Consider the following 57,671-nt stretch of genomic DNA (forward strand, 5'->3'; position numbering starts at 1 on the left):
ATGACGTCAAGTACTCCTCCCTTCCATATATGCAAAGCCAATTATCATACAAGTACCTCAAATCCCCACGGTTCATCACACATTCACTTACTAATTGTAGGGTATCTTGTGATTCACAATCCGGCCTTCTGAGTCATTGGATTATTTGCACCAGTCAATCTTAGTGTTCGACTACATTCATCTCGGTGCATGTTTGCTTAAATAAAGGATCACGTTATGACGAAAACAACGTCTACGATTTGCCCATACTGCGGTACGGGTTGCGGTATTGGTTTGAGAAGCCAAGGCGATAAAGTTATCGGGGTTGAACCTCTCGTTGGTCATCCCATTAGTAAAGGTCGACTTTGCTCTAAAGGGTGGAGCTCCGCTTTCGCAACAGGTCATGAAAACCGCATCACAAGCCCAATGATTCGCGAAGGCGATGGCTTTCGCGAAGCCAGCTGGGAAGAAGCATTATCGCTTATTCATGAACAATTTAGCTACTATCGCGACCATCATGGCCCACAGTCCGTTGGAATGATCAGTTGTGCTCGTGCAACCAATGAAGATAACTACGCGATTCAGAAATTTGGTCGTGCAGTATTGAAAACCAACAATATTGATCACTGTGCTCGAATTTGTCACAGCCCCTCTGTTGCGGGATTACGCCAGACGGTAGGTTCAGGAGCAATGACCAACAGCATTGCAGATGTAACCAAGGCTGATGTAATTGTCGTGTTTGGTTGTGACCCAACTGAGAGTCACTCGATTATTGGCAGTGACATTATTAAAGCAAAAGAAGCCGGCGCGTTGTTGATGGTGGTTGACCCTCGTCGTACTCGTCTTGCTGAAATGGCCGATGTGCATTTACAACTTCGATTAGGCACCAACGTTGCGTTGTTAAATGGTCTGGTTAATATCATTCTCGACAAAGGCTGGGAAGATGAAGCTTTCTTAAGTGAGCGTTGTGAGAACCTAAACTTACTGCGCAAATCCGTGGCGGAATACACGCCAGAGAAAGTGTTTGAAATAACTGGTGTGCCGGTCGATCAGCAAATTCAATTTGCGCGTTTATACAGTCATGCAAGAGCCGCATTCCTCGCCTACGGTATGGGAGTGACACAATATGTCAGTGGCACAAATAACGTGATTGCAATTTCAAACCTTGCCCTGGTATGTGGTCAGGTTGGAAAACCGGGAGCAGGGATTAATCCTCTTCGCGGTCAAAATAATGTGCAGGGCGCATGTGATATGGGCTGTTTACCTGGTGTTTTCCCCGGCTATCAATCGACCGATGATGAAGCAGCTCGAGATAAATTTAGCCGAGCTTGGGGAACGACTGTCGCCGAGAAGCCGGGCATGACGTCTTTAGGTATGAATGAGGCAGCGTTACAGGACCAATTTCATGCAATGATGATTTTTGGTGAAGATCCCGTTGTTACCGACCCAGACCAAAACCAAGTCACTAAGTCATTGAAGAAAATTGATTGCTTGGTTGTGGTAGAACTGATGATGACCGAGACGGCTCAGCTTGCTGATGTTGTTCTTCCTGCTGCGAGCTTTGCCGAGAAAGATGGTACCTTCGCCAACTGTGAACGTCGTGTACAACGGGTTCGTAAAGCCGTTAATCCGCCAGGCGAGTGCATGAGTGACTGGCAAATGATGAGCAAGCTTGCCAAGTTGTTTGGCGCAGAAGGGTTTGACTGGAATAGCTCAGAAGAAGTGTTTGATGAAATCGTATCGTTAACATCGATCTATTCGCAAATGAGTTACCCACGCCTGGAAGATGCTCAAGGGTTACAATGGCCTTGTGATATTCAACATCCTGATGGTTCCGCGGTACTCCATGAACGTGGTTTTCCGATTGGCAAAGCTCGGCTATTGCCAGTCCACCACATGCCAACGGCGGAACAGCCAGACAAAGACTACCCATACTATCTCACTACGATTCGTTTCCACTTCCATTATGGCTGTGGTTCGATGACACGAAAATCGCCTCTATTGGAACGTGAGTCTCCTAAGGGGTTGTTGTATATGAATCCAAGAGATGCGACCAACCAAGGGTTATTTAACTATGCTCCAGTTGGTGTTCGTTCTCGTCGTGGATACCTTGAAACTCGGATTATTGTGACCGATCAAGTTCCCCCTGGTTTGATCAGCATTCCTTATCACTTTTTTGATATTCCATCGAATCAGTTAACCAATGATGCGCAAGACCCTGTCACGCGTATGCCGGAACTTAAGGCTTGCGCAGTGCGTGTTGAACCATTGGCTAGAGATGCTGAGCCAAGACCGATTAATGTGCTAAAAGCCGCCGGTGAAGCAGTTGCAACTGCCGAATGATTGGGAATAAAGGAACCGAATAATTATGTATGCATACGAACTGGATCGAATTGAACATTTACGAGATTGGTTAGCCCTGAGAAATACCGTATATCAACCGGTGGATAATGGGACAGGCAACAGTGTTTGGGAAGCAATTGCCCATGGCGAAGTTGCTCATTTTCACCCTGAATTACGACCGCTAATGTCACCCAAAAGCATGTTTTTCTCTGAGTTGGAGTCTCTGTTTGTTTTTGATAGCAACACATTTGAGGAAATGAAACCGCAGCACGGCCCTCAAGTGCTTTTTGGGGTTAAAGCCTGTGACTTGACCGCGATTGCTTATCAAGACAAGCACTTTGAACATGACCCATATTACCAAGCCCGTCGTCAAAAGACGTTATTGGTAGGGCTTGACTGTTCAAGTCCGTGTGAAAATGGGTTTTGTCGAAGTGTTGATGCTGGCCCTCAAGTTAAAAATGAGATAGCGGATCTGATTTTAACGCCAATGCCAACCATTGGCGGTGATATGCAAGGTTGGTGGTTGATTTGTAGCAGTGATAATGGCCAAGCAGCGGTAAGTGGAATGAATCTGCGCCCGGCTGATAACAGTTGGCATTCGTGGCGAGAAATGAATCTTCGTCATACCGAAGCCGAATTCAAAAGTGATACCCATATTATAAACGGGATACAACGGATTAATGCTCGAGCAGTACCAGATGAACACTGGGATCGTTTTGCTCATCAATGTATTAGCTGCTCGGGTTGTAGCCAGATCTGTCCGACTTGCAGTTGTTATACCACCAGAGATAACAAGCAAGGTGATACCTACGTTCGCCAGCGAGTTTGGGACTCATGCTTGATGGTGGGCTTCCAAAAAGAAGCCAGTGGAGCGAACCCTGCTGCTGAAGCAGGGCGCAGGATGTATCGTTTTTGGTATCACAAATTCTCAGAAGATATTGTTAAGAGAATGGGACGGTACGGTTGTGTAGGTTGTGGTCGTTGTGAAACGATTTGCCCAGGCTCAGTTGGTGTTCATTCCATAATGGAGAAAATTTCAAATGCTTAATTTAACCCCGGAATCGATCCGTTTAGTGGAACGTTATGAAGATGGCACTGATATTGTCCATTTTACCTTTGAACCAACAGATGTGAGCAAGGGGTTACCCGACTTTGCGCATCCTTGTAAGGTTCAGCCTGGTCAGTTTTTTATGTTATCCATTCCAGGATATGGAGAAGCGGCGTTTACTTATGCGGGAATGCCGGATAAAGCGGGGCGTTTTGTTGCCTTAATTCGTCGTATTGGTTCTCTAACAGAAGCGCTGTTTAATCATAAAGACGGTGATCTATTGGGAGCTCGAGGCCCATTTGGGAAAGGATGGCCCGATCTGTCTGGTACCAAAGTGTTAGTGATCGCCGGTGGTGTTGGTTTAGCGCCGGTTGCGGCCCAAATCGATGCATTAATCGGGGCAGGCTCACCTCCTGTTGTCTACTTTAGTGCGCGAAATGAAGAAATGTTGGTAATGAAAGAAGAGCGCGAACGTTGGTTAAAGCAATGTACGCTTTGCCAAGCGGTTGATGACATCGACAATGCGAAAGGTGAGTATATGCATGGTCGCAAACTTGTCGACAACCTCAACCAGATCGAGTCCGAACATGGTCCATTCGATCACGTCATTACTTGTGGTCCAGAAGGCATGATGGAAGCGGTATGTCGGATTATGACTGAACATGGTCACCCAGCGGATCACCTTTGGTTATCTCTTGAACGGCGGATGCATTGTGGTGTTGGGCTTTGCGGCCACTGTTATGTTGCTGATGACTTAGTATGCATGGATGGCCCGACTTACCGATGGGATCAGCTAGGCGAATTGGTGGTGAAGGAACGTGCGATTAAAGCACCATCTGAACCCGTTGATATGGCTGCAAGTACGTCGAGTTGTTGTCGAAGTTAATCATATAGCGTGAGCGGTTTTTGTAACGATCAAAACAGAGCTGCGATCAATGCTTAACCGCATAAATGAATAGGAAGCTGCTTAAATTAGATTTGAGCAGCTTTTTTTGGTTTGCGAGTTAGATTTGATCATCCTGCCTAGAACTAGACGTGGAACTTTGGTTTAAATTTCCTATCATAGGATTACGTTATATATTTATAGGCTCGTTTTTATTTTGAATCACTACGCTTCACGTTTAGGTCTAGTAACTTGGTTGTTTGTAACGCAAGTGAACGCGAATAACTTAACCCATTTTGGTGATACCAAAGTTGATGAATGGCAGACTAAATCATTTGTGAGTGAAACTCAGTATAGCCTCGTTGAAAAAGACCACGAGACAGTGTTAAAGGCCCAAAGCAAAGCGAGTGCATCAGGAATTATTTTCGAAGAAAAGATCGATTTACTGGAAACACCATATATTAATTGGCGTTGGCTCGTTGAAAAGAAACTTGGTCAAATTAATGAAACAAGTAAAGAAGGCGATGATTTTGCTGCGCGGGTCTATGTGGTGATCGATGGTGGTGTCTTTTTCTGGAATACGATTGCCCTTTCTTATGTATGGTCGAGTAACCAACGTCAGGGAACTGCGTGGGATAACCCCTTTGCGGGTAAAGCGGTCAAAATGATGGCAACACAAGGGAAGCAAGCGCAACAAAACAAGTGGATCTCTGAAAAACATAACGTTTATGAAGATTTAATTAGTCAGTTTGGCGACTTGGGTAGTGAACCTGCTAATTTAAAAAAATATCGCTATATCGACGCCACGGTTATTATGACTGATACCGATAACAGTGGAGGAGAGGCGATAGCCTATTATGGCGATATTGAGTTTACGGCTGATTGATCCACGAAATATTGACAACAGATGGTGAAGGAATGAAAACAATAGGCATGCTCGGAGGAATGAGTTGGGAATCGACACTCAGCTATTACAAAGCCATTAATGAGGGTGTACGTGAACAGCGTGGTGGACTGTATTCGGCAAAAATATGCTTATATAGCGTCAATTTTTCTGACATCGAGATTCTACAGCACCAAGGGAAATGGCAAGAAACTGCCGATATTTTGACCAGCGCAGGCAAGTCAGTTGAAGCTGGTGGCGCTGATTTCTTAATGATATGTACAAATACAATGCATAAAGTGGCCGACCAAATCGAATCTGAATTGTCGATTCCTATTCTTCATATTGCGGACGCAACGGCGGAAAAATTAAAAGCCGATGGCATATCTAAGGTCGGTTTACTTGGCACTCGTTTTACCATGGAGCAAGACTTTTATAAGTCTAGACTTACGGATAAATACGGAATTGAAGTGATAGTTCCTTCTCTTCCAAATAGAGAGAAAGTCCATCAAGTTATCTATGACGAGCTGTGTCTGGGCGTGATTGATCAAGTATCGAAAAACTCGTATTTAGATATTGTCGATCTGTTAAAACACGATGGTGCCGAAGCGGTCATTTTAGGTTGTACTGAGATTGCGTTGTTGATTCAACAAGGCGACACACCAGTTAAGCTCTACGATACAACGGAAATTCATGCGATGAAAGCAGTTGAGTGGGCATTAGAAAGTTAATCAGATGATTGTAATTTGAAGGGGTGTGAGAGGTCATTTTAAGCTGGCAATAGTATGAATATTGTAACAATTGCCAGCCAATTAAAATAACGAGTTTATTTACTCGCGTTTTCTGCGTTTTTCGTTTCTTTCCAGTATTGAATACGGATTCGATGGAGCTGTGCTCTTCTCATCTTTTTCATCGTATTCTCCTTCTATAAAATTGCTCTTCATGAGCGTGTTGTTCAAAATGTGCTAGCTTTCTAACTCTTTCATACTGAATAGAAAGCTCTATCGATTACCGATAGGCACCTACCTAAATAACGACATTTCGCCGAAATTTGCAACCTTTTATTTTTTAATTCTCTAAAAAAGTTGCCCGCCACATTAAAGTAATCAATGAATATGACAGAGTTATGACTAACAAGTTCCATGCCAAATTGTCATATATGTTTAATATGCAAATCTCGCGTCTTTTTGTCTTGATACTCGATCGACACTGCCGCGAACATAGGATATCCAAATCAAACATGCTATAAAGCGGTGTCTTTTGTCTCTGCCTTGAAAGAGACCAGTATCCTAATTGTTAAAAATCACGGCGGCATAGTATGAATCGTAAAAAGAAAATTAATGAAACGTTGAAAAAACGCTTAAAGAAACAAAATGCTAAATTACACAAAAGTAATAAGCCGAAGTACATTTCGAAAGCTGAGCGTGAAAAAATGGCGCAGCAAGAAAGTGAATCGATTGAGTCTCTTGAATCTGACGCTTCTCAAAGTGAGTAATTTTGTGATAAATGGTGTGAGTAGCGGAGACGTGAAAGCGCTCTAGTGGTATTCATATACTTAAAAATGCTAGGGTAAAGTATCTGTTAGTTTATTGAGAGCGATAACCCCAGTATGGCGCAATGCTTAATTATCGATAAGGTTGTAGAAGAAAAATCCTATGACAATTATCCCATCTCAGACCAAGACATCTATACATTAGTTCATTGGCCACAGGAAGCGAGTAAAGCGGGCGAATTTGAACAATGGTGGGTGATGGTTGATGATGCTTATATGCCTGATGTGTTGAACCAAGCACAAATTCAGCGAGCCACACTGAATATACTTCCTCATTCTAACAATCCACATACTCAACGCGGTTTCGGTTTACCTTCATCATTGGCGGATGTGGTTTGGGATAGTTCTCAACGTTCGATGTTAGAATGGGATCTTGTCCGATGTAACGATAACGTTGTGCTGAATAAAGTCGTTATTGGTCAGGTGTTTAGTTTTCAACCTGGTGGCCATAAAAATCAAATTTGGTTAAGAGCTAAACTCGCTTGGCGTCGCTTTCGTCAATTGAATCACCCAAAAAACCAGCCTCAGTTATTTACGATCAACTGTGATTGTGAGAATCCAATCGTCACAGCTGCGATTGGGGTTACTTGTACGCCGCACGTATTAGGATCGAATTTATCGCGCAAGTTACTGCCCGATCTTTACGCTAACGACGGTCAACTTTACGCTCTTGTCGTTTCTCCGAAAAGCGTCCAGCAGTTGATACTGTACCTGCTCGCATTACCGCTTCGTTCCAGTGTGTCTCAACCTGGATTTTTGGGTGTTTTGCGTTCTAATGAATTCGAAGTCAGCTCGTCCCAGCCGATGGCATATCAAATCGATGAGCGTCCACTTGAAGCTGATTCGATAAAATTGGAGATTGACGAAGTTAAGCTGAACATCGCTGTCGATAGCGATTCATTATTGTTGGAGAGCGTCAAAATCGACAAAGATGTTCGTCGAATTCATGATATTCCCCAGTCAAAACAGGCGATCCAAGCATTAGTGGGTAAGCCTCTCCCATGGATCTCTCACGCCGCTGACGACGATTTTAAAGAATTGTATTTACAGATTCGCGAAAATGCCAAAGTGAGCGCCAGTTTTTTGGTGATGATGGTGCTTTCAACGTTACTCGCAAGTTTTGGGCTGTACGCTGATTCGGCACCAGTGATTATAGGGGCAATGATACTCGCACCACTGATGGCACCGATTATTTCTCTTGCGATGGCGTTTGTCCGGCAAGATCAAAAATTGCTGGCAACCAGTGCTAAAACTCTAACGATAGGGTGGGCGGTTGCCATTGGTTTCGCTATGATCTTGTCGTGGATATTACCGATGAGGATTGAGACTCACGAAATTTCAGTTCGGCTAAGTCCTACCTTGCTCGATCTTGGCGTCGCGATCATTTCAGGTATTGCGGGCGCTTATGCCCACGCGAAATCAGAAGCGGCGAAAAGTCTGGCAGGTGTCGCCATTGCGGTTGCGTTGGTGCCTCCATTGGCGGTGACTGGTATTGGTCTAGGTTGGGCTTCTTGGCATGTGGCAACAGGCGGTTTGTTGCTGTTTATCGCGAACCTGACTGGAATTGTTTTTTCGGCAGCATTGACGTTTCTCATTCTTGGATTTGCACCATTTGAGCGTGCACGAAAGGGATTGATCCTTGCGTTATTTTCCGTTGCTATTGTTAGTATTCCTCTTGGTTTTAGTTTTGTGCATCTGGCACAAGAGGCGAAAGTCATCCGTATTGTCGAAACTATGTCGCTCTCGCAAATGAGTATCCGTCAAGTAGATGTAAGCTCATTGGATAACCCGATGAAACTGAGTTTCGAACTGGTGTCACAACGGCCGCTAGATCAAGTCGATATCCGCGGGTTAAAAGATAAAATTGAGAAACGATTAGATAAAGAAGTGACGCTCGAAATTAAATCGGTGCTGCAGTATTAACTGAACAATGTGCGAGCTAAATTAGAGAGAATCATTGCGTAAAGCCACTTCGATACCGAAATCGGAGTGGCTTTAATTTATTATGAGGCCCTAGATTAGTTTATTGAATCTTAGCCACTTCATCTAAATACTCATAATAAGCGGGAAGACCGAACAGAAACGTAATTGAAAATAATACGATGAAAAAAGCCAGCATAATGACAATGAATTTTTTGGAAGGTCCGGGTTTGTTACCATATTTGGCATTCCATTTCTCTTTCGAGGTAAATAAGAACACGATAGATTCAAAGAACGCAATAATACCTGGAATACATGTCCAGAAGAATACTAAGTAAATTAAGCTTCTTTTCTGGCCGAGGTAAAATCGATGTGCACCAATTCCTCCGAAGAAAAACGCAATAACAGCGGCGATAATTTTATTTCGACCTTTAACAAGCTTGTCAGAAGAGCTTTGAGGTTCAGCAGTTTCCACAGATGACATGATGGCAGTTTTCCTATGTTACATGACTTAAATCTAACTTTTTCAAACGCTGAATATAAGAGATAAGCCATTGTAATAATGAGATAATTAATATGAAACTATATTGATTTATATTCTCTGGAATATAAATCAATTTCATATAAATGTAACGAAATTTAGTTAGAGAGCGCAGATCAAACATGCATGAGTTTGATTCGTAACAATGTTAGGTACCTATTTTTCACTGCTGCACATTTTGACTGTGTTCTATTTCTTCTACCAGATTAAGAAATAATCTTATTTGTGTTACATGATTAGCAGTAATGATGGTCCGTGAGATGTGAGTTATACGGTACACTTTACCTTTCTTCATCGCTTGCCTTTCAACTTCGTATTATGGATAGATCGTTTATGAACATGAGGATTCCTTTCGTCTTTGCTATTGCACTATTTTCGGTTCCAAACCTTGCTTTTACTGTCGATAAATCATTTATCGATACGACAAGCGTGTTAGGTATTCCAACGGTTAGTTCGATGACGGTTGGGCAAAAGGCGTGGATTGAGCAATCTAAGGTATCGCTATGTGTGAACTCAGAGCGACAGTTGCAAATTGAAAATGCTCAGCAGATCGAACTAACCGAAAATTTGAGACAACTGAATATTGAACTGTCTCGAGTTGATGCCGGTGTCGATATTCAAGTGAATTCGAATGATTTAACAAGCCAAAACGAAAAGTTACAGGTTATTGCTTATAAGATTGCGAATGCTAAAGCCTGTACTGAGCGCATCGACCACTATCTGCCTATTGATAGTGTACTCGGAGTCAAATCCCAGTCTGATTTATTGGCGCTATCCCAAATCACCAAAGAAGAGAAGGCAGACACACCAAAGCGACTCGATTTGGACAAAAATAGTGATACCTTATCAACTTGGCGCATTACGATTGAACGTGATGAACTTGAACAAGCTGTATCGGTAACATTCAGCCAGTCGGATAATGATCAACATGCACTGTTTGAAGCTAAATGTGAGGCGTCAACGACATCTTACACGGCAGTAGTAAACGACTTTCTGGGAGATAAAAGTCAAGACGCACTTTTGCGTTTCGGCAAGGAACAATATATCCCTGTTCACGTCAACTTAACGGATAACAGCCGTGGTTTTGTTTTAACCGAGGTGCCAGACATAAAGGAAAAAATTCTTAATTCACCCACCATGAGTTTACGTTACATAAACTTTAATCAGGAAACGAAGACGTTAATCTATTCGATTGAAGGTTTGTTGGACAAACTGAATACTCATTCTGAATTATGTGGCTCGAATTAGTTTGCTAGATAAATCACTTCAAGTTGAGAGTGCCAAATACCCTAGTAAATAACTAGGGTATTTGTTATTTTATAACCTCATTTATGATGCAGTATCAGGTTAACCTAGGGTTACTGGATATGCGTTAACTAGAGAGTGTGGTTATGAGTTCTTGGTCTTCATTAGAAATACATCAACGTTATCTTTCTCTGCCTAATTGCTTTTACTCTCCAGTGAATCCAATGGCTTTAGAGAATCCGAATTGGGTGGCTTGGAATGAGCCTCATGCCCACGAATTAGGGTTTCCAGCCATTCCAAACGAAGAATTACTCGCGATTTTTTCAGGCCAGCGAGTTCCCGATTCGGTAACGCCGATCGCGATGAAATACACAGGTCATCAATTTGGTGTCTACAATCCACAGCTCGGTGATGGACGGGGTTTGTTACTTGGTGAAGTTGAAGATAACACGGGGAAGTTGCATGATATTCACCTAAAAGGCGCGGGCTTAACGCCTTATTCTCGCTCTGGTGATGGCCGCGCAGTCTTGCGTTCAACCTTAAGAGAATATTTGGCCAGTGAAGCGATGCATGGACTAGGTATTCCTACTACGCGCGCGTTAGGAATGATTGGCAGTGATACTGTGGTATTTAGAGAACAGCCGGAACAAGGTGCGATGTTAATTCGCACCTCGGAGTCACATATACGTTTTGGTCATTTTGAATATTTCTATCGCAGTAATCAGCATGAAGAACTCAAACTGTTGGCAGATAATGTGATCGATTGGCATTTTCCTGAACTAGAACAACATGAGAATCCATACCAAGCGTTGTTCGCTGAGGTTGTTAGGTCAACAGCAACGCTTATTGCTCACTGGCAATCAGTGGGTTTTGCACATGGCGTAATGAATACCGACAATATGTCGATTCTTGGGTTAACCTTTGATTATGGGCCATTTGCCTTCCTTGACGATTATGATCCAACGTTTATTTGCAATCATTCTGATCATCAAGGGCGATACTCGTTTGATATGCAGCCAAGAATTGGACTTTGGAATCTCACAGTATTAGCTCAGAGCTTTTCTCCATTAGTCGATAATGAAGAACTTCAGCAAGGGTTGGATAGCTATGAACCTATTTTGAATCAAGAGTTTAGTCGTCAGATGAGAGCAAAAATAGGGCTAAATAGTACCGTTGAAAAAGATGCCGAGCTATTTCAGGAAATGTTTGCGCTAATGAACGATTCTAAAGTCGATTACACACGCTTCTTTCGTCAACTTTCTTATCTCGATTCACAACCTGAATCTGAAGTGACCAATCTGTTTGTTGATCGTGAACGTGCGAAATCCTGGGTCACCAAATATCTAAAACGTTGTGAACAAGAAACATCATCGAAAGGAGAGGTAGTCACTGCAGAGCAGCGTTGTACGCAGATGCGTAAAGTGAACCCTAAATATATTTTGCGAAATTATTTAGCTCAACAAGCGATAGTTGCGGCTGAGCAAGGGGAGTATGGCGAACTCAATACCTTGATGATACTTTTACGCGATCCTTTTGCTGAACATCCTGATTTTGAAGACTATTCTAAGTTGCCTCCACAATGGGGAAAGGAGCTAGAGATTAGCTGCTCTTCATAATTTCTCCGTGTTATTTTGTTATGGCGAAATATGACACATAGTTGAACTTTTTATGGGTGGATTTCCACCCATTTTTTATTCAGGCTGTTTAAGTGATATTGCTATTTCTTGCTTTTGTAGTCGGTAAGTTGTTGTTGTAATTGAATTGTTAAAAAATTGTACTAAGTTGGCAAGCTCCTTGCTCTATAGGAAATAAGAACACTCATTTGAAGGTGTTCAAATCCGAAATCAAGGAGAACAATAATGATAAAGCCTCTAACTCTACTCGCTACCTCTATTATCGCTGTTACTAGTTTCAACGCTGCTGCGAATTGTGACCCAGGTGAAATGGTGATCAAGTTCAGTCATGTAACCAATGCCGATAAGCACCCAAAAGGAATTGCAGCTTCTCTGCTCGAATCTCGTGTTAATGAAGAAATGAATGGCAAAGTGTGCATGCAAGTCTTCCCTAACTCCACTCTATATGATGATGATAAGGTTCTTGAGGCGTTATTGAACGGTGATGCTCAACTTGCTGCTCCTTCGCTTTCTAAGTTCGAGAAATTCACTAAAAAATACCGTATTTTTGACCTTCCATTCTTATTCGAAGATGTCGAAGCCGTCGATCGTTTCCAAAACTCCGAAGCAGGTGATGCACTGAAAAACTCGATGCGTCGTCGTGGATTGCAAGGTCTGGCATTTTGGCACAATGGGATGAAGCAACTTTCTGCGAACAAACCTCTCGTTCATCCTGAAGATGCAAAAGGTCTGAAATTCCGTGTTCAAGCATCCGATGTGTTAGTTGCCCAGTTTGAACAACTTGGCGCAAATCCACAAAAAATGGCGTTTAAAGAAGTATACGGTGGCTTACAAACCAAAGTAATCGATGGTCAGGAAAATACATGGTCGAATATTTACGGCAAGAAATTCTTTGAAGTTCAAGATGGTACGACCGAAAGTAATCACGGAATCTTGGATTACATGGTCGTAACGTCAAATGATTTCTGGAAGGGGTTACCAGACGATATTAGAACACAACTTGGAACGATTATTCAGGAAGTGACAGAAGTTCGAAATGCTGAATCTGCAAGAGTCAACATGGAAAACCGTCAGAACATTATCGACGCTGGTGGCGTGATTCGTCAGCTGAGTTCAGAACAACGTCAAGAGTGGGTAGCGGCGATGAAGCCAATGTGGGCTAAGTTTGAAAAAGATATTGGTGCAGACTTAATTGAAGCCGCATTAAATTCAAATAAATAGAACTTAGAACATTATTTCCCCTACCGCTGAGGTAGGGGAGTTTCCTGAACTGATTAGAGTGGTAACTTTTATGGATAACTCTTTTTTCGCGAAGATCGGTCGGCTTACGGATTCTTTTGAAGAGTTCTTGATCGCTTTTTTCTTAGGTGCAATGACGCTCCTTACTTTCTCGAATGTCATTTTACGCTATGTATTTAACGACAATATTCTTTGGGCGCTAGAGCTAACAGTATTCATGTTTGCGTGGATGATACTCGTGGGTGCATCGTATGGAGTTAAAAAGAATTTCCATATTGGAGTCGATGTGGTGATAAATGCTGCACCCGAGAGTTTGCGTAAGATCTATGCGATGATCGCAGTAATTTGTTGTTTAACATTTTCAATTTTATTACTTATTGGTTCATGGAACTATTGGTATCCCTTCATTTCCGAACGTGCTTGGTATGAGACCGACGATATTCCAATGCCGGAAATGTTTCAATTTCTCGCTGATTGGCTAAATGAAGGCGAGCGCTATGAAAAACTTCCACGTTTTATTCCTTATATGGCACTTCCTATTGGGATGGCGATGCTGACATTCCGTTTTCTTCAAATTGCGTATCAAATTTTCACTGGAAAGCTTGACCGAATGATAGCGGGTCACGAAGCGGAAGAAGCGTTAGAAGAGCTAAAAAATGACGTGTTAAATTCAGATGAAAGTAAGGAGCGCTAGGTTATGAGCATTATTATTATCTTCTTAATGGTCATCTGCTTTATGTTAGTTGGTGTCCCTATCGCGGTTTCATTGGGTTTATCGAGTGTATTATTTTTAATGGTTCACTCAGATGCGTCGCTCGCATCCGTTGCTCAAACATTGTTTAACGCCTTTGCTGGTCATTATACGTTACTTGCGATCCCATTCTTTATTTTAGCCTCCAGTTTTATGTCGACCGGAGGTGTGGCGAAACGGATTATACGTTTTGCGATAGCAATGGTGGGTTGGTTCCGTGGTGGTTTGGCTATTGCGTCTGTAGTGGCGTGTATGATGTTCGCTGCGCTATCAGGTTCATCTCCAGCAACGGTTGTGGCGATTGGTAGTATTGTTATCGCTGGGATGGTGAAGAACGGCTATACCAAAGAGTTTGCAGCAGGGGTTATTTGTAATGCTGGTACCTTAGGCATCTTAATTCCACCTTCAATTGTAATGGTTGTATACGCTGCGGCGACAGATGTTTCAGTGGGGCGTATGTTCTTAGCGGGCGTCATTCCTGGGTTACTTGCTGGACTTATGTTGATTATTGCAATCTATATCTTTGCTCGCGTTAAGAATTTGCCAAAACAACCGTTCGTGGGCTGGGGTGAAGCAACTAAAGCGGCGAAAGATGCAAGCTGGGGATTGCTATTAGTCGTGATCATATTGGGTGGTATTTACGGCGGAATCTTTACTCCAACGGAAGCGGCTGCTGTGGCGGCGATGTACGCATTTTTTATTGCGAACTTTGTTTACAAAGACATGGGACCATTCGCGGATAAAGATAATAAATTGCCTATTGCGTTAAAAGCGTTACAAACCTTTGTTCATAAAGACACTAAGGCAACGTTATTTGAAGCTGGTAAGCTAACAATCATGCTGTTGTTTATTATTGCTAATGCTCTGATTCTAAAGCACGTATTAACTGAAGAACGTATTCCTCAGATGATTACGGAAGCGATGTTATCAATGGGGCTAGGTCCGATAGCATTCTTGATCGTCGTTAACATCTTATTGTTAATCGGTGGCCAATTCATGGAGCCATCAGGTTTGTTGATTATTGTCGCACCATTAGTGTTCCCAATTGCAATTGAGTTAGGTATTGACCCGATTCACCTCGGTATCATTATGGTGGTGAACATGGAAATAGGGATGATAACCCCTCCGGTAGGGTTGAACTTATTTGTCACAGCCGGTGTTGCGAGAATGTCGATGTTAGGGGTGGTGAAAGCCGCACTCCCTTGGGTTGCCATTATGTTCTTGTTCTTAATCATTGTGACTTATGTTCCTTGGGTATCGACATGGTTACCAACGTCTTTGATGGGACCAGAAATAATAACCAAGTAGATATGACATCTTTCTAAATGGTAATGAATAAGCAGAAATAGAAAAGGGAAGCCAAAGTGGCTTCCCTTTCGTTTTTATAGTGATAACGAAAATTATCGGTCGAACGTAAATTGCCCAACTTTCTTCTCTAGGTCTTGAACGATAGATACTTGAGATAACGCTTCTGTTTCAGATTGCTCAGCTTGGTTGTTTGTTTGGTCAGCTAACTCTGTAACTTGGTTGATGTTTCTATCGAGCTCTTTTAGTGTTACAGCTTGTTCTTCTGCGGCAGTTGAAATTAGATGTGACAAGTCTTGAATCTCAGCCATGGTGTTTTCGACTTCTGTGATTGTCTCGTCCGCTAAGGTTGTTTGTTTGAGACTGTCACTCACCAATACTTCACTTTGTTTGATTGCGTTCACAGCGACTTTAGAGTCATCAATCATAGAATTGATTTTGTTCTGTATCTCTAATGTCGATTGTTGAGTTCGAGTCGCTAGAGAACGAACTTCGTCTGCAACAACCGCAAACCCTCTGCCTTGGTCGCCTGCACGTGCGGCTTCAATAGCGGCGTTTAGTGCCAGTAAGTTAGTTTGTTCCGCAATGGCTGTGATTGTGTCTATGATACCTTCGATACTTTTAACACCTTCATCAAGTTTGTCGATGGCGCTAATTGTCTGTTCAGTTTGGGCAACCATCTGTTCGACGCTATCTCGACTTGAACCGACTTGTTTTCTACCTTCTCTCGATAGGTTGCCAGCGGTCATGATTTTATCGTGCGTCGCTTCAGTATGACTTGCCACTTCACCCGCTGTAGAACTCATTTCGACAAGTGCTGCCGCAATAGCTTCTAGCTCAGCTTTTTGGCGCTGGACAATTTCACGTGTCATTGTTGAAGAATCAGTGACTCGTTTTACGGAGGTATCGACTTGATGGGCAGAGCTTTCTATATCAACGACAATACCTTTAAGATTGGTTGCTACGGTATCCACATAGTGACTCAAACGTCCGAATTCATCATCAGATTTGCTCGATGAGCGAAGACTTAAGTTACCTTCAGAAAGCGCGTTTAGCCCTTCCATTAATTGATTAATTGCATTTCGAATATAACGAGTTAACCAAAATGAAACGACCGCAATACCTATCATAATCGAGATACCAACAATCATGATGGTTTGGCTTTGTGTGTCGACAGCATCATTAATGTCACTTGATAAACGATTATTTTCCTCAAATGCACTAGAGAGCAGTATGTTTGTATTGGTGCCCGCCTCTTCAAGCAGAACTTTGAATTGTTCGAATGACTGGGTTTGTTGCCCTACAATTTCAAGTTTTTTCTGTTGGATATTGAGAAGACCATTCTCGCCTTCGATTGCATCCATTAATGATAATGTAAGCGCAGATAACTCACGAACAAAGTTCTGAAATCCAGACTCTTGCGTGGCGAAAATCAGCGATGGAAGAAGGTTTGAGTGGCGATTTTGCCAAGATACAAAAAGATTTTTTTGTTCGTTCAGCTCTTCGAGAGTAGCGGCATGCCCCAATCGTTCGATAACCCACATGCCATTGGTAATTGATGCGTCAACGGCATTGATAGTGGAGATGACCATCTCATCTTCTTGCTCAAGCAATGTATTTTGTGCCAGTGGGACAATTTCACTTTGCAATTTTTTCAATTGGTTGATAACTGACGCACCCATCTCTTCATAGCTAACGATCAAATTCTGACCGTTGGTTATCTCAGTGCCGAGCGTATTAAGTGATTCAATATTTCTTGATAGCTCTTCAACTGTACTTCTAAATGGGCCGTTCACTCCTTCTTGGAGAGGAAAACGACTTACTGAGGCGTTCAATTGATTTGAAATGAAAGTGATGTTTTCAACTTGTTGTTTGAGTTGTTCAGTTGTTTTTGAAGACATTAACTCGATATAAGCGGGCTCATAACTATGAACCAGTTGGTTTATTTGAGAAGAGAACATAACTACAGGAGTCGATTGTGTGTTGATAACGTCTAGCCCTTCAGAAACACGAGTTCCATTGTTATAACTCATCACAATCGTACCAATGAACATAACACCTATGACTAAAAAACATAGGATGATCTTAGTCGTTAAATTCACGCTAAATTTAAGACTGGATGCAGCACCCAAGGATATTGTGTTGGTCATCATCTACTTCCCATATTGACTATTGATAGATTGGTTACTGGTGAAAAATTTACTTGGAAATTTAAATTAGATTCTGTGTAAATGTAGTCTATATTTTTATTAATAGTAAAAATTGAGAGAAATATTTATGTGTTTAACGAAGGCAGCAACATTGAATCACTGGTTTGGATCAAAAACGTGGAGAAAGGGCTTGTTGCCTCTTTTCTCGAGTTCGATACTTTTTACTCCTTTTGCAAATGCTATAACTGAATTGAATATTGCCACTATTGATAGTGGGCATATTTCTGTAATGAAAAAATTGACCAGTGAGTTTGAAGCAGATTATCCAGATATTGCGCTCAATTGGCATGTTTATAACGAAGGTAGCCTAAGAATGCGGGTTATCGCGGATATCGCATCGCAAGCGGGTAATTATGACGTGATGACGATTGGTATGTATGAAACGCCGATTTGGGCAGAACGAGGGTGGTTAAAAACGCTAACGCCATCTAAAGCCTATCAGCTCGATGACATGCTGCCTGCAATTCGAGATGGCCTCTCATATCAAGATAAGCTTTACGCTGCTCCGTTTTATGGTGAGAGCTCAATGATCATGTATCGCAAAGACTTGGTCGAAAAAGCAGGTATGAGCATAAATGATCGTCCAACTTGGGATCATATTCGCGATGTTGCAAAAGCGATTCATGATCCGAGTAATGAAATATACGGTATTTGCTTACGAGGCAAGTCCGGTTGGGGTGATAACGGGGCGATTATTTCTACCATCTTAAATAGTTTCGGTGGTCGATGGTTTGATATGGATTGGCAGCCCCAAATTACGTCGCGAGCATGGAAACAAGCGATTAACTTTTATATTGATTTATTGAACGACTATGGTCCACCGAATTCACAAAATAACAGTTTCCCGGAAATCCTGTCCTTGATGCAAGAAGGGAAATGCGGAATGTGGATTGATGCATCGGTCGCGGGTTCATTCGTAACCGATAAAAAGAAAGCTAAATTCGCAGATCAAATGGCATTTGCCCAATCTCCGGTGAAAGCAACTTCTAAAGGAGCAAACTGGTTATGGGCTTGGGCATTTGCGATTCCAGAAGGGACGAAAAAAGCGGATGCAGCACAGAAATTTATTAATTGGGCAACATCGAAGCAGTACATTGAGCTGGTAGCATCTCGTGAAGGGTGGGGAAGTATTCCGACAGGTACTCGTACTTCGACCTATGAAAATCCCGAGTTTTTAAAGGTGGCTGGGCAATTTGCGGAAGCAGAGCTTAAAGCCATCAAGTCCGCTAACCCGCTTGATAGTACAATGCTACCATCACCGTACACCGGCGTTCAGTTTGTTGCGATTCCTGAGTTTGTATCAATCGGTGGAGTAACGATGCAGAAAATATCGGAAGCTTTAGCGGGTGACACATCGGTAGAACAGGCTTTATATAGCTCACAAAAATACGCTGAGCGAGAAGTGAGAAGAGCCGGCTATACTCAATCCCCTCAATATCCTCAACCAACGAGTGATGATTGATTGGCGAAGTAACATAAAATATTAATAGAATATAAACGGGAAGCCTACAGATTTGGTAAAGTAGACTTCCCGTTTTTTGTTAGGTTAATGCACAATTACGCTTTGTAGCTGTCTTTATCTAGTTGGTACTTTTGCATTTTATCGTATAACGTTTTACGTGGTAGATTTAGTTTTTCCATTGTCTCTTTAATTCCTCCATTGCACTCAATCAATGCTTGTTCTATTGCTGCTTTTTCAAACTCAGCAACTTGATCAGCAAGGCTTGTTATATTTGAAGGTTGAGATTCAGTATTGCTATCGGCGATTTGCATCAACTTTCCTAATAATACATATCGTTCAGCCGCATTGCGTAACTCTCGTACGTTCCCTGGCCAATCGTTAGAAATCAAGCGTTGAAGATCTTGATTCGAAATAGCGTTCGCCGCTTTGCCATAACGTGCAGCAGCGACCAGTAAAAAGTGGTGAAATAGCCCTGGTATATCTTCTTTACGTTCTCGTAGGGGCGGCAAGTTCAGCGTGACTATATTAAGTCGATAATAGAGGTCTTGTCGAAAAGACCCTTCCAAGGCAGCTTGAGTAAGGTCGACTTTGGTTGCGGCAATAACACGGATGTTCAATGGTATAAGTTCATTAGAGCCAATAGGTTCGATTACACGCTCTTGCAATACGCGAAGTAATTTGATCTGAGCTTGCATCGGCATCGATTCGATTTCATCCAAAAATAGTGTACCGCCTTGAGCATGTTCTACTTTACCAATACGCTTTGTTTCCGCTCCAGTAAATGCGCCTTTGATATGACCGTAAAGTTCACTTTCAATTAGATTTTCTGGCACTGCGCCACAGTTAACCGCAACGAAATTATTTTCGCGGCGAGAACTTTGTTCATGTAGCGAACGAGCTACCAGTTCTTTCCCAGTGCCTGTTTCGCCAAATAGCAGGATATCGGCTGCCGTATCTGCAATGTGCGTAATGGTCTCTTTTAGCTCTTGCATACAGGGCGTTTCACCAATAATTCTAGGGCCAAGAGTTTGGCTAGCTTTGAGTGAACGTTTCAATTTTTCGTTTTCTAATGTTAACTGACGACGCTCTTTTGCTCGGTTAACCGTTTCGATGAGCCTTTCAGGGGCAAATGGTTTTTCAATGAAATCATAGGCACCATCGTGCATCGCTTGAACGGCCATCGAGATATCGCCATGGCCTGTGATTAAGATAACCGGGATATCTTTATCCTGAAGATGGATAGAGTCGAGTAAGTTCTTTCCACTTATGCCGGGTAGACAAATGTCGGTAACGACAACCAAAGGAGGCTGATCGCTTTTCATGGCTACCAGTGCATCTTCGGCGTTTTCAAAAATTCTAGCGCTGATATCAGCTAATTCAAAACTTTGTTCTATTGCGATGCGAATATCGGTTTCGTCATCGATGAAATATACGTCACTCATAGCACGTCCTTCGAATTAGCTTTGTGTAGGTTTTTCTGAATTGGGTTCTGGAATGATTGGCAATATTAGGCTAAATCTAGCCCCTCCAAGTTCAGAGTTGGAGGCGGTAATTTTTCCATTCATACTCTGGGCTATTTGCTGTGAAATAGATAGCCCGAGTCCCAAGCCATTTTTTTTCGTGGTGAAAAAGGGCGCAAATATCTGTCCGACGATAGTCTCGTCAATGCCTTCACCATTATCGTCGATATGAATTGATATCCAATTGTTATCATATTCGATTGAGAGTTGAACGTCCTTTTCCTCGGTTTGAGAACAGGCTTGGATTGCATTGGCAAACAAATTAATTAGAACTTGCTCTAACTGGATGGGATTCACGGTTATCCACAGAGGTTGCTCTGGAAGTTGAACACTAAACTCAACGAAGCTTGACTTAAACTGTCCCTGCATCAACTCTTTAGCGGAAAGGATGATTGGTTTTAGTTGTACATTCACTTTTTCATCGCCATCAGATTTTCGCGCAAATGATTTCAATTGCATACTGATTTTAGCAATGCGTTCGGTGAGTGCTGAAATGCGCTGCAAGTTATCGTCTACTCGCTCGTACTTTTCGGAATTGAGAAAACGGCGTGCGTTATCGGCAAAGCTGCGTATCGCGGCGAGTGGGTTATTGAGTTCATGGCTGATACTGGCAGACATTTGGCCAAGCACCGCCAATTTAGCGGCTTGAATTAATTCATCTTGGGTCTGACGCAATTGTTCTTCTGTTTTACTTCTTTCTCTAATTTCTTCATGAAGCTCTGAGGTCCGTTCTAAAACGAGATATTCGAGTTTTTGCTTAGCTTCGGATTGTAATTGATCAAATTGACGTTGTTTGAGGCGACGATGGTAGCTAAGTAATAGGATTAGGTAGGCAATTGCAAACGCCATACTGCACCAGATGACATAAGCAAAGCTGTCCCAGAATATTTCAGTTTTTGGTGTCAACACTCGGATGGTTAATGGAAGATCACTCAACGTGCGACTCGTCACTACAAAATCGCCTTCTATCCATCCCTTATTTGGGTTGACCCATTCACTGTGAGAACTATCGAGATCGCCCTTTAGGTTGAGAGAGGTAATGGTTTGGCCGATATAGCGTTGAGATTGATTGATGTTTTCCAATGCTTTTGAAGACAGCGGTGCGATACTTTTAAACAACCATTCTGAGCGGCTGGACATGAAAATAATGTTATCGTTATCCGTGGCGACAAAATAGCTAGTGTCACTTTGCCAATTTTCTTCAATCGAAGATATGTCCATTTTCACAACGACAACTCCGAGGGTTTCTGCTGCAAAAATTATGGGCGACGAATAGTAGTATCCACGTAGAGCGGACGTTGATCCGAGAGCAAAATATTGACTATTTTTACCTGATATTGCTTCTTTAAAGTAGGGGCGCCAACTAAAGTTTCGTCCTACGAATGATCGCTCTAAGTTCCAGTTACTTGAAGCTATCGTGGCAGCCTCGGTGTTGAGTAGATAAGTGTCTGAAGCTTGAATGGTATTATTGATCTGTTCTAGATAGCGATTGGTAATATCGACTTGAGCGGAGTTTGATGGATTTGATAAAGCTTCAATCAACTTACGGTCGCGAGCGATGAGCTGGGGAATATGTGCATATTTTTCAAGACGAGCTTCGATGTGACTTGAAAAGCGGTCGAGCTGAGAGTGGTGATCTTGAATTAACGCATTATAACTGTATTTCCATACTGCATTCGCTCCCAAAGATGCAAATAGAAAATAGGCCAAAAATAAAGCGATACTTTCTCGACGAATAGATAATTTCAAGGCAGATTCCAGAAAACGTTTTTAATAGTAGATACTACGACTTTCATCGCCAAGCTTCACTTTCCATAGATATGGAACTGCAAAAATAGGAGCCAGATCTCTTTTTATCTATTTGTTCAAAAAAAAAGAGAAATAGCATTGAAAATGGCCGTACCGCCCCAATCTGAGAGCAGTATGGATTGATATTATTGAGATTCACTTCTCTTTAATGATGTATTTGGAATAGAGATTTGCCACGATAGGGTGTTTAGCTCGACAGTTGTAAATATGGTCGTTAGAATATCGCGTCTATGAAATTGTCATCGTTCTGTCTTGTAACTTATTCATTGCAGATCGACAGTTTGGCAACCGTCGGACAACAAATTTCTATTTTAAAATTTAGGTACCGATTAAGGTGCGATATACGGATTTGAGTCTTGATTATATCGACAATCGGGATTCACGATACTCAGATTACCTGAGCCAGTTTTGAGGTTTATATACAATGCAAGTTACTGTTGAAACACTAGAAGGCCTAGAGCGCGGTCTTACTATTACCGTTCCTGCTAAAAGCATCGATGATGCGGTTAATGCAGAGTTACGCAACATCGCCAAGAATCGTCGTTTCGACGGCTTCCGTAAAGGCAAAGTGCCAATGAAAATGGTTGCTCAAATGTATGGTTCAGCAGTGCGTCAAGATGCTCTTGGTGAAGTGATGCAACGCCACTTTATTGAAGCAATTGTAAAAGAGAAAATTAACCCAGCTGGCGGTCCTACTTTTACACCTGTTGAAAACGAAGCAGGCAAAGACCTTGTTTTCAAAGCAACATTTGAAGTTTACCCAGAAGTTGAGCTTAAAGGTTTAGAAAACATCGAAGTTGAAAAACCAGCTGTTTCTGTAAAAGACGAAGATGTTGCTGAAATGATTGAAACTCTACGTAAGCAACAGTCTGAGTGGATTGAAGTAGACGCAGCTGCTGAAGAAGGCAACCAAGTTACTATCGATTTCGTTGGTTCTATCGATGGTGAAGAATTTGAAGGTGGTAAAGCAGAAGCGTTCCCACTAGAAATGGGTCAAGGTCGTATGATCCCAGGTTTTGAAGACGGTATCCAAGGTAAAACTAAGGGTATGGAATTTGAAATCGATGTGGACTTCCCTGAAGATTACCATGCTGAAAACCTTAAAGGTAAAGCAGCTAAGTTCTCTATCAAAATCCTTAAAGTTGAAACTCGTGAACTTCCAGAAGTTAACGATGAATTCGTTGCTAAGTTCGGTGTAACTGAAGGCGGCATCGATGCACTTAAAGCTGAAGTTCAGAAAAATATGGAACGTGAGCTTAAGCAAGCAATTAAACAGCGTATCAAGCAACAAGCTATCGATGGCTTAGTTAAAGAGAATGATATCGACGTACCAAGCTCTTTGATTGATCAAGAAATTGATGTTGTTCGTAAGCAAGCAGCTCAGCGCTTTGGCGGAAATCCTGAGGTTGCTGATCAGCTTCCACGTGATCTTTTTGTCGATCAAGCTAAGCAACGTGTCGTAGTTGGTCTATTATTAGGTGAAGTCATCAAAGCTGGTGAAATTAAAGCGGATGACGAAAAAGTGAAATCACTGATCGAAGAGTTAGCATCAGCCTATGAAGATCCATCTGAAGTTATCGCTCATTATGAGCAGAACGAACAGATGATGGACAATATGCGCAATGTTGCACTTGAAGAGCAAGCGATTGATGCTATTTTAGATAAAGCTAAAGTGACAGAAAAAGAGATGCCTTTCAACGAGCTAATGAACTCTGAAGCTGCAGCTTAATAGGCAAATTGTAGCGTAAATAGTTGACTTATAGGCAACTATTCTGTTAACAATGGTCCGTATGATCCCCATCATCCGGGCCATTTATTTTAGGGATAAAGATTATGAGTTACCAAGAAAGAAACGCAATGTCTCCAATTGTTGATGCACTAGTACCAATGGTCGTAGAACAAACCTCTCGTGGTGAACGTTCTTATGATATCTATTCTCGTCTTTTAAAAGAGCGTATTATTTTCTTGACTGGTCAAGTCGAAGACCACATGGCAAATTTGGTTTGTGCACAGCTTCTATTTTTAGAATCTGAAAATCCTGATAAAGATATCTATCTCTACATTAATTCTCCTGGTGGAAGTGTGACGGCTGGTATGTCTATCTACGACACTATGCAGTTTATCAAGCCAAATGTTAGTACAGTATGTATGGGGCAGGCATGTTCTATGGGGGCATTCTTACTCGCTGGTGGAGCACCAGGTATGCGTTTTGTACAGCCTAATTCTCGCGTAATGATTCACCAACCGCTAGGCGGCTTCCAAGGTCAAGCATCTGATATTCAAATTCATGCCCAAGAGATATTAACCATTAAAAACCGATTGAATTCTCTATTAGCTGAGCACACTGGTCAGCCGCTAGAGGTTATTGAGCGTGATACAGATCGTGATAACTTTATGTCTGCGCAAGACTCAGTTGACTATGGTTTGGTTGATGGCATTCTGACTCACCGTGGCGCACAGTCTTGAGTTAATCCAACGAATTGAATAACGCAATTTTAAGAAAATTGTTATACACTCAAATTATTAAATAATAGCTAAGAGGCTAGCGAATGACAGATAAAAGCAAAGAGGGCGGGAGTAATAAATTACTGTACTGTTCTTTCTGTGGCAAAAGCCAGCACGAAGTTCGTAAACTCATTGCAGGTCCTTCTGTATACGTGTGTGATGAATGTGTCGATTTATGTAATGACATCATTCGAGAAGAAGTCAAAGATGTTGCACCACAGAGTAGTACAGAGGCATTACCAACGCCACGCGAACTTAGTGAGCATCTCGATGATTATGTGATTGGGCAAGAACACGCCAAAAAGGTATTAGCTGTTGCAGTATACAATCACTATAAACGGTTACGTAATGGTGATAAAACGGAAGATGGCGTTGAACTCGGAAAGAGTAATATCCTCTTAATTGGCCCTACCGGTAGTGGTAAAACGTTATTAGCAGAAACCTTAGCTCGTTTTCTTGATGTACCATTCACTATGGCTGATGCAACGACATTAACCGAAGCAGGGTATGTTGGTGAAGATGTTGAAAACATCATTCAGAAACTACTTCAGAAATGTGATTACGATGTATCGAAGGCTGAACGTGGCATTGTTTACATCGATGAGATCGACAAGATTTCTCGTAAGTCAGAGAACCCATCGATTACTCGTGATGTTTCGGGCGAAGGTGTTCAGCAAGCACTATTGAAACTTATCGAGGGCACTGTTGCTTCTGTTCCTCCTCAAGGTGGTCGCAAACACCCACAGCAAGAGTTTTTGCAGGTTGATACCTCTAAGATTCTCTTCATCTGTGGCGGCGCATTTGCGGGCTTAGACAAAGTCATTGAGCAGCGTGTAGAAACAGGTACTGGAATTGGTTTTGGTGCAGAAGTGCGTTCTAAGAGTGACGAGAAAACCGTTGGTGAACTCTTTACACAAGTAGAACCACAAGATTTGGTTAAGTTTGGATTGATTCCTGAGTTTATTGGACGTTTACCGGTAACGGCGACGTTAACTGAGTTGGATGAGTCTGCATTGGTTCAAATCTTATGTGAGCCGAAAAATGCATTAACTAAACAGTACGCAGCATTGTTTTCGCTTGAAGATGCTGAGCTTGAATTCCGTGAAGATGCTCTGCAGGCGATTGCTAAGAAAGCAATGGAACGTAAAGCTGGAGCCCGTGGACTTCGTTCGATTTTAGAAAGTGTATTATTGGAAATAATGTACGAATTGCCTTCTAAAACAGACGTAAGCAAAGTTGTTATTGATGAATCGGTAATTAATGGGGAATCTGAGCCATTACTTATTTATTCTGGTTCAGAAAATCAAATTGCAAGCGGCGAGTAATCGTTGCAAATAAAAAAAGGAGGCAAATATGCCTCCTTTTTTAATTCTTTCATTGAATCCAGTCTGTTAGCCCCCATATACAATTTTATATCATAAAGCGGAAGAGAGAATAATATGAACTTGGAACGTTCTGAGCGTATCGAGATCCCTGTATTACCACTACGTGATGTTGTGGTTTATCCTCACATGGTCATTCCGTTGTTTGTTGGCCGCGAGAAATCTATCCAGTGCCTTGATGCGGCAATGGATAACAATAAACAAGTATTACTTGTTGCTCAAAAGCACGCAGATACAGAAGAGCCTTCAGTCGACGACCTCTATGAAGTAGGTACCGTTGCGACAATTCTTCAATTACTGAAATTACCTGATGGTACAGTGAAAGTATTAGTGGAAGGCCAGCAACGCGCAAAAATTCATTCCTTTGTCGAAGAAGATTACTTCTTTGCTCAAGCAGAATATCTGGTTACGCCAGAGCTTGATGATAAAGAACAAGAAGTCATCGTTCGTAGTGCAATCAACCAATTTGATGGCTTTATTAAGCTAAATAAAAAGATTCCACCTGAAGTGCTTACTTCATTGAATGGGATTGATGAAGCGGCACGTCTAGCCGATACGATTGCAGCACACATGCCACTAAAGTTGGACGATAAGCAATCTGTATTAGAAATTATCGACGTGACCGAACGTTTAGAATTTTTAATGGGACAAATGGAATCAGAAATCGATCTGTTACAGGTTGAAAAGCGTATTCGTAATCGCGTTAAAAAACAGATGGAAAAGTCTCAGCGCGAGTATTACCTCAATGAGCAAATGAAGGCGATTCAGAAAGAATTAGGTGACATGGATGATGTTCCTGATGAATTTGAAGCACTTCAAGCAAAAATAGATGCAGCGAAAATGCCAAAAGAGGCCAAAGAGAAGACTGAGCAAGAGCTACAGAAGTTGAAGATGATGTCTCCAATGTCAGCTGAAGCAACTGTGGTTCGTAGCTATATTGATTGGATGGTGAGTGTTCCTTGGACTAAACGATCAAAAGTGAAGAAGGACCTTTCTAAGGCTGAGGAAATACTAAATTCAGATCATTACGGCCTAGAGCGAGTAAAAGAACGAATTCTTGAATATTTAGCGGTTCAGAGCCGAGTGAATAAGCTAAAAGGCCCGATTCTTTGTTTAGTCGGTCCTCCTGGTGTTGGTAAAACCTCTTTAGGGCGTTCAATAGCAGCGGCTACCGGGCGTAAGTACACTCGTATGGCTCTTGGTGGCGTTCGAGATGAAGCCGAAATACGTGGTCACAGACGTACCTATATTGGTTCATTGCCAGGAAAACTGATTCAAAAAATGGCAAAAGTTGAGGTTAAAAACCCGCTTTTCTTGCTTGATGAAATCGATAAGATGTCTTCCGATATGAGAGGAGACCCATCTTCTGCATTGCTAGAAGTTCTCGATCCTGAGCAAAATAATTCGTTCAATGATCACTACCTAGAAGTCGATTATGACCTTTCGGATGTGATGTTTGTTGCGACGTCAAACTCTATGAACATTCCAGGGCCTTTATTGGACCGTATGGAAGTGATTCGTTTATCGGGTTACACCGAAGACGAAAAACTGAATATTGCTAAAGACCATTTGGTGGCGAAACAGATAGAGCGAAACGGCTTGAAAGCTGCTGAAATTAATATTGAAGATTCAGCAATTATGGGTGTGATTCGTTATTATACTCGTGAAGCGGGTGTACGTAGCTTAGAGCGTGAAATATCCAAAATCTGCCGTAAAGCCGTGAAGAAAATTCTGCTAGATAAGAAACTAAAATCTGTGACGGTTAATCAAGATAATCTAAAAGAGTTCCTTGGCGTCCAGAGATTCGATTACGGAAAAGCTGAAAACAATAATCGTATCGGCCAGGTGACAGGCTTAGCGTGGACAGAAGTTGGTGGAGAACTCCTTACTATCGAAACTCAAGCGATGGTAGGTAAAGGTAAGCTAACTCAAACAGGCTCTCTGGGCGATGTTATGCAAGAATCTATTCAAGCGGCGATGACTGTAGTTCGCTCCCGATGTGAAAAATTGGGAATCAATCCTGATTTTTATGAAAAGCGTGATTTGCATGTCCATGTTCCTGAAGGCGCGACGCCAAAAGATGGCCCAAGTGCTGGTATCGGCATGTGTACAGCATTGGTGTCTAGTTTGACGGGTAACCCTGTTAAGGCAGAAGTCGCGATGACGGGCGAAATTACTCTTCGTGGTGAAGTACTACCAATTGGTGGCTTGAAAGAAAAACTGCTCGCTGCACACCGTGGTGGAATTAAAACAGTCGTCATTCCAAAGGATAACGAACGTGACTTGGAAGAGATTCCAGACAATGTTATAAGCGACTTGAAAGTGATTCCTGTTCAGTGGATTGATGATGTGCTTAAAATAGCGCTAGAGCAAGACCCATCAGGGCTCGAACTTACTTCTTAAAGAGTGATATACAGCAAAAATACTTAAACTCTATGCTGATAAGTCAAAAAAAGACTTGTCAGCATTTTTGTTGGGAGCTAACGTTAGCGATTGTTGCCGAACTCCAAGAACTTCAAAGTGTTAAGCAACTTTAAATCAATGGAACGAAAAGCCAAAAATATAATTATCAAAATTGGCATAGAGGGGAATTAAAAAGTGAATAAAACACAATTAGTAGAACAAATAGCAGAAAATGCAGATCTATCTAAAGCTTCAGCGGGTCGTGCACTTGATGCATTGATTGACGCAGTTGGCGGCGCTCTAGAATCAGGGGATCAAGTTGCGTTGGTTGGATTTGGTACATTTAGTGTACGTACTCGTGCAGCTCGCACTGGCCGTAACCCTAAAACAGGTGATGAAATTCAGATTGCTGAAGCAAAAGTTCCAGCATTCAAAGCAGGTAAAGCACTTAAGGAAGCCTGTAATTAATCAATAATTGATTAATTATTCAGCAACAAGACGAAATTAAGTCGAACCTTTTGAAAATATGCGCATCATAGTGATGCGCATTTATTTTTTCTGATATTATCGTCAGACTTATTTAAGCCAATAGACGTTTTTGGCTTCGTATTCGGAGAACAAACTAATTATGATGGATCGATTGCGTGAAGGTGCTAACAGCATAGCCATAAAGGTTATTTTAGGCCTAATTATGGTTTCCTTTGTCTTTGCTGGTGTTGGTAACTACTTAGTCGGTGGCGGCAATAACTCGGCTGCGGAAGTTGCAGGCGTTAAAATATCACTTAACGAATTCGAACAAGCGTATCAAAATGAACGTAGCCGAATGCAATCTCAATTAGGTGATTATTTTTCTAATCTACTTGCTGATCCAAGTTATGTTGCATCATTTCGTCGCTCGATACTTGATCGCATGGTAAATGATGTTTTGCTTGAAGAGCATGCAAAAACACTTGGTTTGAGCATCAGTGATGATCAAGTTCGTAAGGCGATTCTAGAGATGCCTTCTTTTCAGTCTGATGGAAAGTTCGACCAAGAAATATATCAAGCTGCATTACGCCGTGCCGGTTATAGTGCCGATTCTTTTGCTGCTTATCTACGCAGCGATTTGTTGCGTCAACAATTGGTTGGGGCTGTCGAAGAAACAGAGTTTGCTTTATTAAGTGAAGCCCAAGCTCAAGGGCTATTATTATCTCAAACTCGCACCATTAAAACGGTCGCGATTAAACAAAATTCGTTTGCTGAGAAAGTGACTATTTCCGATGAGGAAGTTGAAAGTTACTACAATACTCATCCGCAAGAATTCACTCGTCCAGAGCAATTTAAATTAGCGTATTTATTATTGTCAGCTGAAGGTTTGAAGCAAACAATTGAAGTGACGGATGAAGAAGCGAACCTTTACTATGAAGAACACATTGAGCAGTATTCAACGAAAGCGCAACGTCGTGTTAGTCATATCCTAATTCAAGGTGATGATCAGTCTGTTGCTGATGCGGTATTAGCTAAGGTTAATCAAGGGGCAGACTTTGCTGAGTTAGCTGCTAGTGAATCACAAGATCCAGGTAGCAAAGACTCCGGCGGCGATCTTGGCTGGATTGAAAAAGGTGTCATGGATGCAGATTTTGAATCGGCAGCTTTTGCATTAGCGAATGTTGGTGATGTTTCTGGTGTTGTTAAGTCTAATTTTGGCTATCACATTATAAAGCTTCTTGAGGATAAACCAGCGCAAGCGAAACCACTTTCTGATGTTAAAGACGAAGTCATTGCTCTTGTTAAAGATCAAAAAGCCGTTGATACCTTCTATGAGTTACAAACAGAACTAGAAAAAGTCGCGTTCGAGTTCCCTGATTCATTAGAGGAGTCTGCAAAGGTTACGGGTGCAGGAGTGGTTCAAACGGATTTTGTTTCAATCAATACATTACCAGCAGAGCTATCTAGTAATGCAGTAGTGGAAGCGATTAATCACCCTGAAGTTAAAGAAGACCAGCTAAATTCTAACGTGATTCAACTCGCACCAGAAAGTGTCGTTGTTGTAAGGGTCGATGAGCTACGTCCAGAAACTGTATTACCAATCGAAGAAGTGAAATCGACAGTTGAAAGTGAGTTAACTGCTTCAAAAGCTGAAGCAGCTGCTAAAGCATTTGCTGATAAGATTTTGGCACAACTTAAAGACGGTAACCAAGAAGGGTTGGCCGAAAATGAGTTAAGTTTTGGTGAAGAGGAAGTGATCGATCGTAACTCACCTCTGGCAGAAGCGATTTACGCTTTGAAGAAGCCAATTGATGGTGAGCATGTGTATGCTCAAGCAACCTCGCCAGAAGGTGAAATTTTGCTGGTTGAATTACTTGATGTGAATGCTGAAAACAACGATGAGCTGAATGAACAACTTATGGGACAGTTGGAGCGTTTAAATAGTCAGCAAGATATCGCTGGGTTAGTTAGCGTACTTCGTACAACGAATGATATTGAGTATCACCTATCGAGCGAATAGGGTATACGATGTAATTGAGTTGTTTATCAAAAAGGATCACATTCGTGGTCCTTTTTAGTTTCTAAGGTTGGTACTGGGGCAAAACAGTATTGTGATTATTATTGCTATGAACCTAAATAAGGAGCAAAGCAATGAAACACACTTTAATTATATTTAAACTCATTCTTTCTACCGTATTGTTTGCGATGTTTACGCCCACTAGTTATGCAGTGGGTGATAGTGCAAGCCCACAAATTATCGATATGGTTGAATATTCGGTTAACGTGAACACGGCGAATGCAGAAGAAATGGCGACGCTTTTAAAAGGTATCGGAGCGAAAAAAGCGCAAGCCATCATAGATTATAGAGAAGCGAATGGCCCATTTACGGATGTTACCCAATTGACCAATGTAAAAGGAATTGGGCCAAGTTTGATTAACAACAACCGTGACAATCTGTCAGTCAAGTAGTTGAAACTGATTTGTTAAAGGTCGCTGTCATTTAAGCGACCTTATTCTGTCTATTCCACATAAACATCATTAGTTTGACAATCGTCGGTAGCCCCCTTCGATAATTCCCCTTATAATCGCTGCCAACTATTAAACTCATTCATAATGACTGATACGGAGTACAAACATGTCCTCTCGAACACCCGTGGTGACGGTAGACGGGCCGAGTGGTGCTGGTAAAGGCACGCTTTGCATGTTGTTGGCAAAAAAACTTGGTTATAACCTTCTGGATTCTGGCGCTTTATATCGCGTGCTGGCTTTAGCGGCGATTCATCATGGCTTTGATACTGACTCTGAGGACGACTTGGTTCCTCTAGCTACGCATCTTGATGTGGCATTTGTTTCCGATGGCGACCTGGTTAAAGTTATTCTAGAAGGTGAAGATGTATCGAACGATCTTCGTAAAGAAGAAACAGGTATGGCAGCCTCTAAAGTTGCGGCACTTCCTAGGGTAAGAGAGGCTTTATTGCGACGCCAAAGAGCATTCGCAAGCGATAATGGTTTAGTGGCGGATGGCCGTGATATGGGTACTGTGGTCTTTACGCAAGCTGATGCCAAAATTTTTCTTGATGCCAGTGCCGAAGAGCGGGCTAGAAGAAGACAGAATCAGTTGCAACTCAAGGGCCTAGATGTTAAATTTGACGCCCTTTTGAGCGACATACAAGAACGTGACGATCGCGATCGCAATCGAGCCGTGTCTCCATTGCGACCTGCAGACGATGCACTGGTTCTTGACTCAACATCAATGTCTATTGACCAAGTTGTTGAAAAATCACTCGAATATATCAAATCTAAACTAGCGGAATAATTTTATTTACCGTTAGTAGGACGTCGATCGCAAGGATGATGATTGGCGAATTTAATAACCCCACGCGGTAGGATACCCGTGGAAGTTTACATTTGAAGACTAAATAAATGACTGAATCTTTTGCTCAACTCTTTGAAGAGTTTCTAAACGAGACTGAATTCCACGTAGGTACCATCGTTAAAGGTACTGTAGTTGCTATCGAGAACGGCTTCGTTCTTGTAGACGCTGGTCTTAAGTCTGAATCTGCAATTCCTGCTGAACAATTCAAAAACGCTGCTGGCGAAATTGAAGTTGAAGTAGGTTCTGAAGTCGATGTTGCGCTAGACGCTGTAGAAGACGGTTTCGGTGAAACTCAACTTTCTCGTGAGAAAGCAAAACGTCACGAAGCTTGGATTGTACTAGAGAAAGCTTACGAAGAAGCTGAAACTGTTATCGGTGTTATCAACGGTAAAGTTAAAGGCGGTTTCACTGTTGAACTAAACGGTATCCGTGCGTTCCTTCCTGGTTCTCTTGTTGATGTTCGTCCTATCCGTGACACTGCTCACCTAGAAAACAAAGAGCTAGAGTTCAAAGTTATTAAACTTGATCAGAAGCGCAACAACGTTGTTGTTTCTCGTCGTGCTGTTATCGAATCTGAAAACAGTGTTGAACGTGAAGAGCTACTTGAAGCTCTACAAGAAGGCAGCGAAGTCAAAGGTATCGTTAAGAACCTTACAGACTACGGTGCATTCGTTGACCTTGGCGGTGTTGATGGACTACTTCACATCACTGACATGGCTTGGAAACGCGTTAAGCACCCATCAGAAATCGTTAACGTTGGCGACGAAATCCTAGTTAAAGTTCTTAAGTTCGATCGTGAGCGTACTCGTGTATCTCTAGGTCTTAAGCAGCTAGGTGAAGATCCATGGGTAGCAATCGCTAAGCGTTACCCAGAAGGTCACAAACTGACTGGTCGTGTTACTAACTTAACTGACTACGGCTGCTTCGTTGAAATCGAAGAAGGCGTTGAAGGTCTAGTTCACGTTTCTGAAATGGATTGGACTAACAAGAACATTCACCCATCTAAAGTCGTTAATGTTGGCGATGAAGTTGAGGTTATGGTTCTTGATATCGATGAAGAACGTCGTCGTATCTCTCTAGGTCTAAAACAGTGTAAGACTAACCCATGGTTAGATTTCGCTGATATGCAAGCTAAGGGCGATAAAGTTACTGGTAAGATCAAGTCAATCACTGACTTTGGTATCTTCATCGGTCTTGACGGTGGTATCGATGGTCTTGTTCACCTATCTGATATCTCTTGGAATGTTCCTGGAGAAGAAGCAGTACGTGAATATAAGAAAGGCGACGAAATCTCTGCAGTTGTTCTAGCAGTTGATGCTGATCGTGAGCGTATTTCTTTAGGCGTTAAGCAAATGGAAAATGACCCATTCAATGCTTACGTAGCTGACAACAAGAAAGGTGTTCTAGTTTCTGGTACTATTTCTGCAGTTGATGCAAAAGGTGCTACAATTGAACTAGAAGAAGGTGTTGAAGGTTACATCCGTGCTTCAGAAATCTCACGTGACCGTGTTGAAGATGCATCTCTAGTCTTAAACGTTGGTGATAGCGTTGAAGCGAAATTTACTGGTGTAGACCGTAAGAACCGCGTAATCAACTTATCTATCAAAGCGAAAGATGAAGCTGATGAGCAAGAAGCACTGGCTACCGTGAACAAAACAACTGACGAATCTTCGTTCGGTAACGCAATGGCAGACGCATTTAAAGCTGCTAAAGGCGAATAATTAAACTCGTTGAAAGGAGCCGCTAGGTTCCTTTCGGTTGGCTTGCGAAGATGTTGCTAAGTATTGAGGGAAACTATGACTAAATCTGAATTAATTGAAAGATTGTGTGCAGAACAAACTCACCTATCAGCAAAGGAGATTGAAGACGCGGTAAAAGATATTCTTGAATCTATGGCTACCACTTTAGAAAGTGGTGAACGCATAGAAATCCGTGGCTTTGGTAGTTTTTCTCTGCATTATCGTGAGCCCCGTGCGGGACGCAACCCTAAAACTGGTGATAAAGTTGAATTGGATGGAAAATATGTTCCTCATTTCAAACCAGGCAAAGAGTTGCGTGAACGTGTAAACGCTAGTTTATAATTTGTTTAATTAGTTAGTTTGATAAAAGGCGATATATCATTTTGATATGCCGCCTTTTTTGTTTTTAAACTTAACATTAGACATGGTGTGGCTAACGATTTTCCTGCATAATCTACCTAACAAATAAAGAAATAGGTATGCCATTATGAAAATTATAAAAATTATTTTAGTACTGATTCTGTTTTTACTTGCTTTGGCTCTTGGTTCGCAAAACCAAGCTGTTGTAGGTTTCAATTATTTAATTGCACAAGGTGAGTTTTATTTGTCTTGGTTGCTTGGTGGCGCATTTGTCAGCGGGTTTATCATCTCTTGGCTGATTTTTGGTAGCATGCACTTGCGCGCAAAACTTAAAGTTCGTAGCCTAACCAAGAAGCTAGAAAGAGCAACTGGTCAGAAAGCAGCGACAAATAAAAAATTACCAAAAGAAAGTTTGAACGCTGGATAAAAACTCACAATGTTAGAGATCCTCTTCTTGTTGTTACCCATTGCCGCCGTTTACGGTTGGTATATGGGTTACAGAAGTGCTCAACAAGACAAACAAAAACAGTCCCTTCAGATTTCCCGTCAATATGTGACGGGATTAAATATGCTCCTCTCTGATCAGTCTGACCAAGCGGTTGATCACTTTATCGAGTTATTGCAAGTTGACGACACAATTGATACTCACTTAGCTCTAGGCAATTTATTCCGCACTAGAGGAGAAGTCGATCGTGCAATTCGAATCCACCAGAGTCTAATCTCACGTTCCGGTCTAACTGTTGATCAAAAAAACCTTGCGTTACAGCAGTTAGCGAAAGACTACATGGTGACCGGGTTTCTTGATCGAGCGGAAAAAATATTTGAGCAACTGGTAGATGAACCAGACCACACCTCGATGGCTCTTAAGCAGCTAACCTTGATATACCAACAAACAAAAGAGTGGTACAAAGCCATTGAATGTGGCAATCGTTTGGTAAAACTCGGTCGAAATCGGATTAAAGCGGATATTGCTCATTTTTATTGTGAGTTAGCCGCAGAAGAGCGTTTCAATGGCGTGTCGAGTAAAGTGGTTAACTTCTATAAGAAGGCGCTGAATGAATATCCAGAGTGTGTTCGCGCCTCGATTGAACTTGGAAAACTGTATGTTGAGCAGAATGAATATGGCAAAGCGGTTACCCATCTTGAGTCTGTTTTAGAACAAGATGTCGATTTTGTTGGAGAAGTCCTACCTATATTGTCTGAATGCTATTCTCAGCTAGGTAACGAAGCAGCACTTGTCGAGTTCTTAAGACGCAGTATGGACAAAAATGCTGGAGCGTCGAGCGAACTCATGCTAGCAACATTGATTGAGCGATATGAAGGAAGTACGGCAGCAATCGATTTGCTTACAAAACAAATTGAAAAGAACCCGACGATGAAAGGTTTCTACAATTTAATTGGATACCATATTACCGATGCTGAAGAAGGGCGCGCAAAGCATAGTCTTTCAGCGCTTCAAGGTATGGTAGGTGAACATTTAAATGTTAAGCCTCATTATCGCTGTCAGAAATGTGGGTTTTCTCCCCATCGATTATATTGGCAATGTCCTTCTTGCAAGGAGTGGGGAGCAATAAAGCCAATTCGCGGGCTTGATGGCGAGTAATTTTAATCTGAAATAAGAAGTGTGTTTAGGAGCAGTAATGAACGATCCAAAAGTAATCGTCGCGTTGGACTATGAACAGCAAGCAGATGCGCTCGCTTTTGTTGATAAAATCGATCCAGCGAGTTGTCGTCTAAAAGTGGGCAAAGAAATGTTTACACTATTTGGACCTGACTTTGTTCGCCAACTGCATCAGCGTGGTTTTTCTGTATTTTTAGATTTAAAATTTCACGATATCCCAAATACGTGTTCTAAGGCGGTTCGAGCTGCTGCTGAATTGGGCGTGTGGATGGTCAATGTGCATGCCAGTGGTGGTGAGCGAATGATGAGTGCAGCACGAGAAATTCTTGAGCCGTATGGGGCGCAACGGCCATTGCTTATTGGTGTGACAGTTTTAACCAGTATGGAACAAACTGATTTAGCCGGTGTTGGCGTCGATGTGTTACCGGATCAACAAGTCATGCGTTTGGCTACGTTGACAAAAAATGCAGGGTTAGATGGTGTTGTATGTTCTGCACAGGAGTCTGCGCTGTTGAAATCAGAGTTGGGGGAAGAGTTTAAGTTGGTGACGCCGGGAATTCGGCCTGTGGGCAGTGTGGCGGGAGACCAACGTCGCATTATGACTCCAACTCAAGCTATAGAAGCGGGTTCAGACTATTTAGTTATTGGCCGCCCTATAACACAGGCTGAAAATCCGGCTTTGGTTCTTGATTCAATAAATCAGTCACTTGCCAAATAGAGCAAATTGTTTAGAGGGTTCATATTGAACTCTCTTCTGATTTATTTCGTTGTCTAAGTTTATATATTAAGATAACCCCAAAGTTCAGCGCTGGTTAGCTTCGCAATGCCAATAAAAAGTCGCTAAGAATAGTATCAGAACATTCACGGAAATGTTTGTTACTGGGTTTACGAAATAATGCCCCAAGTTCATATTTAGTCATGTCACAACCAACGGTTTCGAAAGCGTTTAGCATTTGTTCAGTTTGCATATTTACCGCAATACGCAGTTTCATTAATACCATATTATTCGAAAGAGCGGTTTCGGCAATTGCTTGCTTTCCATCTTGACGACCGCGTTTGGTGTTAATAAATCCGTTTAGAAATTGAGCCAATTCTACATCAAGTAATGTTGCTTCAGTTGTCGCCAGCCATAATTCTACTTGTTCAACAGAGACTAATTGGTCTGCTTCGTTAAAGATACCCACTATTGCCGTTGGTGAGAGTTCAAATGTCTGTTGGATTTGTCTTAAGATTTCATTGTTTATCAAAGGTTGGTCCAATTTGGTTGTTCTAGCGAAAATGCTATTGAAATAAAGTGGCGCACCTTAACACAATGCTAGTTACTGGCCTATTTTATTTATTGATTTAATATTGTGTTTGTGATGGGGGAATAAATAAAAAGGGGCTCCTTTTTAGAAGCCCTTCGAAATTGTTTTAGTGGTTACTATCCCTCTTGACGAATCAAGTAGTCAAATGCTCCTAGGCTTGCTTTTGCGCCTTCTCCCATTGCAATGATGATTTGTTTGTAAGGAACGGTTGTTGCGTCTCCGGCAGCAAACACACCCGCTAAACTTGTATCACCGTGTGACCCGACCTCAATTTCACCACGTGGTGATAGTGTAACTTCTGAATCTTTGAGCCATTCTGTATTTGGAACAAGACCGATTTGAACAAAGATTCCTGATAGTTCAACTTCTTTGATTTCGTCGGTATTGCGATCTTTATACTTCAAGCTAGTCACTCGCTTTCCATCACCAACAACTTCTGTCGTTTGCGCCATAGTAATAATGTCGACATTAGGCAACGAGTTTGCTTTGTTAATTAACACTTGGTCAGCTCGTAGAGTGTCGGCAAATTCCAATACCGTTACGTGTTCAACAATTCCAGCTAAGTCAATTGCTGCTTCGATACCGGAATTCCCGCCACCAATAACCGCGGTTTTCTTGCCTTTGAACAGAGGTCCATCACAATGTGGGCAGTATGCAACCCCTTTATTACGATATTCCTGCTCTCCGGGTACGTTCATCTCTCTCCAACGTGCACCAGGTGTAAGAATGACGCTTTTACTTTTTAGAATAGCACCGCTTTCTAGGCTGACGTGAATCAAGCCATCATTAGTGTGTTCTGCACCCATAACTTTTGCTACTTGCTGGTCACCAACCATATCGACACCATATTCTTTTAGGTGTTCAGTCATGTCAGCGGCTAGTTTTGGTCCTTCTGTGCGCTTAACCGAAACAAAGTTTTCAATTGCCATGGTGTCCATAACTTGTCCACCGAATCGTTTTGCAACCACGCCAGTGCGAATACCTTTACGAGCGGCATAAACTGCAGCAGCACTTCCAGCGGGTCCACCACCGACGACGAGTACATCAAATGACTCTTTTTCGTTTATTGCAGCAGCTGCTTTTTCGGCTGCGCTGTCATCGACTTTATGTAATATCTCGGTGAGTGACATACGCCCTTGGCCAAACAGCTCACCATTAACAAATACACTTGGAACCGCCATTATCTCGCGCTGTTTTACTTCATCTTGGAACAATGCACCATCGATCATGGTCACGCGAACATCTGGGTTAATCGCGGCCATAGTGTTAAATGCTTGCACAACATCTGGACAGTTTTGACAAGACAATGAAATGTATATTTCGACATCCAGTTTTTTGCCTAGCTGGGCAATTTGCTCTATTGTTTCTGGCTCTTCTTTGATTGGATGTCCGCCAGAATGAAGTAACGCTAATACTAATGATGTAAACTCATGTCCCATAGGTAGGCCAGCAAAACGTAGCTGAGTCTCTTTTTCTGGGTTAGAAATTGTCATCACAGGTTTACGATCACTTGCATTATCATCACGAACAACACTAACTAAGTCGCTTAGCTCCGCGATTTCATTTGCAAGCTCGTTAATATCACTAGATGCTTTTGAATCATCTAGGCTGACCACTAATCTGACTTCATGTTTCAGATTAGTTAGATATTGTTGTAATTGTTGTTTAATGGCTTGGTCTAACATAATGAAGTACACCTATATATTCTTTCGTAGAGTGGTCACTCTAGATAACAAAAAGGGAGAGCAAACCAGATATGTTGGTCGTCGGTATACCCGGAATGCTCTCAAATTGATTTCTATGCTCTGTTTATTGAATATGTTTCAATAAACTGGAATTAGATTTTTCCAACAAGGTCTAGCGATGGTGCAAGCGTTTCTTCACCTTCTTTCCATTTCGCAGGACATACTTCACCCGGGTGAGCTGCAACATATTGAGCCGCTTTTACTTTACGCATTAGGTCTTCTGCTTCACGGCCAATACCTTCAGCTGTGATTTCCATTGCTTGGATAACACCTTCAGGGTCGATTAGGAACGTTGCACGGTCTGCAAGACCTTGACCTTCACGCATGACGCCGAAATTGTTCGTGATGTTGCCTGTTTGGTCACCTAGCATGTAGTAGTTGATTTTGCCGATAGTGTCAGACGTATCGTGCCATGCTTTGTGAGTGAAATGGGTGTCAGTTGATACTGAGTAAACTTCTACGCCACGCTCTTGAAGCTCTGCATAATGATCAGCAAGGTCACCAAGTTCAGTCGGACATACGAAAGTAAAGTCCGCTGGGTAGAAGAAGAAGATAGCCCATTTGCCTAATACGTCCTGTTCTGTAACTTCAACAAATTCGCCTTGTTTGAATGCTGTTGCGCTGAATGGTTTGATTTGAGTGTTAATCATAATGTCTATCCTTTCTGAGTTATGGGTTACGAGTTATCTCGTCTACGGGATTAATATTCGCACTCAGAGCAGATAAAATAAAATTGCTTGTATCTATACCATTGATAGGGAATACCTATTTTAATCTTGTTGGAGGTTGTTGGAGGTTGTTGGAGGTTGTTGGAGTGGGTTAGCTAGATGAAAGAAAACGATAACTCGTAACGATTGGGAAAGGTTACGAGTATAAGTTATTTATTAGCGGCGCTTGGTTTCCCGTTTAACTAACTCAAATTCGAACTCTTCTGGGAATAAAACAATGCCCTCGCCATTGTTATCTGGAAAAACGATAATAGACAAATCGTCATCTTCTAACCCCATGGTCCAGCGACTTTTCCACTTTGCGATTGAAATCGGCTCAGGTGTAAACCCTTCCCAATCATCGATAGCCCATTGTTGGGCGCTGGCTTTGCTTGGCCAAACTGGCACACAATCGTCATCGTCGGCACTTAAAAGTACACTGCCATGTTCATCAATTAATAACCAAATTTTCGATGTGTTTGCGATATTTTTAAAAAAGAGGTTCATGCGTTCAGTGGGGTCTTTGGCGACATGCACCAAATCATTTTCAGGGTTAGACATAGCTCAGCCTTATCTTAGTATCAGCCAGCAGTATAACGATTGATTGAACAGAAAACACTAAATGTGGATAGTTGATAGAGAAGAGGAAGCTTAAAGGCTAATGAGTTAACTAAGCCACGACAAAACCCCCTCCTACCATAAAGATAAGAGGGGTGTTTTTTTATGCAGACTGAAGAGCGGTAGATTCGACTAATCGTTCGCCAAAAATTGGGCGAAGCGCTTGGAATACCTGCTGGCGAGTGATGGTTCCAACTAAGTGACCATCTTCCATTACCGGCATAACATAAGGGCGGTTTAGTTTGCTTGTTTTTGCACGTTCTTCGACAGATAGTGATGAGAAGCTCGTGGCAATGCCTACTGATGTGGTCGGATACAGTTGCTCTCTGTCAACAGATAAGTATTCTGCAATATCAATGAGTCGCTCTTTGATGTCCACCGCGACAACATCACGAGACATTAAGTCGACAACTTTCTGATCTTCTGCCGGTATGTAATCTTGGCACCAAAGTTCAACCATTACATCGTGAGTAGAGAAGAAACCGACAACACGTCCTTCTACGTTGACAACAGGTGCTCCGGTAAGTTGATTATCGAGCAATACGTCTACCGCTAAGGCCACTGGCATATCGGCCGATACGGTTGCTGGGTTGTTTGTCATAATTTCTTTAACGCTAGTTGAACTAAACATAGTGATTTCCTTAATATTTGTGATTTCAGCAGTCGTCGTGATAGTGGCTAATCCGGTGGATTTTAGGTGCGGGCGACTGTAAATACTCCAGTTAGCAAGACCGACTAATACGGCGCCGCCGACGATATTGCCTAACGTCACTGGAATTAAATTGTTGAAGATAAAGTGGTGGATATTTAAGTCGGCATAGTGACTGGCACTAACGCCGACCTGTTGCCAGAAGCTTTCAGGAGCGAAAGTCTGAATAACGATACCTAGTGGTACCATAAACATATTGGCAACGCAGTGTTCAAAACCGGTGGAGACAAACATCGCTACGGGGAGGATTGTCATTGCGGCTTTGGTCATAGCGTTCGCTGAGCTGAAGGTTAGCCATATCGCAAGGCACACTAAAAGGTTACAAAGTACGCCCAACGAAAACGCTTGTAATGTGGTGTGATGAAGCTTGTGCTGAGCAATATTGAGAGCGTTTAGGCCCCATTGTCCAGCGTCGAGTTGATACAACCCTCCAGCTGTAACCAAGGCTAATAGCAGTAGTGCGCCAATTAGATTACCAATGTAAACCTTACTCCAGAGTTTCAACATATTGAAAAATGAAATCTGTTTATTGGCCCACGCAATACTTGAAAGTACAGAGCTGGTAAAGAGTTCACCACCACAAATCACGACAAGGATTAACCCGAGACTAAATGCAAGTCCACCGGCTAATCGGCTTAGACCCCATCCAGCACCAGCACTCCCTGTGGTAACGGTGATATAGAAAATAAACGCAAGCCCAATAAAGGCTCCAGCTAAAATCGCCAATCCTAGGATCATTGAGCTTGTTTTTTTCGTTTTTCCAAACGCGTATTTTTCCGCTTCCGCCATCATTTCATATGGTGAGAAAAAATTAGTATTGTCAGAGTGTGCAACGGACATAGTAGCTCCCTGTAGTGATGTTCATGATTAACCTCCTAACGTCATTTCGGATATCAAACAAAGGCATTTCCTTGTTTGCGTATTAATCCTGAACCTAAAATGATGAGTGGTAAAATTGATATTTCTTCACTTTCATATCAATTCGTTTGATATCGAAAAATTAATGCGTAAAATGGCGTTTTATTGCCGTTGGGCAGAGGAATCTATGCAGGTTTCTTGGTGTTATATTTTATGGGAGTGGGTGTGCGGTATTCTCTAAAACAATTAGCGGTATTTGATGCAATAGCCGATACAGGAAGTGTCAGCAAAGCGTCGGAAAACCTTGCTCTGACTCAATCGGCAACAAGCATGTCGCTAGCACAGTTAGAAAAAATGCTTGGGCGTCCTTTATTTGAACGTCAAGGTAAACAGATGGCATTGACTCATTGGGGAATGTGGTTAAGACCGAAAGCAAAGCGTCTAATCCAAGATGCACAAAAAATTCAAATGGGGTTTTATGATCAACATTTGATTAGCGGTAATATTCGCGTGTGCTCAAGTCAAACCCCGGCTGAACATTTGGTGCCAGAGCTTATCAGTATTCTTGATAATGATTTCCCTGAAATGCGTGTCAAATTGAAAGTTGAAAGTACAAAAGCGGTCATAAATGGCTTATTGGACTATCAATACGATCTTGGAATTATAGAAGGGCGATGCGACGACAGTCGTATTACTCAAGATGTGTGGTGTCGAGATCACCTTGTGATCGTTTCTTCTTCTCATCATCCGTTTGCTAAGGCAGAAAAAGTAAGCTTAGCGCAGTTAGAAGAAGCTAAGTGGGTCCTACGTGAGCCAGGTTCAGGAACCCGAAACATCTTCAATAGTGCCATTCACCATCTTATCCCGAATCTTGATTTATGGCGTGAATATGAACATGTGCCTGTACTGCGAGCTATGGTCGAAAGCGGACCATATTTAACTTGTTTACCCTATCTAGATGTCGAACGGTTTCTGAAATCAGGTCAACTTGCTGGGCTTAATGTACCAGATCTCTATATGGAACGAACTTTATCGTTTATCTGGCGTGCCGATATGATTGAAAATCCACTGATAGATTGTATTCGCCGAGAAGCGAAACGAATGATGAAAGGGCGTCCTACGGTATTATAATTAAGCGAATTTTTACTGTGATGTTTCTTTGATGCTGGATATCAGGATAATTTATGATGGGGAGATTTTGTAAATAATATCATGTCGTTGAATCTTTCACTTCTCGATAGTCTTAATTACGGATAACCATTTTATCCGCAGCTCAATATAAGGCTCTACGTTGCAGTAGAGCCTTATTAATCTTAATAATTCTGGCCGTTGATATGACTCATTAAAGCTTGGCGACAACTGCTGGAATTGCCGCAAGAACATCTTGCCCAAATGCCACACTCCGCTCTGGCGACCAACCGTATAGCTTATCTGGGTGTGCGTCGTTGTCTTTGAAAGGCATTTCAATCGTGTACGAAAGGCATTTAAATTGTTCAGCTACCCATTTTGAACCAACGGTCAGGTTTGCAGTACCGGGTTCGTTTTCAGGATAGCCTTCTTCCACCTGAAACTCCGGTGTTATGGTTAACAGTGCTTGTTTAAATAATGATTCAAGATCGGCTATTTTATCGTTGTAACTGGGTACACCCTCAGAACCTGCGACAAAATTGTATGGAATGGCTTCATCACCGTGAATATCTAGAAACATATCAACCCCAGCATTCAGCATTTCTTCGCGTACATAATAGACTTCAGGGCTTTGCTCTACAGAAGGAGTTTGCCATTCTCGATTTAAATTAACGCCAATGGCATTGGTGCGAAGGTGTCCGCGAGCACTTCCATCTGGATTCATGTTTGGAACGATATAGAAGACTGCTTGGTCGAGTAATGATCGTGCTACAGTGTCGGTGGTATCAAGAAGCCTTCTAAGCAAACCTTCAACAAACCACTCTGCCATGGTTTCACCGGGATGTTGGCGTGCGGTGACCCAAATTTTCTTTTTATCATTATTTGGTTCCCCAATGGTCAAAAGGCTAATATCTCGGCCATCAATGGTTTGCCCCAACGTGTCTAAAAGGCAATTAGGATGCAATTGAGCTTGGTGGATGAGATCGAGATGGCGGTCGTAACTGTAAGGTGCAAAATAGGCGAAATAAACCGATTTGTGTTCTGGCGTAAAATTAAAACGTAAACTGTTGCCATCAAACTTTGAAGGAATGCGAAACCAATGCTCGCGATCATACGAGACAACTACGTTGTAACCGTCCCACCCCTCAGGGTAAGCTGATTTTTCGAGGTTGATTAGCTGAAAAGAGTGCTCTAATAATGGCGTTGATTCGAGACGAAAATGGAACCACTGAGCGATATCTGATTGATTATCAGCTCGCAGGGACAATTGAATATCATGGTGGTTTAATGCTTCTACTACTTCAATGCTTCCTGATTCAAAATTACTGTATATCTTCATATTGGCCATATAATATTTGGAAATGATAGGTAAAATACCAATTAATATAATGATAGGGAAGATTTAGTAAATTGATATCCAAATTCCTTCCTAATTATCAGCATTTAGTAGGATAAGTTTGCTCATTTCTCTTTTTAACCCTGAGTTTCGTTAATTGACAAGTTACCAATTCATTCTTAGTCTTGTTTGCGAACCTTTATGTGGTGAGTGATTAATAATGAGCGTGACTAAATATAGACAAATTGCCAACTTGATCGCTAAGCGTATAGACCAATCATTTTATCGGGTTGGCGACAAGCTGCCACCACATAGAGTACTTGCTAAGCAACTCAATACAACCCCGGTGACAGTCGCCAAAGCTTATCGTTATTTAGCGCAACAAGGACGGATTAGTTCGCATGTCGGCAAAGGCAGTTTTGTATTAGGTGAGTCACCTCTGGAAAAGATCATTACTCCAAAAAGCGAGTATCAAGAGTATAATTTTTCCATTCTTCAACCTTGTCTTGAGGCTAACCTATCGGTCTTAAGCCGTCTTTTTAGTGATCTTCAAAAGAATATTTCTCAAACCTTGGTTGGGTACGTCGAACATTCAGGTTTACCGCGCCACAAATCGATATTTTCAGATTGGTTAAATCAAATGGGATTATTGCATGCCGATTCTAAACAGATAGTTTTGACCAATGGCGCTCAGCATGGTTTAGCTCTCGCCATCGAGATGCTATCTGAACCTGGTGATACCGTATTGGTTGAACAACAAAGTTACCCGGGAATTTTCGCTATTTGCGAACAATTAGGTCGACAAGTATATGGTGTAGAAATGGATCCAAGTGGCATGTGCCCAGATCATTTGCAATATGTGATTGATCGTCACGAGCCAAAGTTGGTGATAGTCGTACCTTCGTATCAAAATCCAACTGGAATTACCATGCCAACTTCGCGGCGAAAAGAGGTTGCAGAAGTTATCGAGCAAAATCATTTATGGTTAGTTGAAGATGATATTTATGCTTTCTTAAACTCTGTCACTATACCTGCTATTTCGAGCTACATTCCAGATAGAAGCATCTATATTTCTAGTATGTCGAAGCTACTCAGCCCCGCATTGCGCAGTGGGTTGTTGTATGCTCCTCAAGAATTGGTGGCAAGATTTGAGGCAAAAGTTCGTGCGACAATTTGGCTAAGTTCACCGTTGATGCATGAAGTTGCTGCACAAGCGATATCCAGTAACGAAATAGTCAAACTTATAAGAAATCAGAAAAGGATAGCGAAACAGCGTCAAGAAGTCGCATCAAAGATATTGAAAATGGAAATGTTTGGCGATGGATACCACATTTGGTTACCGATTGATTCGCGAGTTGAAGTAGAAGAGTTTGTTACACAGGCGAGGAATGTAGGTATCATAGTTAGTAGTGGACGTTACTTTGATAGCCCTAACTTTGCCAGTCATCACATCCGTTTGTCGCTCATGGCAATCGATGAGGACGAAAAGTTTGAACAAGGCTTAGTCAAATTATCGGTCCTGCTTGAACAACAAACGGATGAGCGTAAGTTTCTACTATAAAATTTACGCTTATACTAAAACGAGCAAAGTATTCTAAATAAATCGTTTGGACACTCGCTTAGTCAACTTAATCATGAGCTCATAACTAATCGTGCCAATATGATTTGCGATGTGCTCTATAGGTAAGTTGTCACCCCAAAACTCAACGGAGTCTCCAACTTTATCTTGCATATCATGCCCTAGGTCAACGGTAATCATATCCATTGATACATTCCCTACGATCGGAACAAGGCGACCATTAACATATACCGGAGTTTCGTTTGGTAGGACGCGCGGATAGCCATCTCCATATCCCATGGCGATAACGCCAATGTATGTATCGCGTGAAGAGACCCAATTTTCTCCATACCCTACAGGTTGATCAGCGTTGTGTTGTCGAATAGCTATTAGTTTTGATTGCAGTGTCATGACGGGCTTTAGGCCATGATCCGAACCAATTTCATCTTGGTTTGGACAGATACCATATAGTGCAATACCACCACGCATGTAATCCAATTGGGCATCAGGCCAATACAATATACCAGCAGAATTTGCGATCGTTTTAGGGCCAGGATAATGGGATGTTTGGTCTAAAAATTGTGCTATTTGGTTCGCGGTTGTGTCTGACTTTAAATCATCGGCGCAAGAGAAGTGACTTATAAATCCAACAGGACCATCTAGTTTACCTGTTGCTTCGATTCTGTTGACATAATCAGGCAATTCACAAGGCTTAACACCGAGGCGATGCATGCCAGTATCTAACTTCAACCATACTGTAATTGGCTGTTCGATGATGGCCGTTTGTAAGTGGGTAAGTTGCTCACTACAGTGAATGGTTGTGTGAAATTCAAGTTGAGCGGCAAGTTCTAAATCTTCTACGCAGAAACATCCTTCAAGTAATAGAATTGATTGAGTAATACCACTGTTACGTAATTCGATAGCTTCTTCTATACGAGATACTGCAAACATATCGGCTTGCGGTAGGGCTTTTGCCGTCTTGACCGCATCATGACCATATGCATCACCTTTAATCACCGCCACCACAGATCTGTTATTAGATTTACTTTTTAGTAAATCGTAGTTGTCACTAAGTGCTTGTAAGTTAATAACCGCTTCAGCAGTAATCATAATGTGTCCTGATAATCTAAATATTTGAAATATGCCTGAATAAATACGAGGAGCAGGCTAACGGGCCGTGTTCTATTGGAGGAATGATATCGTTAAAATTCTCGCATGATAAGCAATTTGTAGACCAGCGCGAACTACTTTGCGAAGGAGAGATATTGCTTAATATCTCCAGACTAACTACATAATATCGCTTACTCTAAAAAATCAAATATAGTTTTTTATATTATTTTGATATTTATTTATTTTGTAGATTTTATATCTAATGTTTAAGTTGATGTATTATTGGGAGCATCAATGTTTACTTATGTATAATTAATTGACTTTCTAGTTCTATTTGCTGATTTATGCACTATTAGTGACCATATTTGCACCTTTATTGGGCGTTTGTAGCTATTTATGCATTCTAACTGTGTGGTCTAACGAACTTGTCTATTGTCTGTTAGGTTTGTTTTTGTGAGGTTCATCACAAAAATTAAAATATCAAATTAAGGTGGGTTATCGATATTAAACGCTGTTTTATTTGTTGTGAGGGACGTTTAGATAACTCGTATAAACTGATAGGTTTAACATTATCAACTGATGATTTGGTTTTTGGTTGAGCTATTATTCTGATAAATTTCATTAAATTAGAATTTAATGAAATTGAGATGTCTAGTGAAACAGAATAAATAGTCAGTTTTTTGAACTAAAAAGTCGGTTAAGTGGTGTTATTTAACCTACTTATGCATATTTTTTGTAAAATAAAATGTTTGTTGTCACGCATATTGCACTGTATCTTGTGCGAATTGTTAACATTAAATACTACTAAATTAATTAGTCATAGCGCAGAGGAACACCAAGATGGAACTTAAACAACCATATCTATTATTTTTAGGCGATGCACCTGACAACCTTGCTGCTAAAGTAGCACAAGGTATTAAGACATGGCGTCCTGAGTTTTGCATTGGTCAATTTCGATTGCCAGAATGTAAGGCCGATGTTGGTTTAAGTGACTTAACCATCGAACAAGCTATTGAAGCAGGTGCTAAAACCCTAGTTATTGGTGTGGCTAACCGAGGTGGTTTAATTTCTGAAGAATGGATTGCTGTCCTTCTTAAAGCTATTGATGCAGGAATGGATATTGCGGCTGGTTTGCATAACAAACTTGCTGACATTCCTGAGCTTGTTGCTGCAGCAGAAGCAAAAGGTACTCAGCTTTTTGATGTTCGTTATCCAACAGAAGATTATCCAGTCGCGAACGGTAAGAAACGTACTGGTAAGCGCCTACTGACTGTCGGTACCGATTGTTCAGTTGGTAAAATGTACACATCTTTAGCAATCGAAAAAGGCCTTAAAGAGCGTGGTATTAATGCTGATTTCCGTGCAACGGGTCAAACCGGTATCTTAATTACTGGCGAAGGCGTAAGTGCTGACTGTGTTGTTGCTGATTTTATCGCTGGTGCAATTGAAGCGATTACACCAGCAGCCGAAGCTGATCACTGGGACATCGTTGAAGGACAAGGTTCATTGTTCCATGCTTCATATGCCGGTGTAACAACAGGTTTGATTCATGGTTCTCAGCCAGATGCATTAGTTTTATGTCATGAACCAACTCGCACTCATATGCGTGGTCTTCCTGATTACGCATTACCAGATATGCAAAAGTGTATGGACGCTAACATTGCTACGGCAAGTTTAACCAATCCAAATGTTCAATTTGTTGGTGTGTCGGTTAATACGTCTGGGCTAGAAGAAAAAGAAGCACTTGAATACATGAGTAAAGTTGAAGCTGAGCTTGGTTTGCCAGTTGTTGACCCATTCCGTCAAGGTATCGCTCGTATTGTAGATAAAATTGCGGAGCTGTAATGAACGTTAATCTTTACACAAAAAGTTGGCCAATCCGTGGCAGTTTTACTATCTCTCGAGGGAGTAAAACTGCAGTGGAAACCATCATCGTGGAGATTGAACACAATGGCGCTGTTGGTCGAGGTGAATGTGTTCCCTATGCTCGATATGGTGAGTCAATAGACAACGTATTAAAGCAAATAGAATGGGTTCTGCCTGAGATTAAAACTGGTATCAACAGAGAACAATTGCAGCCATTGCTTCCTTCTGGAGCCGCTCGCAATGCTATTGATTGCGCAATGTGGGATTTAGAGTGCAAGCTCGCAAAAAAATCCATATGGGAAACAACAGAGACAGAGCCGGGTGAATTAACGACGGCTTATACACTGTCACTGGATAAACCAGAAAAAATGGAACAAGCAGCGATAGAAAATGCGCATCGTCCTCTTTTGAAATTAAAGTTAGGTGGCCCAGAAGATTTAGAGCGAGTTAAAGCCGTTCGTCGCGGAGCACCTAACGCAACGATTGTACTCGATGCAAATGAAGCTTGGACTCCTGAAATATACAAAGCGTTGATTCCCGAGCTCGAAAAGCTAGGGGTAGCGATGATTGAGCAACCATTCCATGCAGATGCAGATGAAGCTCTTGCTCATCTTGAACGTCCAATTCCTATTTGTGCCGATGAATCTTGTCACGATCGCTCAAGCTTGCCTCATGTTATTGGTCGTTACGATATGATCAACATTAAGACCGATAAGACAGGTGGTCTAACAGAAGCATTAGCACTTAAAGCGGAAGCGGAAGACGCTGGATTGAAAGTAATGGTTGGCTGTATGTTGTCGTCTTCACTCAGCATGGCGCCGGCATTTGTCGTCGCACAAAATGTTGATGTCGTAGATCTTGATGGTCCATTATTGCTTGCTAAAGACATCGACAATGGTTTTGAATTTGAGCAAAATGCTATGTTGCCTTTCAGCACGAAGCTGTGGGGCTAGGAGAATTAAAAATGGAACGTATTGTTTATCTAAATGGTGAATATGTAAAAGAAACTGACGCGAAAATATCAATATTTGACCGAGGTTTTCTATTTGCAGATGCCGTTTATGAAGTTACTGCCGTACTTGAGGGTAAGCTAATTGATAACCCTGGTCACTATGCGCGTTTAGCACGTTCGGCCAAAGAACTTGGTATTAAGTTCGATCTTAGTGCAGATGACTTAACTCAGATTCAGCGTGACCTGATTGCGAAAAATGAACTCAATGAAGGAGGTATTTACCTTCAATTGACTCGTGGTACAGAAAGCGATCGTGACTTTACATACAGTGAAGATATTAAGCCGACTTTGGTTTTATTTACTCAGTCACGTAATTTGGTAACTAGCCCAATTGCAACGAAGGGTATTAAGGTTATTTCTACAGCTGATATTCGCTGGCGTCGTCGTGATATTAAAACGACTAGCTTATTGCCTGCATGTTTAGCAAAGCATGCTGCCCATGAAGCTGGCGCGGATGATGTATGGATGATCGAAGATGGTTTTGTGACTGAAGGTGGTTCTAGTAATGCCTACATCGTGACTCAAGATGATAAGTTAGTTACACGTCCACTTAGTAATGACATTTTGCATGGTATTACTCGTGCTTCATTAATGAAGCTCGCCGTCGAAATGAAATTGGATATTGAAGAACGTTTTTTTACTATTGAAGAAGCGTATGCTGCGAAAGAAGCATTTGTAAGTTCTGCAACGACATTTGTTTGGCCTGTCGTCTCTATTGATGGAAATACAATAGGAACAGGACAGCCGGGTGATATTGCAATGAAACTGCGAGAGATATATATCAAAACCGCAAGGGAACTTGCTGAATAGTGTTTAGATATTAATTGTCTACCTCTTATTAAAAAAACCCAACCTTAGTGTTGGGTTTTTTATTAACTAAAATAGAGTATAGTAATAATACTATTCGGTGTCTGATCGCATATCGCTCAAGTCGTAGCGCGCATTGGTGTGACTTTTTTTATTGATTTTTTATGATTTTAACCAATCTTTAACCATAAGCTATCTAAAATGCGACGCTGAAGGTATGTTGTATTATTTAAGGCTATTTAGAAAATAGAATAGTCCAATTGCTTTTTCTCACCCCACTTTTTTATATTGGTTGTAGAACGGTATAGCCAAACTTTTTAGGAGAGATTCAAATGTCTAAATCCTTCCCTTTGCCCCGTAAATCGGTCTTGGCATTAGGTTTAATGGTTGCTTTAACAGGTTATGCAAACGCAGAAGGGCCAGAAGGTATGCCCGGTGGAGGAGCACCAAGAGCGACAGCTGTAGACGTGGTTCAACTCAAACCGGAATCAGTAGAGATTACCACTAAGCTGCCAGGTCGCACCAGTGCTTATCGCACGGCGGAAGTTCGCCCTCAGGTTGATGGTTTAATTATCGAACGTTTATTTACCGAAGGTAGTTTGGTTAAAAGTGGAGAGGTTTTATACAAAATCGACCCAGCAACGTATCAAGTTGAGCTAGATAGCGCTAAGGCGAGTTTAGCCTCAGCCCAAGCGACATTAGAGAGCTCTAAGTTACAAGAAGAGCGTTATGCTGAATTGGTAAAAAGTCGCGCAATTAGTACTCAAGATTATGAAGATGCACGAGCAACATATCGTGCAGCTGAAGCGAATGTGATGGCGGCACAAGCGGCGGTATCATCGGCAAAAATTAATTTGGCTTACACTAAAATCAAGGCACCAATCTCTGGTCGAATCGGAAAATCTACTGTGACCGAAGGAGCGCTAGTTACTGCCAATCAAACCAGCTACCTTGCAACGATCCAACAGTTAGATCCTTTGTTTGTCGATCTTGCTCAGTCGAGTAGCGAAGTAATGAAAATTCGCATGAGCTCGAAAGGAACAGATCAAGAGTTCAGTGGCATTAAAGTTACTCTTGATGATGGCACAGAAATAGAAGAAAAAGCGAGCTTACAGTTTGCTGATGTGACGGTCGATGAATCTACTGGGACTGTTGGCCTAAGAGCGTTGCTGCCTAACCCAAATCATCTTTATTTACCTGGACTGTATGTACGAGCTGACCTCCCGATTGAAAAACGTGAAGGTGCTATTTTAGTTCCTCAAAAAGCTTTAAGTCGTGATTCTCAAGGTAATGCTTATGTAATGGTGGTGAATCAAGAAAATACGATTGAAAGTCGCTCAGTGGTCGTTGATCGTATAGTCGGCTCTGACTGGTTAGTAAATTCAGGTCTACAAGATGGTGATACCGTTGTTGTGAGTGGTTTGCAAAAAATACAAGTAGGCTCTTCTGTTGAACCTACCGTCACAACGAACGAGTAGGGAGCGAGTTTATGTCACGTTTTTTTATTGATCGCCCTATTTTTGCATGGGTGATTGCAATCATCATCATGTTGGGAGGGGTGCTCGCAATTGAAACCCTTCCAATCGAACAATATCCGTCAATATCTCCTCCGTCGATAAAAATAGCGGGGAGTTATACTGGTGCTTCAGCACAAACCATTGAAGAAAGTGTCACTCAGGTTATAGAGCAGAATTTGAATGGTATCGATAACTTATTGTATATGTCATCGAGCAGTGATTCTTCAGGGAGCTTTTCGGTAACATTAAGTTTTGCTACCGGCACTGATCCTGATATTGCTCAGGTTCAAGTACAAAATAAATACAATGCTATTTCCAGTAACTTACCTGATTCAGTGGTGAATACTGGTGTGACAATTAGTAAGTCGAATAGCAGTTTCTTGTTAGTTGCTGGATTTGTATCGACCGATAACTCAATTAATAACAATGAGCTCGCCGATTATGTGGTGTCCAATATTAAGGATCAGGTAAGTCGCCTTCAAGGTGTAGGTTCGGTTACGGTATTTGGGGCACAACATGCTATGCGCATTTGGTTAGATCCCAATAAACTGTACAAGTTTAACCTCACCCCTTCTGATGTAACGACAGCAATTACCAATCAAAATAGCCAAGTGTCGTCAGGTGAGATAGGTGGTACACCAATCGTAACTGGTCAACAAATTAACTATACGATCACAGCTCAAAGTCGTTTAACAACAGCGGAAGAATTTGAAAAAATTCTTCTTAAAGTGAATACGGATGGTTCACAAATTCGCATTAAAGACGTTGCTCGTGTAGAGATTGGTAGTGAAAGCTACGGCTCAGTAGCGCAATACAATGGTCAGTATTCAACCGGGCTTGCGATTTCATTGGCCACAGGCGCGAATGCACTTGATACTGCTGAAGTGGTAAGAGCTAAATTAGACGCTCTTGATGATTATTTCCCAGATTCTGTAGAGGTTGTTTATCCATACGATACAACGCCATTTGTTCAAATTTCAATTGAAGAAGTTGTTCAAACACTGATTGAAGCGATTGTACTCGTTTTCTGTGTTATGTATTTGTTCCTTCAAAATATCCGCGCAACGTTAATTCCAACGATTGCAGTACCCGTTGTGCTATTGGGCACATTTGGCATCATGTCTATATTTGGTTACTCAATCAACACACTGACGATGTTTGGTCTTGTTCTTGCAATCGGGTTGTTGGTAGATGATGCTATTGTTGTTGTTGAAAACGTAGAGCGGGTAATGGCTGAGGATGGGCTAGGACCTAGAGAAGCAACTCGTCGCTCAATGGGACAAATTACAGGCGCCTTGATCGGGATCGCTTTGGTGTTGAGTGCGGTATTTGTACCAATGGCATTTTTTGGTGGCTCAGCAGGTTCGATTTATCGTCAGTTTTCGGTCACGATTGTGTCGTCAATGGTGCTATCAGTTATCGTCGCGATGGTGTTAACTCCTGCGATGTGTGCTGCATTTTTAAAACCATTAAACGAAGGTTCACATACTCCGACTCGTGGGCCATTAGCTTGGTTTAACAACGCGTTCAATCGCGGTACCGATAAATACCAAAATGTCGTTGGAAATACGGTTAGTAAAACATTTCGTTATTTTATTGTTTATGGACTTATTGTTGGCGGGTTAGTCGTATTATGGCAACGTCTTCCATCTTCATTTGTACCAAATGAAGACCAAGGCGTAATGATGACGATGGTTCAATTGCCAACGGGTGCAACGCAAGAACGAACACTTGCGGTTCTCGACCAAGTTTTAGATTATTACCAAACTAATGAGAAAGACAACATTGAATCAGTGTTTAGTGTTGCTGGCTTTAGTTTCAGTGGTAGTGGTCAAAATATGGGGATGGCGTTTGTCAAATTTAAGGACTGGAGTGAACGCCCCGCACCTTTCCAATCAGTTGATGCCGTAGTGGGTCGAGCGTGGCCAGGATTAGGACAAATTAAAGACGCACAAATCTTTACGTTCAACTTGCCACCAATTCAAGGCTTAGGTAATGCCAGCGGATTTGACGCTTATCTTGTTGACCAAGGAAGTCATGGTCATGAGGCTCTTGTTGCCGCTCGTAACCAAGTACTTGGAATGGCGGCTCAGGACTCTTCTCTGGCCAATGTCCGACCTAATGGCCTAGAGGACTCTCCGCAATTTAAAATTCAAATTGACCATGAAAAAGCAATGGCAATGGGCGTAGCGGTTAGTGATATTAACAGCTTACTATCTACTGCTTGGGGTTCTTCCTACGTCAACGACTTTAATGATAACGGTCGAATTAAAAAGGTATATGTGCAGGGTGATGCTCCGTATCGAATGAACCCGGAAGACCTGAACTTATGGCATGTTCGTAACGATTCAGGTGATATGGTTCCGTTTGATTCATTTGCTCAAGGATATTGGAGTTATGGTTCACCTAGCTTGACACGCTTCAATGGTTTTTCCGCGATGAACATTCAAGGCTCAGCCGCACCAGGAAAGAGTTCTGGTGACGCGATGGACGCGATGGAAGCGATTGTGGCGAAACTTCCTTCAGGCTTTGGCTTGGAATGGAGCGGCATTTCTTACCAGGAACGTCAGACTTCATCGCAGACAACTTTGCTTTACGGGCTCTCATTACTTATCGTATTTCTGAGTTTGGCAGCGCTGTACGAGAGTTGGATTGTACCATTCTCGGTTATTTTGACGGTACCTTTGGGGATTTTTGGCGCGATTGTTGCGACAACTCTTAATGGATTATCAAATGACATTTATTTCCAAGTCGGTCTTTTGACAACGATTGGTTTGTCGGCAAAGAATGCAATTTTGATTGTAGAATTTGCTAAGGCTCAATTTGATGAAGGCATGGAGTTAATTCAAGCAACAGTTATGGCGTGTCGTATGCGTTTACGTCCAATTATGATGACGTCATTTGCCTTTATCCTAGGTGTGTTGCCATTGGCGCTTTCATCTGGAGCAGGCGCGGCTAGCCGAAATGCAATTGGTTGGGGCGTTGTTGGAGGAATGTTCTCCGCAACGGTTCTCTCAATTTTCTTTGTTCCTGTATTTTTTGTTTTGGTGATGAAATTGTTTAAAGCAAAACCTAATGCACTCAAAGCTAACGCGACATCTGAGGAGACAGTTAATGCAGAATAAGATCTTACCTATCGTCATTGCAGCTCTACTTGGTGGATGTAGTTTAACTCCAGAATATCAAACACCTGCAGTTCCTGAAACCGACGGGTGGGTCGGTGTTGAGCAAGTCTCGAATCAAGAGGTTCTTCCTGAGTGGCGTCAATTTATGGCGGATGAAACATTGCAGGAGTTTGTTGAGCTGGCGCTTGTAAATAATAAAGACTTACGTCAAACCGTGTTAAATGTTGCTTCAATGCGAGCTCAATACCGTATTACAGACGCAGAACGGTATCCGGCTATTAATGCAGGTGCATCGCAAAGTCGCACGTTTACTCAAGATGCAGTTACAGGCAACGGTGATAGCTACAGTTCAAGTTACCTCGCGACCTTGGGTGTAACGAGCTATGAGTTGGATCTGTTTGGAAAGGTGAAAAGCAATTCGAATCAGGCGTTAGAAACCTATTTGTCTGCTGAAGATAGCCGTCGTAGTGCAGTGATATCATTGGTTGCCGAGATAGCGTCGAACTATGTTTCTTTACTCACTAACCAAGAGCTACTTGCCATTAGTCAAGAAACAGTAGCGACTTATCAAGAGACGTTGAAATTGGTACAAACGCGTTTTGATGCTGGTTATAGTGATGCGTTAACATTAGCCCAATCAAAGACAGCCGTATACGGTGCACAAGCAACTGTATCAGGGTATCAGCTTGCAGTTGCAACTGATTTCAATACCTTACGCCAATTAGTTGGTGTTCCAATCTTAATGCCTGAGACTAAGCGGCTACCAAGGAATGATGGCAAAATGTTGTTTGCTTTAAAAGAGGGAGCACCATCGGAACTGTTGCTTTCTCGTCCTGATATTATGGCAGCGGAGCATCAACTTAAAGCGGATAATGCAAATATTGGCGTTGCACGAGCGGCGTTTTTCCCAAGTATTAGCTTAACTGCCAGTGCTGGTTCGGCGAGCAGTTCTCTAGATAACTTATTTTCAAGTAATTCTGGTTACTGGACTTTTGCACCATCACTTTCATTGCCAATTTTTAATTGGGGCAGTAACGAAGCAACACTTGATTCGGCTAAAATAGCGAAGCAGGTGAGTGTGGTCGCTTATCAGGAAACGATTGAAACGGCATTTAAAGAAGTTTCAGATGCAGTACTTGGGCAGCACTATTACTTGTCGCAGTGGAAATCACAGCAGAAGAACTTAGAAGCAAACATGGACTATTACGAATTAGCTAAGATGCGTTACGAAAAAGGTAATGACAGCTATATTGACTTACTCGATGCACAACGTTCATTATTCAGTGCAAGAGAAAGTGAGTTGTCAGCACACTTAAACTTGTTAACAAGTCGGGTTAGTTTGTACAAAGCGATGGGGGGTGGTTGGCAAGCCGCCGATATTGATTCTGTGAATCCGAAGTTAGTCTCAGAGTCGATTACTGAAGCTGATTAAGACTAATGGTTGCAGTTAAATGCACAGTTTCAATACTTGCATAGTATGAAAAAACCGGCTTTCGATGAGCCGGTTTTTTATTTGTAGGTTGGGATATTAATGAGGCTTACTAACTGTTATTCCCAGAATGCGTCTTAGGCTTGTTAGCTCGACTTTTATTGTTCGCTGGTCGAGGTTTTCTGTTTTGCCCATTGTTGGTTGAATCGCTATTTGATTTGGGCTTATTGTTTCCAAATCTACGTTTTGGTTTTGCTTGACCACGATTTGATCCATCGTCGTTTCGCTCATTATTGCCGTTGTGTGCGTGAGGTTTTTTAGGCTTCTTTGGCTTCTTAGGTTTAATTGGTCGTGTATCTAGCTTCTTCTCTGGCACTGGATTGCTAGGTTTAAACCCACTGAGCTCAAGGCGTGGTAATAATTGCTTGATTAAACGTTCAATCGCAAATAGCTCGTTTGCTTCTGCTGCTGCAACCAAAGAAATCGCCTTACCGACTTCTCCCGCTCGTCCTGTTCGACCAATTCGATGAACGTAATCTTCTGGAACATTTGGCAATTCATAGTTAACGACTTGAGGTAATTGAGGGATATCGATACCACGAGCGGCGATGTCTGTCGCGACTAGCACTCGAATATCGCGCGACTTAAACTCCGCTAGCGC

46 protein-coding genes (1 of these 46 only partly in view) are annotated in these 57,671 nt (G+C 41.9%); 34 read left to right on the top strand and 12 right to left on the bottom strand.

The features are described 5' to 3' along the window. The first annotated feature begins 216 nt into the window (after positions 1-216). From fdhF to ACWU4D_RS12805, 7 genes are all read left to right on the top strand, one after another. On the top strand, positions 217-2,322 hold the full coding sequence (gene fdhF / locus ACWU4D_RS12775) for a formate dehydrogenase subunit alpha (RefSeq protein ID WP_456051823.1): 2,106 nt from the start codon (positions 217-219) through the stop codon (positions 2,320-2,322). Between the two features lie 25 nt (positions 2,323-2,347). Continuing rightward, positions 2,348-3,370, top strand: coding sequence for a 4Fe-4S dicluster domain-containing protein (locus ACWU4D_RS12780; RefSeq protein WP_456051824.1), 1,023 nt, complete (start codon positions 2,348-2,350; stop codon positions 3,368-3,370). After that, positions 3,363-4,256, top strand: coding sequence for an iron-sulfur cluster-binding protein (locus ACWU4D_RS12785; RefSeq protein ID WP_456051825.1), 894 nt, complete (start codon positions 3,363-3,365; stop codon positions 4,254-4,256). The genes ACWU4D_RS12780 and ACWU4D_RS12785 overlap by 8 nt, the downstream gene beginning before the upstream one ends. Before the next feature lie 214 nt (positions 4,257-4,470). Beyond that, positions 4,471-5,139: a DUF3047 domain-containing protein gene (locus tag ACWU4D_RS12790; RefSeq protein WP_456051826.1), complete on the top strand. Its 669-nt coding sequence runs from the start codon at positions 4,471-4,473 to the stop codon at positions 5,137-5,139. Positions 5,140-5,171: 32 nt separating this feature from the next. Further along, positions 5,172-5,867, top strand: coding sequence for an aspartate/glutamate racemase family protein (locus ACWU4D_RS12795; protein WP_456051827.1), 696 nt, complete (start codon positions 5,172-5,174; stop codon positions 5,865-5,867). A 587-nt stretch (positions 5,868-6,454) separates the two neighbouring features. After that, positions 6,455-6,631, top strand: a complete 177-nt coding sequence (locus ACWU4D_RS12800; protein WP_456051828.1) for a DUF2986 domain-containing protein — start codon at positions 6,455-6,457, stop codon at positions 6,629-6,631. 114 nt (positions 6,632-6,745) lie between these two features. Then, complete coding sequence (locus tag ACWU4D_RS12805) at positions 6,746-8,611, top strand: TIGR00341 family protein (RefSeq protein WP_456051829.1); 1,866 nt, start codon at positions 6,746-6,748, stop codon at positions 8,609-8,611. Positions 8,612-8,711: 100 nt separating this feature from the next. Here ACWU4D_RS12805 and ACWU4D_RS12810 read toward each other — a convergent pair whose 3' ends face one another. Continuing rightward, positions 8,712-9,092, bottom strand: coding sequence for a TM2 domain-containing protein (locus ACWU4D_RS12810; RefSeq protein ID WP_456051830.1), 381 nt, complete (start codon positions 9,090-9,092; stop codon positions 8,712-8,714). A 390-nt stretch (positions 9,093-9,482) separates the two neighbouring features. Between ACWU4D_RS12810 and ACWU4D_RS12815 the strand changes: the two genes are divergently transcribed. The 5 genes from ACWU4D_RS12815 to ACWU4D_RS12835 all read left to right on the top strand — a co-directional run bounded on the left by ACWU4D_RS12815 (position 9,483) and on the right by ACWU4D_RS12835 (position 15,326). Beyond that, a complete protein-coding gene (locus tag ACWU4D_RS12815) occupies positions 9,483-10,397 on the top strand; it encodes a hypothetical protein (RefSeq protein WP_456051831.1) in 915 nt (304 codons plus the stop codon). 143 nt (positions 10,398-10,540) lie between these two features. Next, the gene (locus tag ACWU4D_RS12820) at positions 10,541-12,010 is read left to right on the top strand and encodes a protein adenylyltransferase SelO (protein ID WP_456051832.1); all 1,470 of its coding nucleotides are present in this window, start codon (positions 10,541-10,543) and stop codon (positions 12,008-12,010) included. Positions 12,011-12,253: 243 nt separating this feature from the next. Next, on the top strand, positions 12,254-13,249 hold the full coding sequence (locus ACWU4D_RS12825) for a TRAP transporter substrate-binding protein (RefSeq protein ID WP_456051833.1): 996 nt from the start codon (positions 12,254-12,256) through the stop codon (positions 13,247-13,249). A 70-nt stretch (positions 13,250-13,319) separates the two neighbouring features. After that, entirely contained in the window at positions 13,320-13,961 is a 642-nt protein-coding gene (locus ACWU4D_RS12830) for a TRAP transporter small permease (RefSeq protein WP_456051834.1), read from the top strand. Positions 13,962-13,964: 3 nt separating this feature from the next. After that, the gene (locus ACWU4D_RS12835) at positions 13,965-15,326 is read left to right on the top strand and encodes a TRAP transporter large permease (protein ID WP_456051835.1); all 1,362 of its coding nucleotides are present in this window, start codon (positions 13,965-13,967) and stop codon (positions 15,324-15,326) included. A 92-nt stretch (positions 15,327-15,418) separates the two neighbouring features. Here the strand turns inward: ACWU4D_RS12835 and ACWU4D_RS12840 are convergent, their stop codons facing one another. After that, positions 15,419-17,476 carry a methyl-accepting chemotaxis protein gene (locus tag ACWU4D_RS12840; RefSeq protein WP_456051836.1) on the bottom strand — a complete coding sequence of 686 codons (2,058 nt, stop codon included), beginning with the start codon at positions 17,474-17,476 and terminating at the stop codon, positions 15,419-15,421. 124 nt (positions 17,477-17,600) lie between these two features. On the opposite strand from ACWU4D_RS12840, the gene ACWU4D_RS12845 reads away from it, so the two are divergent. Continuing rightward, the gene (locus ACWU4D_RS12845) at positions 17,601-18,995 is read left to right on the top strand and encodes an ABC transporter substrate-binding protein (protein WP_456051837.1); all 1,395 of its coding nucleotides are present in this window, start codon (positions 17,601-17,603) and stop codon (positions 18,993-18,995) included. Positions 18,996-19,090: 95 nt separating this feature from the next. On the opposite strand, the gene ACWU4D_RS12850 is transcribed toward ACWU4D_RS12845, so the two are convergent. Together ACWU4D_RS12850 and ACWU4D_RS12855 are read right to left on the bottom strand one after the other, a co-directional pair. Beyond that, entirely contained in the window at positions 19,091-20,437 is a 1,347-nt protein-coding gene (locus ACWU4D_RS12850; protein ID WP_456051838.1) for a sigma-54-dependent transcriptional regulator, read from the bottom strand. Positions 20,438-20,452: 15 nt separating this feature from the next. Next, complete coding sequence (locus tag ACWU4D_RS12855) at positions 20,453-22,264, bottom strand: sensor histidine kinase (protein WP_456051839.1); 1,812 nt, start codon at positions 22,262-22,264, stop codon at positions 20,453-20,455. 484 nt (positions 22,265-22,748) lie between these two features. On the opposite strand from ACWU4D_RS12855, the gene tig reads away from it, so the two are divergent. The 13 genes from tig to pyrF all read left to right on the top strand — a co-directional run bounded on the left by tig (position 22,749) and on the right by pyrF (position 36,896). Continuing rightward, positions 22,749-24,053: a trigger factor gene (gene tig / locus ACWU4D_RS12860; protein ID WP_456051840.1), complete on the top strand. Its 1,305-nt coding sequence runs from the start codon at positions 22,749-22,751 to the stop codon at positions 24,051-24,053. 104 nt (positions 24,054-24,157) lie between these two features. Further along, positions 24,158-24,790: an ATP-dependent Clp endopeptidase proteolytic subunit ClpP gene (gene clpP / locus ACWU4D_RS12865; protein ID WP_456051841.1), complete on the top strand. Its 633-nt coding sequence runs from the start codon at positions 24,158-24,160 to the stop codon at positions 24,788-24,790. Positions 24,791-24,873: 83 nt separating this feature from the next. Beyond that, positions 24,874-26,154: an ATP-dependent protease ATP-binding subunit ClpX gene (clpX, locus tag ACWU4D_RS12870; protein WP_456051842.1), complete on the top strand. Its 1,281-nt coding sequence runs from the start codon at positions 24,874-24,876 to the stop codon at positions 26,152-26,154. A 114-nt stretch (positions 26,155-26,268) separates the two neighbouring features. Further along, positions 26,269-28,614 (top strand): endopeptidase La, encoded by a 2,346-nt coding sequence (gene lon / locus ACWU4D_RS12875; protein ID WP_456051843.1) that lies wholly within the window; start codon positions 26,269-26,271, stop codon positions 28,612-28,614. A gap of 195 nt (positions 28,615-28,809) precedes the next feature. Next, positions 28,810-29,082 carry an HU family DNA-binding protein gene (locus ACWU4D_RS12880; RefSeq protein WP_456051844.1) on the top strand — a complete coding sequence of 91 codons (273 nt, stop codon included), beginning with the start codon at positions 28,810-28,812 and terminating at the stop codon, positions 29,080-29,082. Positions 29,083-29,242: 160 nt separating this feature from the next. Continuing rightward, positions 29,243-31,102 carry a peptidylprolyl isomerase gene (gene ppiD / locus ACWU4D_RS12885; protein ID WP_456051845.1) on the top strand — a complete coding sequence of 620 codons (1,860 nt, stop codon included), beginning with the start codon at positions 29,243-29,245 and terminating at the stop codon, positions 31,100-31,102. A gap of 131 nt (positions 31,103-31,233) precedes the next feature. Then, positions 31,234-31,551 (top strand): ComEA family DNA-binding protein, encoded by a 318-nt coding sequence (locus ACWU4D_RS12890; RefSeq protein ID WP_456051846.1) that lies wholly within the window; start codon positions 31,234-31,236, stop codon positions 31,549-31,551. 166 nt (positions 31,552-31,717) lie between these two features. Further along, positions 31,718-32,398 (top strand): (d)CMP kinase, encoded by a 681-nt coding sequence (gene cmk / locus ACWU4D_RS12895; protein WP_456051847.1) that lies wholly within the window; start codon positions 31,718-31,720, stop codon positions 32,396-32,398. 107 nt (positions 32,399-32,505) lie between these two features. Further along, positions 32,506-34,179 carry a 30S ribosomal protein S1 gene (gene rpsA / locus ACWU4D_RS12900; protein ID WP_456051848.1) on the top strand — a complete coding sequence of 558 codons (1,674 nt, stop codon included), beginning with the start codon at positions 32,506-32,508 and terminating at the stop codon, positions 34,177-34,179. A 75-nt stretch (positions 34,180-34,254) separates the two neighbouring features. Further along, positions 34,255-34,539: an integration host factor subunit beta gene (gene ihfB / locus ACWU4D_RS12905; protein ID WP_456051849.1), complete on the top strand. Its 285-nt coding sequence runs from the start codon at positions 34,255-34,257 to the stop codon at positions 34,537-34,539. A 145-nt stretch (positions 34,540-34,684) separates the two neighbouring features. Continuing rightward, a complete protein-coding gene (locus ACWU4D_RS12910) occupies positions 34,685-34,984 on the top strand; it encodes a LapA family protein (protein WP_456051850.1) in 300 nt (99 codons plus the stop codon). A gap of 9 nt (positions 34,985-34,993) precedes the next feature. Continuing rightward, positions 34,994-36,160, top strand: coding sequence for a lipopolysaccharide assembly protein LapB (gene lapB / locus ACWU4D_RS12915; RefSeq protein ID WP_456051851.1), 1,167 nt, complete (start codon positions 34,994-34,996; stop codon positions 36,158-36,160). Between the two features lie 37 nt (positions 36,161-36,197). After that, complete coding sequence (gene pyrF, locus ACWU4D_RS12920; protein WP_456051852.1) at positions 36,198-36,896, top strand: orotidine-5'-phosphate decarboxylase; 699 nt, start codon at positions 36,198-36,200, stop codon at positions 36,894-36,896. A 94-nt stretch (positions 36,897-36,990) separates the two neighbouring features. Here the strand turns inward: pyrF and ACWU4D_RS12925 are convergent, their stop codons facing one another. From ACWU4D_RS12925 to focA, 5 genes are all read right to left on the bottom strand, one after another. Continuing rightward, positions 36,991-37,425, bottom strand: coding sequence for a DUF1456 family protein (locus ACWU4D_RS12925; RefSeq protein WP_456051853.1), 435 nt, complete (start codon positions 37,423-37,425; stop codon positions 36,991-36,993). 176 nt (positions 37,426-37,601) lie between these two features. Further along, positions 37,602-39,170, bottom strand: coding sequence for an alkyl hydroperoxide reductase subunit F (gene ahpF, locus ACWU4D_RS12930; RefSeq protein ID WP_456051854.1), 1,569 nt, complete (start codon positions 39,168-39,170; stop codon positions 37,602-37,604). A gap of 152 nt (positions 39,171-39,322) precedes the next feature. Continuing rightward, entirely contained in the window at positions 39,323-39,880 is a 558-nt protein-coding gene (gene ahpC / locus ACWU4D_RS12935; RefSeq protein WP_456051855.1) for an alkyl hydroperoxide reductase subunit C, read from the bottom strand. Between the two features lie 234 nt (positions 39,881-40,114). Further along, positions 40,115-40,444, bottom strand: a complete 330-nt coding sequence (locus ACWU4D_RS12940; RefSeq protein WP_456051974.1) for a DUF2750 domain-containing protein — start codon at positions 40,442-40,444, stop codon at positions 40,115-40,117. 214 nt (positions 40,445-40,658) lie between these two features. Next, positions 40,659-42,104: a formate transporter FocA gene (gene focA / locus ACWU4D_RS12945; RefSeq protein ID WP_456051856.1), complete on the bottom strand. Its 1,446-nt coding sequence runs from the start codon at positions 42,102-42,104 to the stop codon at positions 40,659-40,661. 243 nt (positions 42,105-42,347) lie between these two features. Between focA and ACWU4D_RS12950 the strand changes: the two genes are divergently transcribed. Next, entirely contained in the window at positions 42,348-43,253 is a 906-nt protein-coding gene (locus ACWU4D_RS12950; protein ID WP_456051857.1) for a LysR substrate-binding domain-containing protein, read from the top strand. A 211-nt stretch (positions 43,254-43,464) separates the two neighbouring features. Here ACWU4D_RS12950 and ACWU4D_RS12955 read toward each other — a convergent pair whose 3' ends face one another. Beyond that, on the bottom strand, positions 43,465-44,589 hold the full coding sequence (locus ACWU4D_RS12955; RefSeq protein ID WP_456051858.1) for a M14 family metallopeptidase: 1,125 nt from the start codon (positions 44,587-44,589) through the stop codon (positions 43,465-43,467). A 217-nt stretch (positions 44,590-44,806) separates the two neighbouring features. Here ACWU4D_RS12955 and ACWU4D_RS12960 point away from each other — a divergent pair, with 217 nt between their 5' ends. Then, a complete protein-coding gene (locus tag ACWU4D_RS12960; RefSeq protein WP_456051859.1) occupies positions 44,807-46,147 on the top strand; it encodes an aminotransferase-like domain-containing protein in 1,341 nt (446 codons plus the stop codon). A gap of 33 nt (positions 46,148-46,180) precedes the next feature. On the opposite strand, the gene alr is transcribed toward ACWU4D_RS12960, so the two are convergent. Further along, positions 46,181-47,254 carry an alanine racemase gene (gene alr / locus ACWU4D_RS12965; RefSeq protein ID WP_456051860.1) on the bottom strand — a complete coding sequence of 358 codons (1,074 nt, stop codon included), beginning with the start codon at positions 47,252-47,254 and terminating at the stop codon, positions 46,181-46,183. Between the two features lie 840 nt (positions 47,255-48,094). On the opposite strand from alr, the gene dgcN reads away from it, so the two are divergent. The 6 genes from dgcN (at position 48,095) to ACWU4D_RS12995 (ending at position 57,013) form a co-directional block, all read left to right on the top strand. Continuing rightward, positions 48,095-49,099: an N-acetyltransferase DgcN gene (gene dgcN / locus ACWU4D_RS12970; protein ID WP_456051861.1), complete on the top strand. Its 1,005-nt coding sequence runs from the start codon at positions 48,095-48,097 to the stop codon at positions 49,097-49,099. Next, positions 49,099-50,073 (top strand): N-acetyl-D-Glu racemase DgcA, encoded by a 975-nt coding sequence (gene dgcA / locus ACWU4D_RS12975; RefSeq protein WP_456051862.1) that lies wholly within the window; start codon positions 49,099-49,101, stop codon positions 50,071-50,073. The genes dgcN and dgcA overlap by 1 nt, the downstream gene beginning before the upstream one ends. An 11-nt stretch (positions 50,074-50,084) precedes the next feature. After that, a complete protein-coding gene (locus ACWU4D_RS12980) occupies positions 50,085-50,942 on the top strand; it encodes a D-amino-acid transaminase (RefSeq protein ID WP_456051863.1) in 858 nt (285 codons plus the stop codon). Between the two features lie 329 nt (positions 50,943-51,271). After that, positions 51,272-52,417 carry an efflux RND transporter periplasmic adaptor subunit gene (locus tag ACWU4D_RS12985; protein ID WP_456051864.1) on the top strand — a complete coding sequence of 382 codons (1,146 nt, stop codon included), beginning with the start codon at positions 51,272-51,274 and terminating at the stop codon, positions 52,415-52,417. 11 nt (positions 52,418-52,428) lie between these two features. After that, the gene (locus ACWU4D_RS12990) at positions 52,429-55,581 is read left to right on the top strand and encodes an efflux RND transporter permease subunit (RefSeq protein ID WP_456051865.1); all 3,153 of its coding nucleotides are present in this window, start codon (positions 52,429-52,431) and stop codon (positions 55,579-55,581) included. Further along, positions 55,571-57,013, top strand: a complete 1,443-nt coding sequence (locus ACWU4D_RS12995) for an efflux transporter outer membrane subunit (RefSeq protein ID WP_456051866.1) — start codon at positions 55,571-55,573, stop codon at positions 57,011-57,013. The genes ACWU4D_RS12990 and ACWU4D_RS12995 overlap by 11 nt, the downstream gene beginning before the upstream one ends. Positions 57,014-57,122: 109 nt before the next feature. On the opposite strand, the gene ACWU4D_RS13000 is transcribed toward ACWU4D_RS12995, so the two are convergent. Beyond that, positions 57,123-57,671: the final stretch of a DEAD/DEAH box helicase gene (locus tag ACWU4D_RS13000; protein ID WP_456051867.1), read on the bottom strand. 852 nt of this gene lie beyond the right edge of the window; 549 of the gene's 1,401 nt are visible here — the last part of the coding sequence; the start codon falls outside the window, past its right edge — the gene reads right to left on this strand; its stop codon occupies positions 57,123-57,125.

This window comes from Vibrio phycocola (assembly GCF_053850235.1).

What these genes read in the sequence shown, in the direction of transcription:
- ACWU4D_RS12985 (WP_456051864.1), top strand. Translation starts at nt 51,272, where the DNA reads ATGTCTAAATCCTTCCCTTTGCCCCGTAAATCGGTCTTGGCATTAGGT.
- clpP (WP_456051841.1), top strand. Translation starts at nt 24,158, where the DNA reads ATGAGTTACCAAGAAAGAAACGCAATGTCTCCAATTGTTGATGCACTA.
- dgcA (WP_456051862.1), top strand. Translation starts at nt 49,099, where the DNA reads ATGAACGTTAATCTTTACACAAAAAGTTGGCCAATCCGTGGCAGTTTT.
- rpsA (WP_456051848.1), top strand. Translation starts at nt 32,506, where the DNA reads ATGACTGAATCTTTTGCTCAACTCTTTGAAGAGTTTCTAAACGAGACT.
- tig (WP_456051840.1), top strand. Translation starts at nt 22,749, where the DNA reads ATGCAAGTTACTGTTGAAACACTAGAAGGCCTAGAGCGCGGTCTTACT.
- ahpF (WP_456051854.1), bottom strand. Translation starts at nt 39,170, where the DNA reads ATGTTAGACCAAGCCATTAAACAACAATTACAACAATATCTAACTAAT.
- focA (WP_456051856.1), bottom strand. Translation starts at nt 42,104, where the DNA reads ATGTCCGTTGCACACTCTGACAATACTAATTTTTTCTCACCATATGAA.
- ACWU4D_RS12795 (WP_456051827.1), top strand. Translation starts at nt 5,172, where the DNA reads ATGAAAACAATAGGCATGCTCGGAGGAATGAGTTGGGAATCGACACTC.
- fdhF (WP_456051823.1), top strand. Translation starts at nt 217, where the DNA reads ATGACGAAAACAACGTCTACGATTTGCCCATACTGCGGTACGGGTTGC.
- ACWU4D_RS12955 (WP_456051858.1), bottom strand. Translation starts at nt 44,589, where the DNA reads ATGAAGATATACAGTAATTTTGAATCAGGAAGCATTGAAGTAGTAGAA.
- ACWU4D_RS12980 (WP_456051863.1), top strand. Translation starts at nt 50,085, where the DNA reads ATGGAACGTATTGTTTATCTAAATGGTGAATATGTAAAAGAAACTGAC.
- ahpC (WP_456051855.1), bottom strand. Translation starts at nt 39,880, where the DNA reads ATGATTAACACTCAAATCAAACCATTCAGCGCAACAGCATTCAAACAA.
- ACWU4D_RS12805 (WP_456051829.1), top strand. Translation starts at nt 6,746, where the DNA reads ATGGCGCAATGCTTAATTATCGATAAGGTTGTAGAAGAAAAATCCTAT.
- ACWU4D_RS12995 (WP_456051866.1), top strand. Translation starts at nt 55,571, where the DNA reads ATGCAGAATAAGATCTTACCTATCGTCATTGCAGCTCTACTTGGTGGA.
- ACWU4D_RS12785 (WP_456051825.1), top strand. Translation starts at nt 3,363, where the DNA reads ATGCTTAATTTAACCCCGGAATCGATCCGTTTAGTGGAACGTTATGAA.
- ACWU4D_RS12820 (WP_456051832.1), top strand. Translation starts at nt 10,541, where the DNA reads ATGAGTTCTTGGTCTTCATTAGAAATACATCAACGTTATCTTTCTCTG.
- ACWU4D_RS12835 (WP_456051835.1), top strand. Translation starts at nt 13,965, where the DNA reads ATGAGCATTATTATTATCTTCTTAATGGTCATCTGCTTTATGTTAGTT.
- cmk (WP_456051847.1), top strand. Translation starts at nt 31,718, where the DNA reads ATGTCCTCTCGAACACCCGTGGTGACGGTAGACGGGCCGAGTGGTGCT.
- alr (WP_456051860.1), bottom strand. Translation starts at nt 47,254, where the DNA reads ATGATTACTGCTGAAGCGGTTATTAACTTACAAGCACTTAGTGACAAC.
- ACWU4D_RS12815 (WP_456051831.1), top strand. Translation starts at nt 9,483, where the DNA reads ATGAACATGAGGATTCCTTTCGTCTTTGCTATTGCACTATTTTCGGTT.
- dgcN (WP_456051861.1), top strand. Translation starts at nt 48,095, where the DNA reads ATGGAACTTAAACAACCATATCTATTATTTTTAGGCGATGCACCTGAC.
- ACWU4D_RS12845 (WP_456051837.1), top strand. Translation starts at nt 17,601, where the DNA reads ATGTGTTTAACGAAGGCAGCAACATTGAATCACTGGTTTGGATCAAAA.
- ACWU4D_RS12800 (WP_456051828.1), top strand. Translation starts at nt 6,455, where the DNA reads ATGAATCGTAAAAAGAAAATTAATGAAACGTTGAAAAAACGCTTAAAG.
- ACWU4D_RS12780 (WP_456051824.1), top strand. Translation starts at nt 2,348, where the DNA reads ATGTATGCATACGAACTGGATCGAATTGAACATTTACGAGATTGGTTA.
- ACWU4D_RS12890 (WP_456051846.1), top strand. Translation starts at nt 31,234, where the DNA reads ATGAAACACACTTTAATTATATTTAAACTCATTCTTTCTACCGTATTG.
- pyrF (WP_456051852.1), top strand. Translation starts at nt 36,198, where the DNA reads ATGAACGATCCAAAAGTAATCGTCGCGTTGGACTATGAACAGCAAGCA.
- ACWU4D_RS12960 (WP_456051859.1), top strand. Translation starts at nt 44,807, where the DNA reads ATGAGCGTGACTAAATATAGACAAATTGCCAACTTGATCGCTAAGCGT.
- ACWU4D_RS12825 (WP_456051833.1), top strand. Translation starts at nt 12,254, where the DNA reads ATGATAAAGCCTCTAACTCTACTCGCTACCTCTATTATCGCTGTTACT.
- ppiD (WP_456051845.1), top strand. Translation starts at nt 29,243, where the DNA reads ATGATGGATCGATTGCGTGAAGGTGCTAACAGCATAGCCATAAAGGTT.
- ACWU4D_RS12840 (WP_456051836.1), bottom strand. Translation starts at nt 17,476, where the DNA reads ATGATGACCAACACAATATCCTTGGGTGCTGCATCCAGTCTTAAATTT.
- ACWU4D_RS12850 (WP_456051838.1), bottom strand. Translation starts at nt 20,437, where the DNA reads ATGAGTGACGTATATTTCATCGATGACGAAACCGATATTCGCATCGCA.
- lon (WP_456051843.1), top strand. Translation starts at nt 26,269, where the DNA reads ATGAACTTGGAACGTTCTGAGCGTATCGAGATCCCTGTATTACCACTA.
- ihfB (WP_456051849.1), top strand. Translation starts at nt 34,255, where the DNA reads ATGACTAAATCTGAATTAATTGAAAGATTGTGTGCAGAACAAACTCAC.
- clpX (WP_456051842.1), top strand. Translation starts at nt 24,874, where the DNA reads ATGACAGATAAAAGCAAAGAGGGCGGGAGTAATAAATTACTGTACTGT.
- ACWU4D_RS12910 (WP_456051850.1), top strand. Translation starts at nt 34,685, where the DNA reads ATGAAAATTATAAAAATTATTTTAGTACTGATTCTGTTTTTACTTGCT.
- ACWU4D_RS12830 (WP_456051834.1), top strand. Translation starts at nt 13,320, where the DNA reads ATGGATAACTCTTTTTTCGCGAAGATCGGTCGGCTTACGGATTCTTTT.
- lapB (WP_456051851.1), top strand. Translation starts at nt 34,994, where the DNA reads ATGTTAGAGATCCTCTTCTTGTTGTTACCCATTGCCGCCGTTTACGGT.
- ACWU4D_RS12940 (WP_456051974.1), bottom strand. Translation starts at nt 40,444, where the DNA reads ATGAACCTCTTTTTTAAAAATATCGCAAACACATCGAAAATTTGGTTA.
- ACWU4D_RS12810 (WP_456051830.1), bottom strand. Translation starts at nt 9,092, where the DNA reads ATGTCATCTGTGGAAACTGCTGAACCTCAAAGCTCTTCTGACAAGCTT.
- ACWU4D_RS12990 (WP_456051865.1), top strand. Translation starts at nt 52,429, where the DNA reads ATGTCACGTTTTTTTATTGATCGCCCTATTTTTGCATGGGTGATTGCA.